Below are 56,624 nucleotides of genomic sequence, written 5' to 3'. Positions count from 1 at the left end.
TACGTCCTCGTGGAGTCCCGCCCCGAGCCGTGGCAGGGCTGGTCCGGGCACATCTCGTTGGCCACCGTGGACGCCGGGGACCGCCTCCGGCGGATCGCCGGTGCCCGCCTGCGGGAGGTCGTCGCCGCCTGGGTGGCCGCCCCGCTGCCCGCCCCACCCACCGCCGACCCGCTGCCCGGTCCGAACTCCACCGCCGACCCGCTGCCCGGGGAGGACGCGTGACTGCCGACCGGGGACTGCGCGTCGTCGACTTCCACCTGCACTTCCGCATCGGCGTCGACGAGACGGTCCACGCCTGCGAGGACGCCGCCGGGATGCACCCGGGCGGGGAACACGAACGGGCGGTCCGGGCCGCCGCCTCCGCCCCGTACGGACGGGCGTGGCGGCAGGCGTGGAGCTTCCCCGCCCCGGAGCCCCCCGCCGACCGCTGGGAGGACGAGGCCGACAGGTGGGCCGACGAACTGCGCCGGGTCGACGTCGACAGGGCGGTCTTCGTCACCGGTGGCGGCAACGACGCCGTCGCCGACGTGGTCGACAGGCATCCGGACCTGCTGCTCGGCTTCGCCCACCACGACCCGTACGCCCCCGGGGCCGCCGCCGAACTGGAACGGGCGGTGACCGAACGGGGTCTGCGGGGGCTGAAGCTGTTCGCGCCACTGCTGCGCGGTCCCCTCGACGCCGACGACCTCGACCCGCTGTGGGCCACCGCCCAACGCCTCGGCGTCCCGGTGCTGATCCACATCGGGCACTACGGCAGCGCCGGAGGGCTCACCTTCGGGCGGTACGGCGGCCCGCAGGAGCTGGCCCGGATGGCCCGCCGGTTCCCGGAACTGGCGGTGGTGGTGCCCCACTTCGGCGTGCAGTACGTCCAGGAGCTGTTCTTCGCGGCCTGGGGATGCCCGAACATCCACGTGGACACCTCCGGGTCCAACCAGTGGGTGCGCTGGATGCCGTACAAACTGACACTGGAGGACCTGTTCCGGCGCTGCTACGAGACGATCGGCCCGGAGCGGATCGTGTTCGGCAGCGACTCGTCCTGGTTCCCGCGCGGGTACGTCACCCGCTACCTCGACGACCAGCTGCGCATCTGCCGGGAGCTGGGGCTGCCCGACGACCACCTGCGCGCGATCTTCGCCGGGAACGCCGAACGGCTGCTCGGCCTGAGCGTCTGACCGGCTGACCGCCGGGGTCCCGCCCGCGTCGCGTCGTCCCCGGCCTGGAAGGAAGTGAGCATCTCACCATGAGCACACCCGCGCTGACCACGTACCAACGGCACCACCTGCGGCCCACCTACACCCACCACGTCGGACACCTCTACCCGGCGATGGTGCGGGCCAGTCAGGCGCACGTGGTGATGCTGACCGAGCAGGGACTCGTCCCGGCCGACCGGGGCGCCCGGATGCTGCGCGGGCTGGCCGACCTGCGTACCGACCCGACCCCGCCGCCGGAGTTCGACGGCAGCTTCGAGGACACCTACTACCTGCTGGAGAAGCGCCTCGCCGCGGCCTGCGGGATCCCCACCTCCGAGCTGGACGTGCAGATGGCGCGCAGCCGCAACGACCTCGACGCCGGGGTGTTCCGGATGCTGCTGCGCGACCAGCTCACCGGGGTCCTCGACCGGGTGCTCGCCACCGGGACCGTGGCCCTCGACGCCGCCCACCGGTACGCCGACGTGGTGATCACCGGCTACACCCACCGTCGCCCGGCCCAGCCCACCACCATCGGTCACGCCCTCGCCGGGTACGCCGAGGCGCTGCTCGGTGAGGCGTCCGCCTACGCCGACGTGATCGACCAGCTCAACGTCTCCCCGCTGGGCTCCTGTGCGTTCGCCGGCACCGACCTGGACATCGCCCCCGCCCGGGTGGCCGAACTGCTCGGCTTCGCCGCCCTGGTCACCAACTCCTACGAGGCGGTGGCCGGCGCCGACCACCTCGTCCGGGTGGGCACCCTCAACGCCCAGTCGCTGGCCACCGGGGCACGGCTGGCCCGCACCCTGATGGACTGGCTGAGCTGGCGGTGGGTGACCACCCCCGGCGACTTCACCCAGGGCAGCAGCATCATGCCGCAGAAGCGCAACCCGGTGGTGCTGGAACACCTGGTGTCGTACGCCGGTCAGGCCGCCGCCGACGCCGCCTCGGTGCTCAACAACGTGGGCGCGGCCTGGTGGGAGGATTCCAACAACGCCACCACCGACGTGCAGGTCCGCCTCTGGGAGAGCAACGACCGGGCCGACCGGTTCTTCGCCCTGCTCGGGGGCTTCCTCGCCGAGATCGAGCCGCTGGAACCCCCGTCGTCGGCCGAGATCGTCGCCTCCGGGGCCACCACGACCGCCGCCGCCGACGCGCTCGCCCGGCACGGCGTACCGTTCCGGGCCGCCCACTCGCTCCTCGGCTGCCTGGTCCGCGCCGGAGCCCCGGACACCTGGACCGCCGACGAGGTCCGGGCCGCCGCCGACGGACTGGTCCCCGGCGGTCTCGCCGACGACGCGGTCGACGCCCTGATCGCCGCTGCGGTCCGCCCCGAGCTGGTGCTGAACCGGGTGCAGGCCGACGGCCCCGGTGCCGACGCCGTCCGCGCCCAGGTGGCGACGCTGCGGGTCGGGCTGGCCGGGGTCACGGACCGGCTGACCGGGGTACGGGATCGCCTCGGTCACGCCGACGCCGCCCTGGACGCCGTCGCCGCCGAACTGGCCGCCCGGTGAGCCTGCAGGTAGCCGGGGTCCGGGCCGGTGTCGACGGGCTGCTGCTCGGCATCGACTTCGGCGGCACCAAGATGGCCGTCGGGGTGGCCGACCGTCAGGGACGGGTGCTGGCCCGACGGCGGATCCCCACGTACGCCGAACGGGGTGCCCCGCAGGCCCTCGACCGGGCCCTGAACCTCGCCGCCGAGCTGGTCGCCGGGGTCGGCGGCCCGCTGCTCGCGGCCGGGGTCGCCTCGCCGGGAGTGGTCCGGCCCGACGGGATCGACCTGGCCCCCAACGTCCCCGGCTGGGAACGGTTGCGGCTGGCCGAGGCGGTCCGCGACGGTCTCGACGTCGCCGACGTGGCGGTCGACAACGACCTCAACGCCGCCGCCCTGGCCGAGCTGCGGATCGGCGCCCTGCGCGACGCCGACCCCGGCCTGGTCGTCGGGATCGGCACCGGGGTGGCGGCGGCCGTCACGGTGGGCGGCAGGGTCCTCGCCGGACACCGGGGCGCCGCCGGTGAGATCGGGTACGCCGTCGCCGGTGGCCCGTGGCCGGGGACCATGCTGGAGCTGGACTTCTCCGGCCGGGCCCTGGACCGGCTCGCCGAGGAGCTGGGGCTGGCCGGGGGAGCCGCCGGGCTGGCCGGGGCTGCCGAACACCCCGGGACGGCCCGGGCCGCCCTGACCGCCCGGGTCGACGAACTGGCCCGCCACCTGGTCACCTGCTGTCTCCTGCTGGACCCGGAGCGGGTGGTCCTGGTCGGCGGGGTGGCCGGCAGCGCGGTCATCCGTGGCCTGCTCGTCGACCGGCTGGCCGAGGTCCTCCCGCACCGTCCCGACGTGGTCCTGTCCGGCTTCGCCGACGACGCCGCCCTCCTCGGCGCGGTCACCCTCGCCCGGGAAGCCGTCCACGTGTGATCCGGCCCCCTCCCCGGAGGGGTCAGCCGGAGGGGGCGATGGTCCGGACGGCCAGCCGGAACACGGAGAGGACGTCCTCGATCTCCGCGATCATGCTCTCGCTGCTGCTCAGCAGCACCGTTCGACCGCTCGCCCGGACGGCGAGGGCGAACTCCCGCTGTGATTCGCCGGTCAGCTCCGGAGTGGAGATCCAGGTCGCCTCGACCGCGTCCCCGAGCGGCGTCTTCACGGTCCGGTACTGCGGGTCGTCGACCTGAGGCGCAGCGGCGACGAACGACTCCACCGCCGGCCGGGGCCGGCGCTTCGGCTCGTCCACGCTCCACACCCGCAGGAACCCGGCCTTGATCGGTTTCGCGTCGATCTCGCACACCGTGGTGGCCCCACCCTGCCGGGTCAGCACGTCGCGGATCGCCTCGTCGACGTCGTCCGGAATCTCGATCTTGCTGGCCTTCACCCCCTCGGCGAGGGAGAAGACCAGCGGGAGGTGACACGCGCTGTCCCGCCCACCGACGGTCCCGGCGGCCTGCGCGGGCGGGACCTGGTCGTACCAGGGTGCGTCGTCGGCGGTGGGCGTCACGGCGGCCTCGGTGGCGGCGGTGGGCGTCTCGGCGGGTGTGGCGGTCGGATCCTGGGCGGCGGGTTCGGAGGCGGCCTCGCCGCAGCCGGCGACCAGGGTCAGGGTGAGCGCGGCCAGCACGGCCATTCTTCGATGCATCGTCAGGTCCTCAGTGTCCCCGCCGTCACAGGCGGCCGAGAGATGCTAGCCCACCGCCCCCGACGCCCCGCCGCACCCGCTGTGCGGTGGCACCAGAAGAAGAAAGGGTCCCTCGTCGACGAGGGACCCTTTCTCACACCGCGTGCAGGCGACCGGGGTCGCCGCTGGTCGGGTTCGTGCTCAGGGACGGGTGAAGACGAGAGCCACGTTGTGCCCACCGAAGCCGAACGCGTTGTTCAGCGCCGCCGGGACCTCCATGTGCCGGGCCTTGTTCGTGGCCACGTCGAGGTCGAGGTTGTCGTCCGGGTCGTCCAGGTTGATCGTCGGCGGAACCACGCCGTCCCGGATGGCCAGGATGGTGGCGATGGACTCCAGCGCACCCGCCGCACCGAGCAGGTGCCCGGTCATCGACTTGGTGGCCGACAGCACCGGGTGGTCGCCGACCGCTGCCCGCAGCGCGCCGATCTCCAGCATGTCCCCGACCGGGGTGGAGGTGGCGTGCGCGTTGACGTGCGCGATGTCCGTACCGGCCATGTCCGCGTCGGCGAGCGCCTTCTTGATCGCCCGGATCGCGCCCTCCCCCTCGGCGTGCGGCTGCACGATGTCGTACGCGTCGGAGGTGACCCCGGCCCCGGCGAGCCGGGCGTACACCTGGGCACCCCGGGCGGCGGCGTGGTCGGCCCGTTCCAGGACCAGCACCCCGGCGCCCTCACCGAGCACGAAACCGTCGCGGCCCTTGTCCCAGGGACGGGAGGCGCGCTCCGGGTCGTCGTTGCGGGTCGACATGGCCCGCATCGAGGAGAACCCGGCGATCGGCAGTGCGTGGATGACCGCCTCGGTCCCGCCCGCCACCACCACGTCGGCGCGACCGGCACGGATCAGGTCGAGCCCGAGCGAGATCGCCTCCGCGCCGGTGGCGCAGGCGCTGGCCACGGCGTGCACCCCGGCCTTGGCACCGAGTTCCAGCCCCACCCAGGCGGCGGGGCCGTTCGGCATGAGCATCGGGATGGTGTGCGGGGAGACCCGCCGCGGACCGGACTTCTCCAGGATGTCGTCCTGGTCGAGGAGGGTGACGGCGCCACCGATCCCGGATCCGATGCTGACGGCGAGTCGCTCCTTGTCGAGCCCGGAGTCGGCCAGACCGGAATCGGCCCAGGCCTGCTGCGCCGCGATCAGCGCGATCGCCTCGGAGCGGTCCAGCCGACGCATCTTGATCCGGTCGATGAGCGTGCTCGGCTCGACGGCGAGATGGGCGGCGATACGGACCGGCAACTGCTCGGCCCACTCCGCGGTGAGCGGACCCACCCCGGAGCGGCCGGTGAGCATGGCGTCCCAGGTCGACGCGACGTCCCCGCCCAGCGGGGTGGTCGCGCCGAGCCCGGTGACGACGACGTCGAACCGACTCATGTCAGGGCCGCGCCTCGATGTAGGTGACAGCGTCACCGACGGTCTTCAGGTTCTGGACCTCGCTGTCGGGGATCTTGACGCCGAACTTCTCCTCGGCGGCCACCACGACCTCCACCATGGAGAGCGAGTCGACGTCGAGGTCGTCGGTGAAGGACTTCCCCTCGGCCACGTCCTCCGGGTTCACCCCGGCCACCTCTTCGAGGATCTCGGCGAGGCCGCTGGTGATCTCTTCACGGGTCATTGCGGATGGTTCCTCTCGATGCGGTTGCACTCGACGGGCGGCGACGCCGTCCGTCACGTCCGGCGCTGCCGCCGGTACGGGTCTCGGGGTACGCCCGGCACGGCGCGCCGGAGCGTACGGGGTCCGCCCGGCCTGGTGTGCCGGGCGGGGTACGTCACGGACAGCGGACGACCTGACCGGCGTAGGTCAGGCCACCGCCGAAGCCGAACAGCAGGACCGGCGCCCCGGAGGGCACCTCCCGGCGCTCGACGAGCTTCGACAGGGCCAGCGGAACACTCGCCGCCGAGGTGTTCCCGGATTCGACGATGTCCTTCGCCACGATCGCGTCGGGCATGCCGAGCCGCCGGGCGATGCCGTCGATGATCCGGGTGTTGGCCTGGTGCGGCACGAAGGCGGCGATCTCCTCCGGGGCCACTCCGGCCCGCTCGCACGCCTGGAGGGCGAGGGGGGCCAGGGTGGTGGTCGCCCACCGGAACACCGACTGCCCCTCCTGCCTGACGTACGGACGCCAGCCCTCGATGCGTACCGCGTCGCTCTTCTCCGGCACCGAACCCCACACCACCGGTCCGACCCCGGCCGGTTCGCCGTCGGCGGTGGCGGTGAGCACCGCGGCACCCGCCCCGTCGGCGAAGATGATGCAGGTCGTCCGGTCGGTCCAGTCGACCATGTCGGAGAGCTTCTCGGCACCGATGACCAGGGCGTTGCGGGACGCGCCGGCCCGGATCGCGTGGTCGGCGGTGCCGAGGGCGTACGCGAATCCGGAACAGGCGGTGTTGACGTCGAAGGCGGCGGGGCCGGGGATGCCCAGCTTGGCCGCGACCCGGCAGGCGATGTTGGGGCTGCGGTCGATCGCGGTGCAGGTGGCCACCACGACGAGGTCGATGTCGGCCGGGGTCAGCCCGGCGTTGGCCAGCGCCTTGTCGGCGGCGGCGGCGGCCATGTCGGCCACCGACTCACCGGCTTCGGCGATCCGCCGGGAGACGATGCCGACCCGGTCGCGGATCCACTCGTCGTTGGTCTCGACCAGTTCGGCGAGGTCGTCGTTGGTCACCACCCGCGACGGCTGGTAGTGCCCGAGCGCGAGGATCCGGCTCCCGGTCATGCGTCCACCTCCGTGGTCGACTGGCGATCCGAGGCGTTGCCGTGCCGGGCGATCAGGTCCCGCGCGGCGGGCAGGTCGTCCGGCGTGTTCAGGGTGACGATCTCCGGCAGGCCGGGGCCCTTGAGTTCCCGCTTGACCAGGCCGGCGAGGCTGCCGGCCGGGGGCAGTTCGAGGACGGCGGTGACCCCGAGGTCGGCCAGGGTCCGCATGCACAGGTCCCACCGGACGGGGGCGGTGACCTGGTGGACCAGTCGCTGGATCACGTCCGGGCCGTGGCCGACGGCCGAGCCGTCGAGGTTGGACAGGAGGGTCCGCACCGGGTCGGTCGGGGTGATCTCGGCGGCCACCACCGCGAGGGCCTTCTCGGCCGGGGCCATGTACGGCGTGTGGAACGCCCCGGCCACCTGCAGTCGGATCACCCGGGTCTTGGCGGGCGGTGTGGCGGCGAGCTGTTCCAGCCCGGTGATCGCGCCGGCGGCGACGACCTGACCCGCACCGTTGCGGTTGGCCGGGTGCAGTCCGGCAGCCTCGATCGCGGCGAGCACCTCGTCGGGGTCGCCGCCGAGCAGGGCGGCCATCCCGGTGGGCTCCAGCGCGCAGGCGGCGGCCATCTCCCGGCCGCGTACGCCGGCGAGGGTGATCGCGGTCTCGGGGGAGAGGACACCGGCCAGGGCGGCTGCGCCCAGCTCGCCGACGCTGTGGCCGGCGGTGACGGTGACCTCGTCCATCGGGAGGTGTTCGGCGGCGAGCAGGGCCGCCGCGACCAGCAGGGGCTGGGTGCGGGCGGTGTCCTTGATCTCCTCGGCGTCGGCCTCGGTGCCGAGGTGCACCAGGTCGACCCCGGCCAGCTCGGACCACGAGCGCAGTCGCGCCTCGCTGCCGGTCAGGTCGAGCCAGGGTAGGAGGAAGCCAGGTTTCTGCGAACCCTGGCCGGGCGAGAGTACGGCGAGCACGACTATGACTCTCCCGGACTACTCACGAGTTCAGGGTGTCGACTGGCACCAAACCACACTAGGACCATTGGAGGGACCCTACAAAGATTGACGTCGATCATCAACTTTCTGGGTGTTTTTGACACTGGATGGAGAAATCAGGTGATTCGGTGTCGGATCCAGCCGACCGATCGTCAGCGCGATCTGGAGGGCGAAGGCGTCGCGCGGCGTCAACGGCGAAAAACCGGTGACGTCGCTGACCCGGCGCAACCGGTAACGCACAGTGTTCGGATGGACGAACAGGGCGCGGGCCGCGCTCTCCAACGTCCCCCCGGCGGCGAAGAAGGCGTCCAGGGTCGGCAACAGCTCACCCCCGGACCGCACCAACCCCGCGTACACGTCGTGCCGCAACCGGCGCCGGGCCTCGGTGTCCCCGGCCAGAGCCCGCTCCGGCAGCAGGTCCTCCGCCGACACCGGCCGGGGGGCACCCGGCCAGGCCGGGGCCGCGCGGAACCCGGCCAACGCGGCCCGCGCCGACTCGGTCGCCTCGTCCAGACTCGGCACCGCCGGACCCACCACCACCGGCCCCTCCCCGAAGGCCTCCAACAGGTTCCCCGTGGCGCTCACCGGATCCGCCGCCCCGCCCAGCACCACCACGAGGCGGTCACCGTGCACCCCGCCGATCACCTCGGCGCCGATCCGGCGGGCCTGCCGGTAGACGGTGTGCAGCACCGCCGCCACCGCCCCACCGGGGGACCGGCCCACCGCCACCGCCACCGGCGGCGCGTCCGTCCAACCCAACGCCGCCGCCCGGCTCGCCAGCACGTCCGGAGAGTCCCCGCGCAGCAGCGCGTCGACGAGCAGCGCCTGCAACCGGGCGTCCCAGGAGCCCCGCGACTCGGCGGCCCGCGCGTACGCCCGGGCGGCGGCGAACGCGATCTCCCGGGAGAAGCGCAGCATCACTTCGCGGAGCTGCTGTTCCTCACCGGGCGCGGCCAGCTCACCGGCCTGCTCCTCCACCACGTCGATGGTCACCTTGATCAGGGCCACTGTCTCCTGGAGGCTGATCGACCGGGCCAACGCCTGCGGAGCGGTGGCGAAGACCTCGTCGGAGACCTCCTGGCTGCTGTCGGCCGTGCCTCCGCCGTCACGCAACCACTCCACCAGCGAACGGACCCCGGACTGGGCGACCAGCATCACCCAGGACCGCTGCTCGGCCGGGAGCGCCCGGAACCACGGCAGGGTCTCGTCCATCCGGGCCACACTGGCCGTGGCCAGCCCACCGGCGGCCCGCTCGATGCGTCTGAGCGTCGCCGACAACTCCGTAGCCTGCCCCACCCCTCCACCCTGCCACCCGGCCGCCCGCGACCGACCGCCGGGCCGGTCGGCGCAACCCGCCCGCCACCCGGCCGTGCGCGACGGACCGCCGGGCCGGTGGGCTCAACCCGGCGGGTCGGGCAGCCCCGACTCCTGGGCCAGGATGGCGGCCTGCACCCGGCTGCGCAGCGACAACTTGGTGAGGATCCGGCTGACGTGGGTCTTGGTGGTGCTCTCCGCCAGTCCCAACCGGTCGGCTATCTGCTGGTTGGACAACCCCTGGCCCAAACAGGCCAGCACGTCCCGTTCCCGGGGGGTGAGCGACTGCACCGCCGCCCGTGACCGCGTCGACGCCGTCGGGGCGGTCGCCGCGAAGGCGCTGATCAACCGCCGGGTCACCCCCGGGGCGATGATGCCCTCGCCCTGCGCCACGGTGCGTACCGCCGCCACCAGCCCCGCCGCGTCGGTGTCCTTGAGCAGGAACCCCGACGCCCCGGCCCGCAGCGCCCCGAAGACGTACTCGTCGAGGTCGAACGTGGTCAACACCAGGACGTCGGCCAGCTCCTGCGCGACGATCTCCCGGGTCGCCGAGATGCCGTCCAGCACCGGCATCCGGACGTCGAGCACTGCGACGTCGGGACGCAGCGACCGGCACAGGTCGACAGCCGCCCTGCCGTCGGCGGCCTGACCGACCACCTCCACGTCCGGTGCCCCGGCCAGGATCAGCGCCAACCCGGCCCGTACCGCCTGCTGGTCGTCGGCGAGCACCACCCGTACCGGACCCGACCGTCCCGTCGTGCGTACCCCGTCGGTGGTGTCGCCGAGGCCACCGGCTGACGTGAGCCCGCCGTCCGTCCCTGTCACGCCACCGCCTCCGTCGTGGGCAGCTCCGCGTGGATCCGCCACCATCCGTCCTCCTCCCGGGCGGAGAACCGGCCGTCGAGCAACGCCACCCGCTCCCGCATCCCGATCAGGCCGGCGCCCGCGCCGGGCACCGCCTCCCGCCCGGCCCGCACCCGGTTGGCCACCGTCACGACCACCACCCCCGGCTGGTACGTCACCTCCAACTCCGCCTCCCCGGCCCCGTGCTTGAGGGCGTTGGTCAACGACTCCTGCACGATCCGGTACCCGGCGAGGTCCACGGTGACAGGCAGGGGACGGGGCACCCCCGCCACGGTGGTCCGGACCGTCAGACCGGCCGCCCGCACCCGGTCCACCAGGACGTCGAGCTCGCTGAGTCGGGCCTGGGTCGGCTCCTCGGCCGAGTCGGGACCGTCACCGTCCCCGGCCGGTTCCCGCAGCAGTCCGATCATCTGGCGCATCTCCGCCAGCCCCTGCACGCTGTTCTCCCGGATCACCCGCAACGCCGAGTCCACCTGCGCCCGGTCCAGCCCCGGTACGGACAGCAGGGCGGTGGCGTGGATGGCCACCGCGCTGAGGTGGTTGGCGACCACGTCGTGTAGCTCCCGGGCCATCCTGGACCGCTCCGCCCCGACCGCCTGCCGCCGGTCCAGCTCCACCAGCCGGGCGGTCTGCTCGGCCCGGAGCCGTTCGGCCACGGCCCGGTCCCGGTACTGCCGGACCGTCGTCCCGGTCAGCACCGGCAGCAGTCCGATCAGCGCCACCACGACGCCCAGGGCCAGGGCCTCCCAGTCCCACAGCACCAGGACACCGACCACCGGGGTCAGCACCGTCAGCACCACCGTCACCCGCAGCAGTCGACGCCAGAGCTTGGGTGAGCCGTACACGCAGGAGTCGTAGAGGACCTGGGTGTAGATGATCGCGGTGGCCACCGAACCGCCGAGGGCCGTGTCGGCGACGAACGCCGCGGTGCCGAGGACCAGGCCGGTCCGGGTGGCCACCCGGCGCAGGGCGACCGCACCGCAGACCGCCACCAGGGGGACCAGGAACCAGGGCCGGGGCAGCTGCGGCAGCCAGTCCAGACCGGCCTGGAACCCGACCTCGTACATGACCAGGCCGCCGACCAGCGACCCGCCGGCCAGCGTCAGGTCACGTCCCCGGGTCCCGGACCCGAGCCACGACGGCACTCGCACGTCGCCGATCACACCACACCCCGGGCCCGTCGACCTCCGACCTCGGAACGACCCGGCCGGGGACCGCCTCCCCCGAACGACCCATCCGAGTCGGCGGGCGGCGCTGCTGGCCGGGGGCCGTTCGCCGGAGCCGGGCGGACCAGTACCGTACAGACACGTCGGGAAGGGGACCGCCCGGCGAGGGCGAGCGTGAGGAGACCGGGATGGCGCACGGGGAGGCCGAACACGGCTGCGCCCAGGGCGAGAGTTGCCGACCGGGCCATCACGAGCAGCCGGGGGCGGGCAAGCACCCGAGACGACCCGCCTGCGGAGCCGCCCACCCGAGCGACCCGTCGGTCGTCCGCACCCCGGAGTGCACCGCCGACGAGCCGGTGGTGCCGCGGCAGCGTACCGGCGAGGTGGTCGGTGGGTCGCCGACCGAGGACGGCCGGTCCTGCCTCAGCGACCTCCCCGGCTGGGCCGGGGCTCACCGGCACGGGCCGGTGCGGCCCCGCCGTCGTCGCAGCGGACGCCGGGAACGTCCCCCACAGCGCTGGTGCTGAGTCGGCGCGGGCAGGGTGTGCAACCCCGCCCGCGCCGGTGTCCACCACGGTGTCGGTCCGGGCCGACGGCCCGGACCCACACCGACCGGATCAGCGGGACCGTCGCCGGACCAGCAGTGCGATGCCGGCCAGCCCGATGGTGATCGTGACCGCCACCGCCACGTTGATCAGCAGCAGCCGCCGCAGCTCACCCACCGACTCGTTGATGCTCCGGCTGGCGTTCAACGAGTCGTCCGGGATGACCCGCTCGCCACCCCCGATACCTCCCGAGAGGGTGTCGAGCTGCCGCTCCAGCGGCACCCCGGCACCACGCAGCGTCTCGGACATGTTCAGTCGGCCGAGGAACCAGCCCGAGCTGGTCTTGCGCTCGTCCGGCTGCTTCGCCGGTCGGTAGACCCGTGGCCCGCCGACCGCCTTTGGATACAGGTCGTAGGTGTGCTTCGGTTCCTCACCGGCGAACACCACCACCGTGTATTTCGGACCGAGGTCGGCCTCCTTCGGGCCCTTGGCCTGCCCGGTACGACCGAGCCAGCTCACCTGGTCGATCACCGCGTTGACGTGCCCGTCGTGCGTGTCGACGCGCAGCCGCAGCGGCTCGGTGAGCCCCACCCCGGAGATGTCGACCCCCGGTGGTGGCTTCGGCTTCGGTGCCGCCCAGGCGGTGCCTGCCGCTCCCAGCGACAGCACCGCACCCATCAGAACTCCACTCAGCACCTTTACCAGCCGGCTCGCCGTGTCGCCCATCGGCCGCCCCCTCCGCCCCGTCGATGGTTGGCTTGCTGCAGGTCAGGCGTGGTCGTATGACGACGGTGACCCTGGGCACAGGCCCGGATGTCCACGTCAAGGGTTGCAGAACGACGCTAGAACGCAGCTACTGGAACAGTAATTGGAACTATCTGCGATCTCGAATCGACTAATGACCAGCCGTTGATCAGCGGGCGGATCTTACCTTTGCGGAGGTGTTCATGGGGGGCAGGGTGGTACGCGCGGTGCGCGCCTCGCTGGCCGTCGTCGGTGTGGTGCTGGGAGTGACGCTGCTGCTGCCGGCGTCACCGGCTGCCGCGCACAACTCGTTCACCGGGAGTGACCCCAAGGACGGGGCCACCCTGGCCGAGGCGCCGGAGGAGGTCGAGCTGCGCTTCCTGTCGAGTGTGTCCGACCGGTCTGAGATCACCGTCACCGGGCCGGGCGGGGCCTCGGCGGCGGCCGGTGATCCGACCTTCGACGGGAAGACGGTGACGGTGCCGGTGCAGCCCGGTCCGGCCGGGGAGTACACAGTCGCCTTCTCGGTGCCGTCGGCCGACGGCCACCGGGTCCGGGGTGAGGTGACGTTCACCGTCACCACCGGGGTCACGCCCGAGGCGTCGCCCAGTGCGGAGCCGTCGGTCGAGCCGTCGCCGAGCGCCGAAGCGGCCGCGCCGACGTCCGAGCCGGCGGCGAGCCCGGTCCCGGCCGCCGACGCGAGCGACGACGACGGCGGCCCGGTATGGCTGTGGGCGCTGGGTGGGGTGGCACTGGTCGGGGCGCTCGTCGCCGGGCTGCTGCTGCGTCGCCGCGCCGCCCGCTGACCGCCGAGGACGTCCGGCCCCGCCCGCTGGTGGCGGGCGGGGCCGGACGTCTCGTCGTGCGTCGGCCCACCGGGCGCCGGACGGCACCGGACGGCCGGGCGCCGGCTCAGGAAAGCCGGCCGCGGGCCGCTGCGGGTGGTCGGGCGTCGGCTCAGGGGAGCCGGACGCGGGCGGCGCGCAGCCGGGCCAGGGACCGGTCCCGGCCCAGCACCTCCAAGGACTCGAACAACGGCAACCCGACGGTACGACCGGTGACCGCTACCCGGACCGGCGCCTGGGCCTTGCCCAGCTTCAGACCCCGCTCGGCACCCACCGTCTCCAGCGTCGACTTGAGGGTGTCGGCGTTCCAGTCGGCCAGCGCGTCGAAGGCGGCGATCGCCGCGTCGAGCAGCTCGCCCGCCCCCTCCTTCATCGCCTTCTTCCAGGCCCCCTCGTCGATTAGCGGGTCGGCCAGGAAGAGGAAGTCGACGTTGGGCACGATCTCACTGAGTACCGCGATCCGGGTCTGGGCCAGCGGTGCGACGGCGGCGAAGGCGGCGGCGTCGAACTCCTCCGGCTGCCACGGCGGCGGCGGGATGGTGGCGGTGCCGGTCAGCCACGGCTGGCAGGCGGCGGTGAACTCGTCCACCGGCAGCGCCCGGATGTACTCCCCGTTGAACGCCCGCAGCTTCTTCTCGTCGAAGAACGCGGGAGAGGGGTTCACCTCCGGCAGCCGGAACTCGTCCTCGATGACCGACCAGGGCACGATCTCCCGGTCGCCGGAGGGGGCCCAGCCCAGCAGCATCAGGTAGTTGCGCATCGCGTCGGCGAGGTAGCCCTCGTCCTTGTACGCCTCCAGCGCCACCTTGTCCCGCCGCTTCGACAGCTTCTGCCGCTTCTCGTTGACGACCACCGGCACGTGCGCCCACACCGGCGGCTGCACCCCGAGGGCGTCCCACAGGAGCTGCTGCTTGGGGGTGTTGGGCAGGTGCTCCTCGGCCCGGATCACGTGGGTGATCCCCATGCTCATGTCGTCGACCACGTTGGCCAGCAGGAACACCGGCGAGCCGTCGCCCCGGGCGATGACGAAGTCCTCGATGAGCTTGTTCTCGAAGGTCGGCTCGCCCCGGATCAGGTCGACCACCACCGTGACGCCCTCGTCCGGGGTGCGGAACCGCAGGGCACGCCCCTCACCCGGGGGCAGCGCCCGGTCCCGGCAGAACCCGTCGTAGCCGGAGTACTGGGAGCCGCTGCGGGCCTGCACCGCGTCCCGGGTGCAGTCGCAGTAGTACGCCCGACCGGCGTCGTGCAGCCGCCCGGCGGCGGCCCGGTGCTGTTCGGCGTACGCCGACTGGAAGTAGGGACCCTCGTAGCTGCCGCGCTCGATGCCGATCCACTCCAGGGCGGAGAGGATCCCCTCGGTCCACTCGGGCTTGTTGCGCGCCGCGTCGGTGTCCTCGACGCGGAGCACGAACACCCCGCCCTGCTGCTTGGCGTAGATCCAGTTCTGCAGCGCCGAGCGGGCACCGCCGACGTGGAACATACCGGTCGGGGAAGGGGCGAAGCGTACACGTACCGTCACGTCCCCAGCCTACGGCCGCCGCCCCCGGCGTAAGGAAGGGCCCCTTGTCAACGCCTACGGTAGAGAGGGCCACCCCTCTCACGGATGGCGGCGCGCGGTGTCCGATCCCGGCGCGGTACGCGGGGGAGGCCGCCCGTCGGGGGTCACGGGACCGAGCGGATCTTCAGGACCAGGGCGCTGCCGAGGAGGGTGACCAGCGCGGTGACCACGTACAGGGTGGGGTAGCCGCCCAGATGGACCACGATCGGCGCGGAGATCACCGGCCCGAGGACCTGTGGGGCGCTGTTGGCGATGTTGATCACGCCGAGGTCCTTGGCCCGGTCGGTGGCCCGGGGGAGGACCTGCGTGATCAGGGCGGCGTCGACCGACAGGTAGACCCCGTACCCGGCACCGAGGATCAGCGCCGCGACCAGTGCCACCGGCCAGGTCGGTACGGCGGCCAGCAGCAGCGCGGCCACCGCCATCACCACCCCGGCGACGATCACGAAGATCCGACGCCGCCCCGAGCGGTCCGACAGCCGCCCGGCGATCACCGCGGTCCCCATCAGCCCGACCGTGTAGAGCAGGATCAGCATCAGCAGGGCACCGTGGGGATCCGGGTGGCGCACCTTGTCGGTGAGGAAGTAGAGCAGGTAGAGGGTGGCCAGCGCGTTGCCCACCTGCACCAGGAACCGGGTCAGCCAGGCCCAGGCGAAGTCCGGGTGCCGTCGGGGGTCGATCCACATCGAGGCGATCAGGGCGCGCAGCCGTACCGGCGGGCGGTGTGCCCGGGGCAGCGGGTCGTCGGTGGTGAGCAGGGCGAACGGGAGGGCCAGGACCAGGATCGCCGCCGCGACCGCCAGGTATCCGGCGGTGTTGCCCCGGACCAGGGCGGTGACCAGGACCGCCCCGGCGACCAGGCCGAGTGCCTGGGGGATGCCCACCCATCCGGCGACCCCGCCGCGTTGGGCGACCGGCACCCGGTCCGGGATCGCGGCGGTGAGACTGGCCAGCATCGCGTTGAAGCAGACCTGGGCGGCGACCCACCCCAGCGCGACTCCGAGGATGGTCCGCTGCTGGGCGAGCAGGACCAGGGCGAGGGCGCCGAGGACCGCCCCGCCGACGGTCCAGACGTGCCGGCGGCCGAACTCCCGCCCGCCCAGCCGCAGGCAGGTCCGGTCGGACCAGGCCCCGGCGAGCGGGTTGGCCAGGACGGCGGCGAGCGCGCCCAGCCCGGTGACCACGGCGAGCATGGCCTCCTTGTCGCCGGGGGCGATCTGCTCCACCTGCTGAGGCAGGAGCACCTGGATGGGGGTGAGGAAGGCCATCCAGACGCCGAGGTTCGCCGCGAAGGCCAACGTGATCCAACCCCGCCGGACCGGGACCGTCGGTTCGGCGAGCGCCGCAGGCAGCGCCGCCGGGATCGGGTCGACGGAGGTCACCGGCGGGGTGCGGCGCGGTGCGCCGCGATGAGGTCCCGGAACCAGGTGTAGGAGGACTTCGGGGTACGGGTCTGGGTGTCGTAGTCGACGTGGACCAGTCCGAACCGTTTGGTGAACCCCTCGGCCCACTCCCAGTTGTCCAGCAGGGACCAGACGTAGTAACCCTGGACGTCCACCCCGGCGGTGATCGCCTCGTGGACCGCGCGCAGGTGCCCGTCGAGGTACGCGATCCGGTCGGTGTCGACCACCCGCCCCTCGGCGTCGGGGCGGTCGTCGTACGCGCACCCGCTCTCGGTCACCTGGACGGGCGGGAGGGTGTCGCCGTACTCGGCGTGCAGCCAGACCAGGACGTCGCGCAGCCCGCCCGGCACCACCGGCCAGTCGCAGGCGGTGCGGGGGTACCCGTCGAGTTCGACGAGGTCGAAGGGGAGGGGTGAGCCTTCGGGGGCGGCCCGGATGCCGGTCGGGTTGTAGTAGTTGACACCGAGCACGTCGATCGGGGCGGCGATCACGTCGAGGTCGCCGTCGCGGACGGCGGGGGTGGTCAGGCCGGTGGGGTAGCCGCGGCCGAGCAGCGGATCGGTGAAGAGCCGGTTGTGCAGGGCGTGGTATCCGGCGGCGGCGGCCCGGTCGGCCTCGGTGTCCCCGACGGGGCGGACCGGGGAGTAGTGGTTGGTGATGGCCACCGGTCCGGCACCCCGGGCCCGCAGCGCCGCCACCGCCATCCCGTGTGCGAGCAACTGGTGGTGGGCGACGGGCAGGGCGTCGAGGAAGAGCGCCTGGCCGGGGGCGTGTTCACCGGTGCCGTGGCCGAGGCTGAGGTGGATGAACGGTTCGTTGAGGGTGATCCAGAGCTTCACCCGGTCGCCGAGGCGGGCGGCGACGGCGTCGGCGTACTCGGCGAAGCGTTCGGCGGTGTCCCGGTTCAGCCAGCCGCCGGTGTCCTGGAGCGGCTGTGGCAGGTCCCAGTGGAACAGGGTGGCGACCGGGTCGATCCCGGCGGTGAGCAGGTCGTCGACGAGCCGTTCGTAGAAGTCCAGTCCGGCCGGGTTGACAGGGCAGCCGCCGTCGGGGCGTACCCGGGGCCACGCCACCGAGAACCGGTACGCGTCGACGCCCAGGTCGGCCAGGAGTGCGACGTCGGTGGTGTGGCGGTGGTAGTGGTCGCAGGCGGTCGCGCCGCTGCTGCCGTCGACGATCCGTCCCGGCGTACCGGCGAAGGTGTCCCAGATGGAGGGAGCTCGTCCGTCGGCGTCGGCACCCCCCTCGATCTGGTACGCGGAGGTGGAGACCCCCCAACGGAAGCCGGAGGGGAACGCGGGGATCGGCGTGGTCGTCATGCACCCTCCACCAGAGACACATCCGAACGTGAACGGTGCTCGGAACTCTAGGGCGTGTCGACCGGGAAATCCATAGGCGGCCTGCGATCGGAGGGCAAGGGGATTCGGCGTGTCTTTTTCCGAACACGTCCCATTGCGTCCGTTTTGCCGCATAGAGTGACGAATATCGCGGATGTCCTCAATGGGGGAATAGAAATGATCCTCGTGGAACGTAGTGCACACGTGGCGGCGCCGGTGGAAGCGGTCTGGGAAGTCGTACAGCGGGCCGAGCAGTTGCCGGCCTGGCTGGCGGGAGTTCGCGCCGCCGAAGTCCTCTCGGGTGAGGGCTTCGGTCGGCGACAACTGGTCCAGGCCGGGCGCGGCGCGGCGCACGAAGCCGAGGTGATCGCCTACCAGGAGCCGACCCTGATCGGGTGGCGGGAGCGCGCCAAGGGCGCCGGTGCCCGGGCCGAGGCGCGGACCGAGATCTACGTGCAGCTCACCGCCGACGAGCAGCGGGGCGGCACAGTCGTCCGGCTCATCGTCGTACGCTGGCCGGCCGGACCGGTCAAGGCGGCCCTGCTGCGGCTCGGACTGCGCCGGGTCGGCGCGGACCTGGAGGACTCACTGGCCCGGCTGACCGACCTGGCCGCCGTCGGCTGACCGGTCCGTCTTCGGGAGTCGCCCGCGATGGCGGTGGGCACCCGGACGTTCCCGCCAGGAACGCCCGACCCCACCGCCTTTACCGTCCCCCCGGCACACCGGGGGGACCGTCCCCCGGGTCACCGGGGGACCTGAAAACGATCAAGGGGTTTGCGTCTGATTCTCGCCGAATCATGACGCAAACCCCTTGATCAACAGGGCCTGACGGGTGTCAGCTGTCGCCGCCGGTCTCGCCCACCGGAGCGGCACGGACGTCGTCGATGGCGTACTTCTGGGCCGCCTCGGCCGGCGCGGAGGCCGGGACCGCGCCACGACGGGCGAGCTGCCGCAGCGTCGCGACGACCACCGTCTCGGCGTCGACGTGGAAGTGCCGACGCAGCGCGTGCCGGGTGTCGGACAGGCCGAACCCGTCGGTGCCCAGGGACGTGTAGTCCCCCGGTACCCAGCGGGAGATCAGGTCCGGTACCGCGCGCATCCAGTCGCTGACCGCGACCTTCGGCCCCTCGGCGTCGGCCAGCTTCCGCTGGATGTAGGGCAACCGGGCCTCGGAACCCGGGTCGAGCAGGTTCTGCTCCTCACACTCCACGGCGTCGCGCCGCAGCTCCGTCCAGGAGGTCACCGACCAGACGTCGGCGGCCACCCCCCAGTCCTGGGCGAGCAGCTCCTGGGCCTTGAGCGCCCACTGCATGCCGGTCCCCGACGCCAGGATCTGCGCCTTCGGGCCCTCCGCCGCCGACGACGGGGCGGGGGAGTACCGGTAGATGCCCTTGAGCAGACCCTCGACGTCCACGTCGGCCGGCTCGGCCGGCTGGTGGATCGGCTCGTTGTAGATGGTGAGGTAGTAGAAGATGTTCTCCGGGTCCTCGCCGTACATCCGGTGCAGACCGTTCTCGACGATGTGCGCCAGCTCGTACCCGAACGCCGCGTCGTACGACACCACGGCCGGGTTCGTGGCGGCCAGCAACAGCGAGTGGCCGTCCTCGTGCTGGAGACCCTCACCGTTGAGCGTGGTCCGCCCGGCGGTGGCCCCGAGGACGAACCCCCGGGCCATCTGGTCGGCAGCCGCCCAGAACCCGTCACCGGTGCGCTGGAACCCGAACATCGAGTAGAAGATGTACATCGGGATCATCGGCTCGTCGTGCGTCGCGTACGCGCTGCCCGCAGCGGTGAACGAGGCGACCGAACCGGCCTCGTTGATCCCCTCGTGCAGGATCTGCCCGGCGGTCGACTCCTTGTACGACAGGAACAGGTCCCGGTCGACCGAGGTGTACTGCTGACCGTGCGGCGAGTAGATCTTCTGCGTCGGGAAGAGCGAGTCCATCCCGAAGGTCCGGGCCTCGTCCGGGATGATCGGCACCCAGCGCTTGCCGAACTCCTTGTCCTTCATGATGTCCTTGAGCAGCCGGACGAAGGCCATCGTGGTGGCGACCTTCTGCTTACCCGAACCACGCTTGACGTCGGAGAACCGCTCGGTGCCGGGGATCGTCAGCTTCTTGGTGCTGCGCCGCCGGGAGGGGAGGTACCCGCCCAGCTGCTGACGCCGCTCCTTGAGGTACTCGATCTCGTCGGACTTCTCGCCCGGGTTCAGGTACGGCGGGAGGTAGGGGTTCTCCTCCAGCACCGAGTCCGGGACGTCCAGGTAGAGCCGGTCGCGGAAGGTCTTCAGGTCCTCCAGCGTCAGCTTCTTCATCTGGTGGGTGGCGTTGCGGCCCTCGAAGTGCGAGCCCAGCGTCCAACCCTTGATCGTCTTGGCCAGGATCACCGTCGGCTGCCCGGTGTGCTCCGTCGCCGCCTTGTAGGCCGCGTAGAGCTTGCGGTAGTCGTGGCCACCCCGCTTGAGGTTCCAGATCTCGTCGTCGGAGAGCCCCTCGACCATCTTGCGGGTCCGGGCGTCCCGGCCGAAGAAGTGCTCCCTGACGTACGAGCCGGACTCGGCCTTGTACGTCTGGTAGTCACCGTCGAGCGTGGTGTTCATCAGGTTCACCAGGGCACCGTCGGTGTCCGCCGCGAGCAGCGGGTCCCACTCCCGACCCCAGACCACCTTGATGACGTTCCACCCGGCACCCCGGAAGAACGCCTCCAGCTCCTGCATCACCTTGCCGTTGCCGCGTACCGGCCCGTCCAGGCGCTGCAGGTTGCAGTTGATGACGAAGGTGAGGTTGTCCAGCTCCTCGCGGGCGGCCACGCCGATCGCGCCGAGCGACTCGACCTCGTCCATCTCGCCGTCACCGAGGAACGCCCAGACGTTCTGGTCGGACGTGTCCTTGATGCCCCGGTGGTGCAGGTACCGGTTGAACCGGGCCTGGTAGATGGCGTTCAGCGGACCCAGGCCCATGGAGACCGTCGGGAACTCCCAGAAGTCCGACATCAGCCGGGGGTGCGGGTACGACGGCAGTCCGCCGCCGGGGTGCGACACCTCCTGCCGGAACCCGTCGAGCTGGTGCTCGGTCAGCCGCCCCTCCAGGAACGCCCGCGCGTACATCCCGGGCGAGGCGTGGCCCTGGTAGAAGATGTGGTCCCCGCCGCCGGGGTGTTCCTTGCCCCGGAAGAAGTGGTTGAAGCCCACCTCGTACAGCGACGCGGAGCTGGCGAACGTGGAGATGTGGCCGCCGACGCCGATCTCCGGGCGCTGCGCCCGGTGCACCAGCATGGCCGCGTTCCACCGGACGTACGCCCGGATCCGTCGTTCGACGTGCTCGTCGCCGGGGAACCAGGGTTCGCTCTCCGGTGCGATGGTGTTGATGTAGTCGGTGGTGGTCAGGGACGGGACCCCGACCTGGCGCTCGCGGGCTCGTTCGAGCAGGCGCAGCATGACGTACCGGGCGCGTTTGGTTCCACGCTCGTCGATGACACCATCGAGCGACTCGACCCATTCGCCGGTCTCTTCTGGGTCGATGTCCGGAAGCTGGCTCGGCAGACCAGCGGTGATCACCGGGCGCTTGCGTTCCGTAGCCACAGGCGTTCCCTCGGTTGTGTGTGGGACAGGTCTCTAGCGCCATCCTGCCCTTTGGTGGACCCCCGCGTCACGTCTGCGACCCACAGACGCGACACTCAACACAGGTACCGACCGGTAATTTCATCGCAACAGGTCGGTTTCCTGTCGGTATGGCACAACGCTGACCTGCGATTTCGGCGCTTCCCGGAGGGGTCGACGCGATCCGACCCCCGGTGACCGAGGGTCACCGGTGAGCCGTCAACCGGGCGGGTCCCGGGCGGTCGACGACACCGATTCGGGCATCGGTGCGCCCGACGGGTTGCGTACCGAGGGTGGTTGTGCCTCCGGCGCGGTGATCGTCCGATTGCGCAGCGGTCCTACCGTACGGTCCATGACGAGACGGCGGGCCGGGGCGGGCGTACTCATCCTGGCCGGGGCACTGATCCTGCTGGTGGCGCTGGTCGCAGCGACCGGGGGTGACGTCGGCATCGCACCCGTCGGCCTGGTCGGACTGGTCCTGTTGGCGGTCGGCCTGCGGCTGCTGCCCCCCACCTGTGAGGGCGGGGGCTGATCGTCGCTCGCGGCGCGGTCCTGCGGCGGGTACGGCAGAATGCGGCGTATGCGCAGCGAGGTGATCACCGTACAGACCGGATCCCGTCCCACCGTCCGGGACATCACCGGCGAGGCGGAGCAGTTCGTGTCCGGTCGGGGCGACGGACTCCTGCACGTGTTCGTCCCGCACGCCACCGCCGGACTGGCGATCGTCGAGACCGGTGCCGGCTCCGACGACGACCTCCTCACCGCCCTCGACGAACTGCTGCCCACCGACGACCGGTGGCGGCACCGGCACGGCTCCCGGGGGCACGGACGCGACCACGTCCTGCCCGCCTTCGTGCCGCCGTACGCGTCGGTGCCGGTCCTGGACGGGCGTCTCGCCCTCGGGACCTGGCAGTCGATCTGCCTCGTCGACACCAACGGGGACAACCCGACCCGCCAGGTCCGCTTCTCCTTCCTCCCCGGCTGACCCCGGACCTCCCCGGCCGACCCCGGGAATTCGATGGACCCCTGTCGATAGCCGGGGGTTCGGGGTCGAATGTGTCCCGACGACCGGGGAGTGTCCGAGTGGGCGGAGGCGGTCGAATTCGGTAATGCTGTCGGACGTGAGCACCCCGCAAAACCTCGACGAGCGGTTCCGGGAGGAACTGGCCGCGCTGGCTGGTCCGGATCAGCGACGTGACCTCGGCGAGCCGGTTGCCCCGAGCCCGGTGCCGACCGACGACCGCACCGACCCGGCCGGCGACGACACGCCCGCCGCCCCGGACCCCGCCGCCACCGGGCTGCCACCGCAGGACCCGCTGACCGGGGCACGGGCGCTGGAGCTGTTCCAGGCGCAGGTCGTCAGCCGACAGCTCGACCTGGCCGGTCGGTGGCTGTACAGCTTCGGCGAGGGCTTCCACACCACCGCCTCGGCCGGACACGAGGGCAACGCGGCGGTGGCAGCCGCACTGCGCCCCACCGACCCCGCGCTGCTGCACTACCGCTCCGGGGCGTTCTACTGCTACCGCGCCGGCCAGGTCGCCACCGACCCCGCCACCGACCCCGCCGCCGCGCCTCCCGCCGACGGCCCTGCCGCGAGCAACCCCGGCGGCCCTGTCACGAGTAGTCCCGACGGACCCGCCCCGGGTGCCCTCGACGGATCCGTTGTGGGTGTCCCTGACGACCCTGCCGCGATCGGGGCCGACGACGCCGCCGCGACAGCCTCCGGCGGCCCGCACGGGCCGCCTTCGGGTGTCGAGGTCGGTGCGCCCTACCTGGACGCGGCCCGGGACGTACTGCGGGGGATGGTCGCCTCGGCCCGGGAACCGCTCGCCGGAGGCCGGGACAAGGTGTTCGGTCGGGCCGACCTGAACCTGGTGCCCGTGACCGCCACCGCCGCCACCCACCTGCCGCGCGCCGTCGGCCTCGGGCTGGCCCTGGAACGGCTGCGCCGGGTGGACGTCTCCGCCGACCAGGACGCCCGTACCGGCCCGGATCCCTCCGCCGGTACGGACTCCGACGGGCCCGGCGGCGACGCCGGAGGCGGCCCCTGGCCCCCGGACGCCATCGTGGTCGCCTCGTTCGGCGACGCGGCGGTCAACCATGCCAGCGCCACCACCGCCCTCAACACGGCCGGGTGGTGCGACCACACCGGGCTGCGGGTGCCGATCCTCTTCGTCTGCGAGGACAACGGCCTCGGCAGCGGTGTCCGCTCACCTCGGGGCTGGGTGGAGCAGGCGCTGCGGTCCCGCCCCGGCGTCCGGTACTTCGCCGCCGACGGCACCGACCTGGAACAGACGTACCGGGTGGCGGGCGCGGCAGCGGCCTGGGTACGTCGCCACCGCCGCCCCGCTGTGCTCCACCTGGACACGGTACGGCTGATGGGGCACGAGGCCGAGGACGACACCGGATACCGTGCAGCGGCCGAGATCGACGCCGACCTGGCCCGCGACCCGCTCCTCGCCACCGCCCGGGCCCTCGTCGCGGGCGGCTTCGTCACCGCCGAGGACCTCCTCTCACGCTACGACGAGGCGGGCTGGCAGGTGCGTCGACTGGCCGAGGAGGTGATCGAGGAACCGAAGCTCGCCGAGCCGACCGAGGTCCTCTCCCCGCTGGCACCCCGCCGACCGGTACGGGTCTCCCGGGCGGTGGCCGACGCGGCGGCCCGGGCCGCCGGACCGAACGCCGCCGCCCGCGCCGAGGCGTTCGGCGGCAAACCGCCCGAGTTAGCCGGCCCGCTGACCCTGGCGGAGAGCATCAACGCCGCTCTCACCGACGGGATGCTGGCCCATCCGCAGATGGCGGTCTTCGGGCAGGACGTCGCCGCCCGGGGCGGACTGTTCGGGGTCACCGAGGCGCTGCGGGACCGGTTCGGTCCGGCCCGGGTCTTCGACACCCTCCTCGACGAGACCTCCATCCTCGGCCTCGGCCTCGGTGCCGGACTCGCCGGACTGCTGCCCGTCCCCGAGATCCAGCACCTGTCGTACCTGCACCACGCCGAGGACCAGCTGCGCCAGGAGGCGGCCGCCCTCCAGTTCCTGTCCCAGGGGGCGCTGCGCAACCCGATGGTGGTCCGGGTGGCCGGGCTGGCGTACCAGGAGGGTCCGGGCGGGCCGACCCGCAACGACAACGCGGTGGGCATCCTGCGGGACGTGCCGGGCCTGGTGGTGGCGGTGCCGGCCCGCCCCGACGACGCCGCCCCGATGTTGCGTACCTGCCTGGCCAGCGCCGTGGTGGACGGCACGGTGGCCGTCTTCCTGGAGCCCGGTGCCCTCTACCAGGCCCGGGACCTGTACACCGACGGTGACGGCGAGTGGCTCGGGGAGTACGCCGAACCCGCCGCCTGGAGCGCGGGACACGTCCCGATCGGCCGGGCCCGGGTGTACGGGGTCGGCTCCGCCGAGGACCTCACCATCGTGACGTTCGGTAACGGGGTCAGGTTGTCGCTGCGGGCGGCGGCCACCCTCGCCGACGAGGGGTTCGGTAGCCGGGTGGTGGATCTGCGCTGGCTGGCACCGCTCCCGGTGGCCGATCTGATCCGGGAGGCCTCGGCCACGGGCCGGGTGCTGGTCGTCGACGAGACCCGGCGGACCGGCGGGGTGGGTGAGGGGGTGATCGCCGCCCTCGTCGACGCGGGATACGTTGGGGCGGTACGCAGAGTGGCAGCGGTTGACTCGTTTGTACCATTAGGCCCGGCTGCCCGTCAGGTTCTGGTCTCCGAGGATGCCATCACCCAGGGTGCCCGTACGCTGCTGGCGCGGTAAATTCCGTTCCACCCGGTGCGCCACTTGCGCGCGGCGGCACAAGTGTGTGGACTTGCCCTGACGGCGTCGTGACGCGATGCCGGGCAGCACGAGATGAGGAGGCACGCGACAGTGAGCGCGACCGCTGGTCAGGCCGCCGACGGGGTACGTAGCCTCGCGGACCGGTTCGGAATCGAGCCGGGGATGGTCGTCATGGAGATGGGGTACGACGAGGACGTCGACCACGAACTTCGTGACGCCCTTGCCGACCGTTGTGGGGACCTGGTCGACGAGGACACCGACGAGGTGGTCGACGCGGTGCTGGTGTGGCACCGCGACGACGACGGAGACCTCTTCGAGCTTCTCGTGGACGCCCTCGGCCCGCTGGCCGACAACGGGGTCGTGTGGCTGCTGACGCCCAAGTCCGGCCGCGACGGACACGTCGAGCCGAGCGAGGTGGCCGAGTCCGCCCAGACCGCCGGCCTCCAGCAGACCTCGACCATCAGCGCCGGCCCGGACTGGAGCGGCGCCCGCCTGGTCCTGCGCCGGGGCAGCAAGGCCAAGAAGTAGCAACCGGCGCCCCCACCGGCCGGCGGAGGGTCGCCGACCCCGGTGGGACGGGACACGGCCTGACCCACCGGCGTGTGGCAGGCTGGGTCGACCGTGACTACCCAAGGAGCTCGCATGCCGATCGAGGTTGGTGCCCAGGCACCGGACTTCGTGCTGAAGGACCAGAACAACCAGGAGGTCAAGCTCTCCGACTTCCGGGGCAAGCGGACCGTCCTGCTGGTCTTCTACCCCCTCGCCTTCACCGGTGTCTGCCGTGGCGAGCTGTGCGAGGTGCGGGACAACCTCAACCAGTACGTCAACGACGACGTCCAGGTCCTCACCGTCAGCGTCGACTCGGTCTACGCGCACAAGATCTGGGCCGACCAGGAGGGCTACCAGTTCCCCCTGCTGGCCGACTTCTGGCCGCACGGCGCGGTGGCCCAGTCGTACGGCGTGTTCAACGACGTGGCCGGGATCGCCAACCGGGGCACCTTCGTCATCGACCGGGACGGCGTGGTCCGGTTCGCCGAGATGAACCTGCCCGGCGAGGCCCGTGACCAGGAGGCCTGGCGCAAGGCGCTGGCCGAGACCGCCGCCGCCTGATCCCGTTCGACCGGGTCGGTGGCCGGCAGGTAAGCTGACCAGCCACCGGCCCGCGTCTGCGGCGTACCGGGCGCGTAGCTCAGTGGGAGAGCACTCGCCTTACAAGCGAGGGGTCGCAGGTTCGAAACCTGCCGCGCCCACACCCCCCTTCCCGCCAGGGAAAAACGTGGTTCGCACCGAATCGGCACGGCGCTTGATCGCTCACGCAGCACTCGCTCAGCGCGTGCGCCTCCACCGCGACTCGCCACTTCATCCAGCCGTCAGATCGATCCAGGCCACCTGGAAGCATCCCCGATGTTCGGGGTGACTCCAGGGAGGGCTCCTTGCGACGGGGAGGCATGAAACATGCTTCGGAGGAGATCCGTATGGTAGAAGCGCTGCATCATGGCTGATGCGCGTGTTTGACATGCCTGTTCAGCAAGCACTCACTTGTCCGCTTCTCGTCGGCGGCGACCCTTCACCACGAGAGAGATCTTGGAGCGTGTCGGCCCCTGGAGGGGCCACCGACTTCCACTGTCGCGGCGGGGCGAAGGTCTGAAGGGTCAGTCGTAGAGGTCGGGGCGCCACAGGGTGGCTGCACGGGGGTCCGGCTTCGGCGGGACCTGCAACCAGGTGTCGTAACCGGGTCTGCGCAGTCGCATCCCGGCGAGCCGGTGCCGTACCCGCCGAAGGGCACCTGGCGTCCGGATGCAGATCAAGAGCAGGGTCACCGCCGCCACCAGGTTGACCGCTCCGAGGACCAGCGCGCCGACGATCAGTCTCACGACGTTCGATGGTACGAGACCCGGCGGGACCACAGAGGGTGGGAGTCGTCAGGCCGGGTCCAGGTAGGCCCGCCTGACCCGGAGCAGCCACGCCTCGACGGTGGCCCGGTCGGGTCGGATCGGCAGCGGGGACGTGACCGAGTCGAACCGGGCCTGCGCGTCGGCCAGGACCGGGCGGGCGATCTCCGGGTTCGTGGCCACTGCGGTTCCGAAGTCGACGTACCGCTGGGGGTCGTCGAGTCGGATCGGCAGGCGTCCGGTGGCGTACAGGGCGAGACCCTGGTCGAGGAGGCGGAGCAGGTGTCGGCCGTGTTTGGCCTGGCGGTTGCGCATCTTCGACGCGAACCGGCCGGTGTCGAGCAGCCGCTTGAACTGGGCGGTGGCGTACCCCAGGTAGGCGTCCCGGACCCGGGGGGCGCAGAGGAACGCCGACCGGATCGCGATCAGGTCGGCACCGAGGTCGGTGCGAACCTCGTACAGGTCGTCGGGGAGCCAGAGCAGCTCGGCGACCGTCGGGTTTCCGGCGAGCAGGAGCGTGGCCGCCTTCGCCGCCTCGTGGTAGGTGACGTCCGGATCGTGGTGCACGATCGACGCGGTACGCCCGGTGGGCGGGTCGAGGCCGTGGAAGGCGACAGTGGGCGCGGCGTACACACCGAGCCGGTCCACGTCGGACCCCGGCCCGGCGAGGCCGTAGGCGGTGGAGCCGACGATGCCGGTGAGGAGCAGGTTCGCCATCACGTCAGAAGTCCCCCTCGGCCACCTGGAGGCAGGTCAGGCCGAACTCGTCCCGCCACATCCGGACCACCTGGTCACGGTCGTCGAGGACGAAGGCCACCTCGTACCGGTCCCGGACCAGGGTCCGGTACATCTCCGCCTTGACCACCGAGTCCTTCCGGTTGTCCCGTTGTGGGCGCAGGTGCAGGTCGTCGTAGGGGACACGCTGGGCGTCGAGCCACAGCTCGGTCTGCCACCGGCACACCTCGTCCCGCCCGGAGAGCAGAATGATCCGGTGCCGTCCGGCGGCGGCGAGGGTCTGGACGAGTTCGACGACTGCCGGGTTCGGCAGGTCCTCGCCGACCCTGCCCCAGTCGAAGGGGGACCGGTCCCCCCGCAGGGCGAGGGTCCCGTCGACGTCGACGAGAACGGCTCGGGTACGGCTGGTCATCGCCGGGCCTCCCCTCGATCGCGGTCCGGTGCCCACCTTTCCTGATCATGCTCGCCGTGGACCGGCGGCACCAGCGGATAACCCGTCCGGGCTCACCCCTCACAGCGCTATCCGGAGGGTCGCAGCGAGGTGGGCGAGGGCGGGATCGGCGTGGGAGGAACGACGGAGCAGGGTACGCAACGTGCTGCGGGCGGCGGGGCGGTGACGTACCTCGGTGGGGGCGGTCCGGTCGGCGAGCAGCAGCGCCCGACCTGCCTCCGGCAGGTCGTTTCGACGCAGGAAACCACCGGCGACGTCGACCAGGTAACCGGCCCGCAGTTCCAGGGTGAGCCGCTGGAAGGCCGGGTCGACGACGAGTTCCCGGTGCAGCCGAAGCGGGTCGGGGTGCTCGTCCAGGTCGAGGGCGGCGGTGACCCGGGTCAGCGTGACCAGGGTCGGGCCGAAGCTCGTGCCCTGGTGCTGATGGTCGTCGCCGAGTGAGTCAGCGATCTCGACGGCGTGCTCCAGTAGGTCTGCGCTGCTGTGTCGGTCGCCGTGCCTGGCGGTGGCCCGGGCAGCCTGGAGCAGCAGAGCGCCGTACACCCGGAGGTGTTCCGGATCGGCGGTGGGCGGGTCGGGCGGCGCGAGGCTGTCGGCGACGGCGAGGGCGACCTCCCACGCGTGGCGGGGGCGGCCCAGGGCGCTGACCACCCGGACGAGGGCCACGGTCGCCGAGGCGACGAGGAGGGGGTCAGCGGTTCGCCGACAGGTCGTCATGGCCCGGTCGGCGGTCAGCCAGGCCGTCGCCAGCTCACCCAGCTTGTGCAGTACCGCCGAGGTGACCTGGTACACCTGCCCCAACAGTCGGCAGGGGGCCGGGTCGTCGGGTTGCGCGGCTCGGGTGAGCTGCGCGTCGGACAACAACCCCGGCAGGGTACGCAGCAGGTGCCGGTAGTCGGCGTGCCCGAAAGCCAGCCAGGCGTGCGCCACTCGTGCCGCTAGGGCAGCACGGCTCGGCTCGGTGTGGCCGGTGCGGGCAAGAGCAGCGTCGTACCGGAAAAGGACGGTCCGTAACGGGTCCAGTTCGGTCCCGATCAGCGGATCGATCGCCCCGCCGGTCCGCTGTGCGGGCGGGGGATCGGTGCCGAGCAGGAGTTCGACGTCGATCCGGAGCGCGACGGCGATGTCCTGGAGGGTCGACAGCTTGTCCAACCGGCGGACACCCCGCTCCACCTTGTCAACCCAGCTCTTGGACTTGCCGATGGCGTCGGCGAACACCTGCTGCGACATCGCCCGCCGACTGCGCCAGTACGCCACCCGTCGCCCGACCGGCAGTTCACTGCCCACAGCGGTAGCCCCGCTTCTGCCCGTATGTGAGCAACGGTGCCTGTCGCGTCAACGGCGTCAGCCGAACCGTCGGCCCGTCATTCCACCTGTGCCGCGCCTCCGGCTTTCCCCGCTGCCGCTCTGCCTCGTCCAGGATCCGCTGCCGTGCAGCCCTGAACTCCGCCTCCTGCACCGCCTGGCCCAAGTCGCTGCTCCGAGGGGAATTCCGACTTCTAGCCGAACGCCGTCGGACCCAGCCCCAACCCGGTCCTGAGAAACGGCGGACACGGGATGCGAACTGCCTCAGCTTGACAATCATGATCGCTCCTTCGAGTATCTGATCTGGTGGCCCTGGGATTCCGGATGGGATTCCTGTTCGCAAAAGTTCTGCTTCCGGACTTCGGCTCGATCTGGCCGACCTCAATAACCGATGGGAATCAGGGTCTGGCAGGCTCACTGGTGTGGCCAGGCAATGGCAGTGCAAGATGGGGGCAACGCGATGCAATCGAGCGAGCCGAGGTTGCGGTGAAGATCGAGCAGTGGACGGGAAGGTCAGCTTCCCTGCTTCAGCAAGCAGCGGGGATGACCAACGAGGGTTTTGCTGAGTGGCTCGGGGTCAGTGTCCGAACAGTTGCCTACTGGCGAAGCCGGCCGGCGACTATCCTCGGAAGGGCGAACCAGGAGATCCTGGCTACTGCTCTTGGCAGAATTTCAGACGTGGTGAGCCGGCGATTCTGGAACCTCGCCGGGGAAAGTCATGACTCCCTGGAGGAATTTCCTGCCGAAGGTGGTGTCGGTCGTCTGCTGGCCAAGGCGGCAGAGTTCATGTCCGAAGACCGCCTGTTGGCTTCCTGCTCCGTTTCGGTTGAGAGCAGGGATCTGCTGCAGGAGGAAGTCGACTCACTCGCCCGATGCGGAGGTATGTCGGCTTCCGAGACTTTTGGAGTGGCGTACGAGATATGTGAGAACGCGCGAGCCCTCGCGTATTCGAGCCGTCGCCCTCGTGAACTTGTCGATCTTTACCTGATCCTTGCTCAGTCGGTCGGCCTGATGGCTTCATCCGCATTCGACCTTGGGTTCTGGCGTGAATCCGCAACCCTGGCACGGGCTTCGACGCAGTATGCCGATCTCGCTGGCCATGCATCTATGAAGGCGTGGACTTATGGGCTCCGCATGACGCTGCATAATTGGCGTAATGAGCCAGGGGTGGCTCTCGACCTGCTGGCGAAGGCGTTGATCGGGGCACCTGAAGGGGAGTCGAAGTTTAGGTTGCACCATATTGCTGCTCGGTCACGAGCGATTCTTGGTGACTCGGTGGGAGTGGCCGAGATGCTGAGTCACGCACGCAGGGATCGGGATGTCGCCGCCGGTGGCCCGGATGATCTGGGTGAATTCGGTGGAGAGTTCTCTTTCGGTGTGGCCAGGGCTGAGGCGTGTGCGGCGGCCGCATGGCTGGATGTGTCAGAGGGTAAGAAGGCAGCGAAGTGCACGAGCGAGGCCCTGCGGTTGTATAGAAATATGCCCGAAGTGCGTCGCCCCTACTCCCAGGTCGCCGGAACCCAGATTGATCTGGGGGCGGCATGTCTGCTGACAGGGGACCGGGATGCTGCCGTCAGTGCTCTTCGATCGATTCTTGATCTTCCCCAACAGAAACGGAACACTTCCCTCGTGGGGCGGATGTCAAAGGTGTCCCACATCCTTGCCGCTCCGCAGTGGCGAAAAGATGCCGTAGCGGGTCAGGTGGCGGAGGAGGTTTCCCTCTGGCTCAGCGGAGCGTCAAGAAGCAGAACCTGACGAACGCGCCCAGGCGGCAAGAATCTGTGCTTCCTTCCTCCGGTCGAGGCCGATCTCCATGGAACGCTCATGCGCGTTCGTCGGATTGGAATCAATCAGCCAGCGCCAGGTATCCAGGACGGTGTCGACCAGGGGGCGACAGGCCAACCCCACTCTCGCTGCCCGGGTCGCATCGACCTGCCAGACTCCCGGATGCGTCCGCCAGAGAGGAAGTTCCGACCACTGTCGGACACCTGCGCTCGTCAGCACGTCGTCCGGCAACCAGGTGAAATCGGGCCGTCCGCCGGTAACCTCGGCACACGAGCTGACCAGGTCGGCGAAGGTGGACCTTCCGATGGGTGCGCAGACGTTGTAACACCCCGACCGTTCGTCAATGATCATTTGCAGGGCGAAGGCGGCTAGGTCCCGTACGTCGACCGGTTGGATCGACCGTCGGGGTGGAGCAGGCACGAGCACCGGCCCGCCGGACGCGATGCGGTGCAGCCACCAGGGCAACCGGCCGACATACTCGCGCGGCCCAAGAATGACACCCGGCCGCAGGACCGTCGTCCGATGTTCACCGAAGGCCAACCGGACGGCGTTCTCACACCCCGACTTCTGGTAGCCGTAGCGGGTGGGGCCGTCCTCGGTGTCGGTACCGTGATCTTCTCCGGCGTCGGCAGGGCAGGCCAGGATGGGCGACTCCTCGGTGAGTGGCTCAGCCGGCCAGTCCCGATACACGCTGACTGTGGAGAGAAAGACGTATCGATCGACGACATGCGCCAACGCCCCAGCCACATCGAGGGTGTTGCGCGGAACGTATCCCGAGGTGTCCACCACCGCGTCCCACCTTCCGGTCGACGCGAGCATGGCGACGTCGTCAGGCCGACTGCGGTCTCCGCGTCGGGCGTCGACCCCTGCAAGGTCGTCACCCGCGCGGCCCCGGTTGAAGGTGGTGACCTCCCAGCCGAGTTCGAGAGCAGTGGCCACCACCGCGTGTCCGACGAAGCGGGTTCCACCCAGCACCAGCAGTCGCATGGCAGGATCATGCCCCCTTCCGTCCCGTCGTGGCGGATCGAATTGAGACCATCGATGACCATGGGGTGTCGCAGCGGCCCGAGAAGGCAGCTGGACTGTCGGATATCTAGGGCGGGCAGATGAGCATCGAGCATGTCGAGGCTATGCAGGACCACTGGTGGTGGCGACCCGGTTGGCGGGTGGGCCGACGGTTTTACGCCTGTCACTTCGAGTTGGGCGAACAGAGCGCTCTGGTCGACCTGGTAGCCCGGTGGCAGGTCGTACTACGGGATTTCTCGGGGCTCGATCTCATCCCCGGTCGGTGGTTGCATCTGACCACTGAGGGGATCGGCTTCGTGGACGAGGTGGGCTCCGACGAGGTTGTGGAGTTGCGGCAGCAGTTGTCCGTCCGGCTGGCCGCGCTGTCGACACCCGTGGTCACCTTCCACCGGCCGGTGGTCCGGCCGGAGGCCGTCTACCTGCCCGCCACACCGGTGGAGTCGATCGAAGCTGTCCGCTCGACCATCCGTGACGTCGCCACCGAAATGTTCGGTGACGACCGTGTCGAGGCGACACCAGCGCAGTTCCGTCCGCACGTCAGCATCGCCTACTCGAACACCGGCCAGCCGTCCCGACCCATCGCAGAGGCGCTGTCCCGTGTCGACGTCGATCCTGTCACGGTGGCCCTCGACCGGATCGGGTTCCTGGAGTTCCACCGGGACTACCGCATGTACGAGTGGACGACGGTGGAACGGTTGGGCATCGGGTGCTGCTCGAAGTGGAGTCGTGACGCTGCCCGAGGGTGATCTGCCCCGGGGCTGGTCGTCCGCCAGACCGTTCGGACCGATCACGGTGGTGCGCTCGGCACTCCGCGACATCGTCGCGGAGTGCCGAGCCGGGTTGCAAGCCGTTGTTGGAGATCCTGGCGGGATCACCGCCGACGCCGAACCACTCCCTGCGATGGGTCCCCGTGTCAGCCGGGAAAGTAGATCACCGGCAGGAAGCCTTCGTCTCCGTACGCCTTGCCATCGCTGGTGAGTAGGGATGCGTCGTGTTCGAAGGCGGCCACCAGGGCTGCGGCGCAGTCGAGGTGGCCGGTGAGGTTGCGCCAGTACGACAACTCCAGCCAGTCCTCGCCGGAGGTGGACAGCATGGCGCAGGCCTCCCGCCCGAACAGCGCCTGCAGGAGCGACCGTTCGGTGGGATCGGTGATGCTCGCCAAGGCCTCAGCGGCGGCCACGGATGGCACGCCGAACCGGACACCGTCCTCGGTGACCTCGTGCAACGGCTCGGCGACGTGCATCGAGCCGGCGGCGTAGGCACACAGCGCGGACCGATCAAGGATGAGCCGTACGGGTAGCTGGTCGGCGTTGCTCATGCGGCCGAGGGCTGGGTCAGGTGGCCGGGCTCGTCGAGCGCTCCCTGGCGGGCGCGTTCCCGCACGGCGGCCCGTCGTTGCGGGGTCCACTCGGCTTCGACGGCAGCCCGGCGGGCGCGGGCATTGGCCACCCCTTCGGGGGTCACCTCGATTCCGAACTCCCGGTGCAGTGCAGCGAGTTCGTCCAGCCTTATCCGGGCACGGACGGTCTCGACGAGGAAAGCGCTGGTGTTCTCCTCGCGTTCCAGGCGTTCCGCCACGTCCTCCGGCACGGAGATCGACAACTTGCGGTACCGCTCGGTCATACCGGCATCCTATCCCGGTACGACCGTGTGTCGTACCGACACGTGGGTAACGGGAGAAGCCGAATCCGGTTACGGTTTCGGTGGGCGGGAACGGCCATGACGGGCGGTATGCGGGAGGGCGACGAGGTGGCAGACCAGCCGGGCGCGTACGACCACGACCTGCATGACGACCCCGACTTCTCGGCTTATGCCTTCAACCAGCCGGATCCCGTGGAGGCTCCGATCGGGCAGGCGCAGGCGGAGCAGCCTCCGTCGAAGTCGAGTCCGACCGGAAAGCGGCGACTGGACCCCACCGATCCGAAGCTGACGCCTCAGCAGCGGGCGGGACTGCGGTACCGGGCACGCCAGGCGGCACCACCCGACCAGCCCCTGGACCCGGCTATCGCACCGCGCCCCACCGGGCGGCCGAAAAGCGATCCGGCGAGGCAGGGACGCGTTGGCCGCTCTGCCCCTCGGGTGCGGCTCGACCCCGATGACGAGAATCTCACCGCCATGCAGCGGGTGGGCCTGCGGCATCGGCAACGGCAGAAGGCCATCCGTGCCGGCGATGCGCCCGACGAGAGCTGCGCCCTGCGGTCGCCGGGCCGTCCCCGGGGTTCCACCCGCCGATCCGGCCGACAGGGTCCGGGCACCGGGCAGACGGGTCCGAGTCGTCCGACAGACGAGGTGACCGTCGCCCAGGTTGCCGCGATGTCCCTGAGGGACGGGCCTTCGGACACCAGGGGAGCCGGCGGGCCGACCACGCCCGCGTCACCTTCCCCCGGGTCCGGTCGGGAGACCTCCCCGACGTACCGGGGACGTGCCTGAAGGGGATTTGTCGGGAATCCTCCGGGACCGGGTCCTGGCGGTGGACGGGTGACGGTCGTAGCCGTTCGCATGTCCGCCCGGGAAGCGGGAACCCGGGGGCATCTCGACGAAGGGAAGAGCGGGCATGGGCGACGGGACCGGACTGGCCATCGGGGTGCTCGGCTCCTACGGCGGACGCAACCTCGGCGACGAGGCGATCCTCACCGGCCTGCTCACCGACCTGCGCGAGCAGGAGCCCGACGGGCGGATCACCGTCTTCTCCCGCAACCCCGAACACACCCGCCGCGCCCACCCGGACGTGCGGGCGGTGCCGTGGGAGGGGGTCAGCCGGGTCGACTCCTCGGTGATCCTCGACGAACTGGACCTGCTGATCCTCGGCGGCGGGGGGATCCTCTACGACCGGGAGGCCCGCCGCTACATGCGGGTGGTCCGGGCCGCCCAGGAGCGGGGGCTGCCCCTGCTGACGTACGCGGTCGGGGCCGGGCCGCTGACCGACGCGGTGGACACCGAGATGGTCCGGGACACCCTGTCCCGGGCGATCGAGGTGACGGTACGCGACGAGGAGTCCCGGGTGGTGCTGGAGGAGACGGGTCTACTCAACCCGATCACCGTCACCGGGGACCCGGCGTTCCTGCTGCGACCTGAGGAGTTCCCCGCCCACCTGCTGCGTGAGGAGGGGGTGCCGACCGGGGCTCGACTGGTCGGGATGAGCGTCCGGGAGCCGGGGCGGGCCGCCGAGCGCCTCGACGTCGACGGGTACCACCGTCTCCTCGCCCAGATCGGCGACTTCCTGGTCCACCGGATCGACGCGTACGTCCTGTTCGTGCCGATGGAGCGCGACGACATCCGGCACTCGCACGGGGTGATGTCGCACATGACCGCCGCCGACCGGGGTCGGATCCTGCACGGGGAGTACTCGCCGGGGCAGGTGCTGGGGCTGATGCGGCACTTCGACATCGCCGTCGGGATGCGGCTGCACTTCCTGATCTTCGCCGCGATGAGCGGCACCCCGTTCCTGCCTCTGCCGTACGCGGGGAAGGTCTTCGACCTTGCGGTACGGCTGGGCGTACCGGCGCTCAAGGGGGTGGCCCGGGAGGTCGAGGGTCCCCTGCTGGCCGAGGTCGACCGGCTCTGGGACGAGCGGGATGCCCGGGCCGAGGCGACCGCCCGCCGGGTCGCCGACGTGTGCGAAGAGGCCCGGGGGACCTCTCAGGTCACCCGGGCCGTTCTCGACAGCATCCGCACCCGGACCCTGGCCGGTGCCCCGGATCCGGTGACCCGACCCTGACCCCGGCCCGTGCCCGCGAACCAGGACGGGTCCCCGCCGGTGAGCCGGTCCCCGCCGCCGACGAGCAGCCAGCCGCCGACAAGCCGACGAGCAGGTCAGCCGCCGACGATCCGTCGGTCAGTCGACGCCGAACTCCATCGCGGCCCGGTCGAGCGCCTGGTCCTCCTCGGAGGTGATCCCCCGGGAGGCGATCGCCTCGGCCCCGCCCTCGGGCATCGCTCCGATCAGCCCGGTCGAGGCCGCCTGGGCGGCACCGACGAGGCGCTGCGGGGCGGCGCCGACCAGCCCGAGGGTGGCGTACTGCTCCAGCTTGGCCCGGGAGTCGGCGATGTCCAGGTTGCGCATGGTGAGCTGGCCGATGCGGTCCGACGGGCCGAAGGCCGAGTCCTCGGTACGCTCCATCGACAGCTTGTCCGGGTGGTAGCTGAACGCCGGGCCGGTGGTGTCCAGGATCGAGTAGTCCTCGCCCCGACGCAGCCGTACCGTCACCTCGCCGGTGACCGCCGTACCGACCCAGCGCTGCAACGACTCGCGCAGCATCAGGGCCTGCGGGTCCAGCCACCGGCCCTCGTACATCAGCCGGCCGAGACGCCGGCCCTCGCTGTGGTAGTTGGCGAGGGTGTCCTCGTTGTGGATCGCGTTGACCAGCCGCTCGTACGCGATGTGCAGCAGGGCCATGCCGGGGGCCTCGTAGATGCCCCGGCTCTTGGCCTCGATGATCCGGTTCTCGATCTGGTCGGACATGCCCAGTCCGTGCCGACCGCCGATGGCGTTGGCCTCCAGGACCAGGTCGACGGCGTTGGCGAACTCCTTGCCGTTGATCGTCACCGGTCGGCCCTGCTCGAACCCGATGGTGACGTCCTCGGTGAGGATCTCCACCGACGGGTCCCAGAACCGGACACCCATGATCGGGTTGACGGTCTCGATCCCGGTGTCGAGGTGCTCCAGCGTCTTGGCCTCGTGGGTGGCGCCCCAGATGTTGGCGTCGGTGGAGTACGCCTTCTCGGTGCTGTCCCGGTAGGGCAGGTCGTGCGCCAGGAGCCACTCCGACATCTCCTTGCGCCCACCGAGTTCGGTGACGAAGTCGGTGTCGAGCCAGGGCTTGTAGATGCGCAGTTGCGGGTTGGCCAGCAGGCCGTACCGGTAGAACCGCTCGATGTCGTTGCCCTTGAACGTCGAGCCGTCGCCCCAGATCTGGACGTCGTCGGCGATCATCGCCCGGACCAGGAGGGTGCCGGTGACGGCCCGACCCAGCGGGGTGGTGTTGAAGTACGCCCGACCGCCGGACCTGATGTGGAAGGCGCCGCAGGTCAGCGCGGCGAGGCCCTCCTCGACCAGGGCGGCGCGGCAGTCGACCAGGCGGGCGACCTCCGCCCCGTAGGCGAGCGCGCGACCGGGCACCGAGGCGATGTCGGGCTCGTCGTACTGGCCGATGTCGGCGGTGTAGGCGCAGGGGACCGCGCCCTTGTCGCGCATCCACGCGACCGCCACCGAGGTGTCGAGGCCGCCGGAGAAGGCGATGCCGACACGTTCACCGGTGGGCAGGGAGGTGAGAACCTTGGACACGAGTAAAAGTATGCACTGAACTGCATGGCCATGCAAATCTGGTTTCCGAGAGGACCCCGGCACCTTCAGCCGAGGGGTTGCAGCCCGCTGAGCCGAGGGGTCCCGGGTCCCCTGCGATCAGACCGCGGGACCGCGCCAGCAGTACCGCCAGCCGTCTCCCTCGGAGACCGACTCCAGCTCGTAGATCTGCGCCCCGGCCAGCCCCGCCGACCCGAGGTGGTGGTGGGTCAACGGCGGACGGCCGTTCGGGTCCAGCTCGACGGTGACGGTCTCGCCGTCGGCCTCGCCGCCGACCAGGGGGATGAGTGCCGTGGAAGCCATGCGCCCATCCTGCCCCGACCCGGCGACGGGCGCAGGGGATGCGCGACTTGGCCGCCGGGACGCCCCGGCCCGGTGGTGCGGACTCCCCGGGTCGGCGACACCGCCCCGCCCCTGCCGCCGCAGCCGCCGAACCCCGATATCCTCGGCAGTCGTCCAACGGTGAGGGGGCCTGGTGCTCGTCGTCCACGGGGTGTGGTTGCCCGGTGCCGGGCTCGCCGTCTGGGCGGAGGACAGCAGCCTGCCCGCCCGGGCTCCCCGCCGCCCCGGCCGACCGCCCCGGGACCGCCCCCACCCCTTCGCCGCCGCCCCGTCGACCCTGGCCGACCTGGTGGCCCCCGCCACCGACGGCACCACCGCGCAGGCCGATGGCCCCGCCACGGTCCTGCTCCACCTGCCCACCCGGGGCGGCTCCCCGGTGGACTCACCGGAACTGGTCCGGACCGCAGCCGAGGACCCGCTGCGCGGTCGGCTCGGCCTCGCCGGGTGGCGGGTGCCCGCCCTGCGGTACGACGGCACCGCCGCCCACCTCCTGCTCACCGCCCTCGACGGTCCGCCCGACCCGGACCGGCAGTGGGTGGCGGGGGCGGGTCTGCGCTGGCTGGTAGAGGTGGCCCGGTTCGCCGGGGAACTCGTCGACAGGGGTCGGGTGCTCCCGGTGGTGGCACAGCGCCTCCACCCCGACGACCGGCCCCGTGCGGCCTGGCGACCCCTGCTCACCGGCGGTGACGTCGCCTGGGTGCGGGCCCTCGCACTCGCCCTGCCCCCTGTCGTCCGCGCCGCCGCCGACCCCGGCACCGACCCGTCCGACACCGGGAGCGCCCTGGTCGCCGACGTCCTCGACGAGACGACCGACGCCGCCACCCGGGCCGTCCTGGCCCGGGCCGGGCTGGGTCCAGGAGCCCTCGCCCGGGGCGGTCCCCGCAGCGGGGCGGCCCCGGCCTGGCTCGCCGCGCTGACCGGCCCGGACCCCCGGTTCACCGCCGCCGGGGAGGCCCTCGACACCCTCCGTACCGAGCTCGACGCCTGGCAGCGCGACGCCGCCGGTGGGACGGTCCGGGCCGGGTTCCGCCTGGTGGAGCCGGTCGGGGAGGACGAGGACCACCCGGAGACGGCTCCGGGGCACGGGCTGGAACCGGTCGGCGACCCGGCGGGGACCTGGCGGGTCGAGTTCGGGCTCCAGGTCGCCGACCGACCCGACCAGCACCTCACCGCCGCCCAGATCTGGCAGGACGATCCCGACTCGGTCACCGCGCTGGCCGGCGCGGACCACCCGCCCCAGGAGATCCTGCTCGCCGAGTTGGGCCGGGCCGGTCGGCTCTGGCCCGAACTGGACGCGGCGCTGCGTACCGCCGCCCCGCAGGGGTTGGACCTGGACGCCGAGGGGGCGTACCGGTTCCTGCGGGAGGGCGCCCCGGTGCTGCACTCCGCCGGGTTCGGGGTGCTGCTGCCCGGCTGGTGGCGGCGGCCCTCCGCCCGCCTCGGTGCCCGCCTGCAGGCTCGCAGCCGGACCGCCCCCGGCACCGTCACCGGGGCCACCGGCAAGGTCGGGATGGACGCCCTGGTCGACTACCGATGGGAGGTCGCCCTCGGCGAGCACCCCCTGACCGCCGACGAACTGGCAGCGCTGGCCGCGCTGAAGACCCCCTTGGTACGCCTGCGCGGCAGATGGGTCGAACTCGATCCGAAACGGTTGGCGGCCGGGCTGCGGCTGCTGCGCTCCAGCGGCGAGCTGAGCGTGGCCGACCTGCTCCGGGTCGGGCTCGCCGACGGGAACACCGCCGACACCCTGCCGGTCCTGGAGATCAGCGCCGACGGTGCCCTCGGTGACCTGCTCGCCGGGGACGCGGAGCGGCGGCTCACCCCGCTGGACCCGCCGCCGACGTTCACCGGGACCCTGCGGCCGTACCAGCGGCGGGGGTTGGCCTGGCTGGCGTTCCTCCAGTCCCTCGGCCTCGGGGCGATCCTCGCCGACGACATGGGGCTGGGCAAGACCGTCCAACTGCTCGCCCTCCTCGCCGGGGATCCCCCGCAGACCGGGCCGACCCTGCTGGTCTGCCCGATGTCGCTGGTGGGCAACTGGCAGCGGGAGGCCGCGAAGTTCACCCCGAAGCTGCGCGTACACGTGCACCACGGGGCCGACCGGGCGCGCGGCGCGGCGTTCGCCGAGACGGTGCACGACGCGGACCTGGTCCTCACCACCTACTCGGTGGCCGCCCGGGACGCGTTCGAGCTGGCCGGGATCGACTGGCACCGGGTGGTGGTCGACGAGGCCCAGGCGATCAAGAACGCCGCGACCCGGCAGGCCGAGGCGGTCCGGTCGCTGCCCGCCCGACACCGGGTGGCGGTCACCGGCACCCCCGTGGAGAACCGGCTCGCCGACCTCTGGTCCATCATGCAGTTCGCCAACCCGGGGCTGCTCGGTGCGGCGTCGAGCTTCAGACAGTCGTACGCGGTGCCCATCGAACGGCACGGCGACACCCGGACCGCAGCCCGGCTGCGCCGGATTACCGGCCCCTTCGTGCTGCGCCGCCTCAAGACCGACTCGTCGATCATCACCGACCTGCCCGAGAAGCTGGAGATGGAGGTGGTCTGCAACCTCACCGCCGAGCAGGCCGCCCTCTACCGGGTGGTGGTCGACGAGATGCTGGCCCGGATCGAGTCCAGCGAGGGGATGGAACGGCGGGGTCTGGTGCTGGCCACGATGACCCGGCTCAAGCAGGTCTGCAACCACCCGGCCCACCTCCTGCGGGACGGCTCCCCGCTGCCCGGCCGCTCCGGGAAGCTGGCCCGGTTGGAGGAGATCCTCGACGAGGTCCTCGCGGCGGGGGAGAAGGCCCTGCTGTTCACCCAGTACGCCGAGTTCGGCCAGATGCTGCGCGCCCACCTGTCGGCGCGGTTCGGCCGGGAGGTGCTCCTCCTGCACGGCGGGGTCGGCAAGGCCGACCGGGACACGATGGTCACCCGGTTCCAGTCGGCGGACGGGCCGCCGCTGTTCGTCCTCTCCCTCAAGGCCGGTGGCACCGGGCTCACCCTGACCGCCGCCAACCACGTGGTGCACGTGGACCGGTGGTGGAACCCGGCAGTCGAGGACCAGGCCACCGACCGGGCGTTCCGGATCGGCCAACGCCGTCGGGTCCAGGTCCGCAAGTTCGTCTGCGCCGGGACGATGGAGGAGAAGGTGGCCGCGATGATCGCCGACAAACGCGCCCTGGCGGCGCAGGTGGTGGGCGACGGCGAGCAGTGGGTCACCGAACTCTCCACCGACCGGCTGCGGGAGTTGTTCGCCCTGGAGGCCGGGGCGGTGGCGCAGTGACCGACAGGTTCGCCGACTACGGCCGCCCCCGCCGGGTCGACGGCGGCCTGCGGGCCCGCAGCACCAGGGGGGCGATCGGGGTCTCCTGGTGGTCCCAGCGCTTCGTCGAGGTCCTCGAATCGTTCGCCCTGGGCACCCGGTTGACCCGGGGCCGGTCGTACGCCCGCGCCGGGCAGGTCGTCAGCCTGACCGTCGCCCCGGGACGGGTGACCGCCGTGGTGCAGGGCTCCCGGCCGAGGCCGTACCAGGTCCGGATCGCACTGCCGGTGTTCCCCGCCGACACCTGGACCCGGATCGAGGCCGAACTGGCAGGGCAGGCGTTCTTCAGTGCCCGACTGCTCGCCGGGGACCTGCCCGCCGAGTTGGAGGAGCTGTGCGCCTCGGTGGGGGCGGCCCTCTTCCCGGCCGGGGTCGACGAACTGGACCAGGAGTGCAGCTGCCCGGACTTCGCGGTCCCCTGCAAGCACCTGGCCGCCGCGTTCTACCTGCTCGCCGAGGTCTTCGACGCCGACCCGTTCGAGCTGCTGCACTGGCGGGGCCGGCACCGCACCGACCTGCTCACCCGGCTACGACAGCTCCGGGCCGCCGCGTCGGGCGGCACCGACCGGGACACCACGTCGGACGGTCCCGACCGGTCCGCCGCATCGGGCGGTTCCGGTCGGGAGGTCACCTCGGGCGGCCTTGATCGGGCCGCCACGTCGGACGGTTCTGATCGGGCCGCCACGTCGGACGACGACGACCGGGCCGCCACGTCGGACGGAGCGCCGGTGGCGGTGGCGGCGGTCGGGGCGTACCGGGCGCTCGCCGGTCAGCCGTCGGTGTCCCTGTCGGAGGCCGTCGACAGGTTCTGGGTCGCGCCGGTGCCGTTGCCGGGCCGCCCGACGACCCTTGCCACCGATCCCGAGCTGCTGTTGCGTCAGCTCGGCCCGCCGGGCGCCGCGATCGGCGGACCAGGGTTGGTGCAACGGCTCCGTCGGGCGTACCAGGTCCTCGGCGACCCGGTCGACGAGGGATCGGACCAGCCCTCGGGGCGGCCCTGACCTGCACCGGCCCCGTCACAACAGGCGGCGACGGTACCGCCAGGTCACCGCCGCACCTGCCAGCAGGGCCACGGCGAAGACGGCTCCGACGGGCCGCCCGGCCAGCACCGTCACGGCGGGCAGCGACGCCCACAGGACGACGGCCAGCAACATCAGGCAGCGGCTGCGTCGGATTCGGGCACGGGTGCGCTGGTCGAGCCGGTGGAAGAAGCCGGGATCGCTCGCCTTGAGCTGGCGGGTGATCTCGTCGAACCGGCGCTGGTCCTCTTTGCTGAGCATGGCGGTGCCTTCCCCTCAGGCGTGCGGGGTGCGTCCCCTCAGGCGTTCAGCGGTGCCCGGGCATACCCGCTGGGGTGGCGGATAACGCGCTCCTGCTGCCCCTTCTTTCCCCGCCGTGCCGACGCCCGATGCCGACCACCGACGGCACCCCGGCGGGTTTCGGCGACGGGTGGAGGTTTCGACGCCGGGTGTGCCCGGCGGGGGTTTCGTCCCGATCGCGTACGCACCGGAGGGTCGGGCGTCGAGTGCGCCGGTCGGCGGGTGGCACGCGGGGTGAGCCCGGCGGCTTCCCGCCATTCGATCCGGCCTTTCCACAGGTCAGGACGTTGAGTCGGGCTTACGACAGTTGCGGTCTGCACCCTCCACGACAGATGCTGGGAAACCCCGTCGATGGGGGTGTGCGTCGATGTCCGCAGCGGTGGAGGTGGTTCGCCGGGCGGACCGGCGGTGGGCGGACCAGGAGCCGTCCCGACGACGATCAGGTGGCGCGGCGGGGAAGGGGCAGGTGGGTGGAGACGAGTTCGGCGGGGAAGGTCACCCCGGTGGCGCGCAGCGAGTCGACGAGCGCGTTCTGGACCAGGTACGAGTCGGGCAGCTGCCAGCGGGCCTGCTCCGGGGCGACCGCCCAGCGGACCGGCCCCTCGGGCAGCCGGGTCGGGGGTGCCGGGATCCACGAGCCGGTCCCGTGGCGTACGACGTGGAAGCCGTACTCCAGCTCCGGCCGGAGCGGGTCACCGGGTCTGACCAGGAACATCCACCCTCCGGTGGGGGTGACCACCACCGGGCCGCGTACGCCGAAACCGGCCGGATGGGTGCCGACCGAGGCCAGGAGGTGGCGGCCGACCTGGGCGGAGACCTCCAGGACGTCGAACGCCCGGCCGGTGGGCAGCAGGACCCCGTGGGGCCGCTCCCGCCACCAGGTGGCCACCCGGGCCGGGTCGCTGCTGGCGGCGCGCTCCCAGTTCTCCAGGGCCGGATGGCAGCCGACGGTGGGACACCCGGCGCGGCCGCAGACGAAACGGCTGCGGGCCAGACAGGCGCCGGGGGTCACCTCCCACCCGTGCATGGCGTAGCGCACGGCGATCCGACGTAACCGGACCCGTTCCAGCGGCGACAGTTGCGCGGCCCGCGGGCCGACCTTCCCCCACATCTCGGATTCCCCCTCGCTATCGGCCCGCGCGGGGCCGGCTCATACGTCGAGCGCCGTCACTGCGCCCCGCGATTACTCGTTGTACGGACGAACGGCTGATGCAACTTGCACGAAAATTACGAGCCCCACCTGTACGACCGACGTACTTGCTGTGCGACCAGCGGAAACGTGAAAACGGCGGGTTGACGAACCACGCCGGTGATCGATAGCTCCGACCCCCACGGAGCCGGGAGGACCGACATGGACGAACTGCCCATCGGCCGACGAGTGGCGTACTGGCGCAGCCGACGCAAACTGTCCCAACAGGTCTTCGCCGATCGACTGGGCAAGTCGAAGAGCTGGGTGGACAAGGTGGAGCGAGGGGTCCGTCGGCTCGACAAGTTCTCCGTGTTGCACGACATCGCCGACATCCTCCAGATCGACGTCTCCCTGTTGCTCGGGCGGGACCCGGAACGCCGTACCGACGCCCTCAACGGCATCGACCAGGTCGAGGTCGAGGAGATCCGGGCCGCCCTGGAGCAGTACGACAAGATGACCGCGTACTTCGCCCCCGCAGCCCACTCACCCCCCCTGCCCGACCTGGAGAAGGCGGTACGACACGCCTGGCTGACCTACCAGTACGGCAGGTACGCGATGCTCACCCGCGCGCTGCCGAAGCTGCTGCGCGACACCCAGGCCGCCGACGCCGGGTTCACCGGGGACCAGGGGCGGGTGGCGGCCAACCTGCTCAGCCAGGTCTACCAGATCGCCTCCTCGGTACTCCGCAAGATCGGCGAGTGCGACCTGGCCTGGCTCGCCGCCGACCGGGCCACAGTGGTCGCCCAGCGCGCCGACGACCAGCTGCTCGCCGGGATCGCCACCACCCGGGTCGGGATCGCCCTGGTCGCCATGGGGCGGCCCCGTCCCGCGCTGGAACTCAACGTCAACATCGCCAACCTCCTCGCCCCCGGCTACCGCGACACCACCCCGCAGGGGTTGTCCGTCTACGGGCAGCTGCTGCTGCAGGGGGCGATGGCCGCCGCCCGGCTGCCCGACCCCTCGGCCGTCGACGACCTGCTCGACGGGGCCGAGGACGCCGCCAACCAGCTCGGCGGGGACCACAACCACTACTGGACCTCGTTCGGCCCCACCAACATCGAACTGCACCGGGCCGCCGCGTACGTGGAGCTCGGCGAGGGGGGACGCGCCGTGGAGATCCACCAACGCCTCCCGGAGCCGGCGTTCAACGCGCTGCTGCCCGAGCGGCGCGCCCACCACCTCCTCGACCTGGCCCGCGCGTACGCCCAGATCGGCGACGTGGGCAACGCCGGGGAGATGCTCCTGCGGGGCGACAGGCTGTCACCGTCCGAGATCCGATGTCGGCCGATCGCCCACCAGGTCCTCGCCGACGTGCTGCGGCGTACCCGTGGTGCTCCCCCCTGCCACCTCGCCGAACTCGCCGAACAGATGGGGGTGGGCGTGTGAGCGTCCCGCACCAGCCCGACGGCCCGCCGCCGGTCGTCGACCTCCCGTCCACCGCCGGTCGCCGACCCGTCCTCTACGCCCTGACCTGCGGCTCCCCGCTGGCCCGGAACGTCGGCCGGCTGGTCGACGCCGCCCAGCGCGACGGCTGGGAGGTCTGCGTGGTGGCCACCCCGGACGGGACGAAGTTCATCGACCCGGCGGCCCTGGCCCAGCAGACCGGACACCCGGTCCGCAGCCGGTACAAGAACCCCGGCGACCCGGACCTGCTCCCCTCCGCCGACGCGATGATCGTCTGCCCGGCGACGGTGAACACCCTGAACAAGTGGGCGGCCGGGATCACCGACACCCTCGTCCTCGGCCTCCTGATCGAGGGGCAGGGCAAGGGCCTGCCGATCGTCGCGGTCCCGTTCACCAACACCGCGATGGCCGCCCACCCGGCCTTCCGGGACAGCCTGGTCCGGCTGCGCGGGTGGGGGGTGACGGTGCTCTTCGGCGACCCGTACTTCCCGCTGCACCCGCCCGGTGCCGGTGAGGCCCACCTGAACGCCTTTCCCTGGCAGGCCCCGCTGGCCGCGCTCCGGTGATCGTCGGGCACTTCGGGTGCCCCCGGTGGCCCGGCGTCCGTCGATGTCCACGCCGCGCCGGTAAGCTGGCCCGCCGTGAGCACAAGTGCATCCCGACCCGGTGAACCGGGAGCCGCCGCCGCGTCGCCGACCGGCCCGACCGGCGCGCCCCCGACCGGCCGGAACGATGCGCCCCCGACCGGCCTGACCGGCCCGAACGATCCGCCCTCGGCGGGTCGGGCCGGCACCCCGACCGTCCGGGACGTGGTCGCCGAGCTGGAGCGGCGCTACCCGCCGACCTGGGCGCAGGAGTGGGACCGGGTCGGGCTGGTCCTCGGCGAGCCCACCACCCCGGTACGCCGGATCGCCTTCGTCGTCGACGTGGTGCCCGAGACGGTGGCCGAGGCCCTCGACGCCGGAGCCGACCTGATCGTCGCCCACCACCCGCTGCTCCTGCGCGGGGTCTCCTCGGTCGCCCCGACCACCTGGAAGGGGCGGATCGTGCACCGGCTGATCCGCGCCGACGTGGCCCTCTACGTGGCCCACACCAACGCCGACACCGCCGCCCCCGGCGTCTCCGACGCCCTCGCCGCCCGGTTCGGGTTGACCGGGCTGCGTCCCCTGCAACCCCCGGACCCGGGCAGCCCGGCCGCCGGGTCGGGGCGCGGCATCGGCCGCATCGGTGAACTGCCCCGGCCGATGACCCTGGACGAGCTGACCCGGCACGCCGCCGCGGTCCTCCCACCCACCGCCTGGGGGGTACGCGCCGCAGGCGACCCCGGGCGGCAGATCCGGACCCTGGCGGTCAGCGGCGGATCCGGCGACAGCTTCCTGGCCGCCGCCACCGCCGCCGGAGTGGACGCCTACCTCACCTCCGACCTGCGTCACCACCCCGCCGGTGAACACCTCGCCGCCGACGGTCCCGCGCTGCTCGACGCCGCCCACTGGGCCACCGAACGGCCCTGGCTCGACGACGTCGCCGCGCACCTGCGGGCCGCCTTCGGCGTCGAGACCCTGGTGTCCGACCTGCCCACCGACCCGTGGACCGGGCACGCCGCCAGCCCCATCGCAGCACCGGACCCCGACACGACCCGCCAACCGCACGCCGCCCCCGACGACAAGGAGCCCCGCCCGTGAAGGCAGACCCGCAGGTTCAGCGCCGCCTGCTCGACCTCCAGGCGATCGACCAGAACCTGGCCCAGCTCGCCCACCGTCGGCGGACCCTGCCGGAGCTGGCCGAACTGGACGCGCTGGCCCGGGAACTGTCCGCGTTGGAGGACGAGCGGGTCCGCGCCCAGGTGACGGTCGACGACCTGGACCGGGACATCGCCCGGCTGGAGAAGGACGTCGACCAGGTCCGCGCCCGCAAGACCAAGAACGAGAACCGGCTGGTCGCCGGGGGCGTACCGGCCCGGGAACTGGAGGCGTTGCAGCACGAGCTGGTCTCCCTGAACCGCCGCCAGGGCGACCTGGAGGACGCCGAGCTGGAGCTGATGCAGCAGCGTGAGGACGCCCAGGGGGTCCTGGACGGCATCCTGGGTCGGCTGACCGAGGCCCGGCAGCGCCGCGACGCCACCGAGCAGCGCCGCGACGACGCCCTCGCCGAGATCGGCAAGGAGGAGGAGTTCAAGCGCGGTTCCCGGACGCCGCTCGCCGCCGACCTCCCCGCCGACCTGGTCACCCTCTACGACAGGATCCGGGCCGACACCGGACTGGGGGCGGCCCTGCTGACCGCCGGTCGGTGCGGGGGGTGCCGACTGGACCTCTCCGGCGCCGACCTGGCCCGCATCCGCAAGACCGCCCCGGACGACGTGGTGCGCTGCGAGGACTGTCGGCGGATCATGGTCCGGACCAACGAGTCGGGCCTGTAGCCGATGGGGGCGCGCAGGGTCGTCATCGAGGCCGACGGCGGATCCCGGGGCAACCCCGGCCCGGCCGGGTACGGCGCCGTGGTCCGGGACCAGGCCACCGGCGAGGTGCTCGCCGAACGCTCCGAGGCGATCGGGGTGGCCACCAACAACGTCGCCGAGTACCGGGGTCTGATCGCCGGGCTGGACGCCGCCGCCGAGGTGGGCGCGGTCGAGGTCGAGGCGCGGATGGACTCCAAGCTGGTGGTCGAGCAGATGTGCGGCCGGTGGCAGATCAAACACCCCGGGCTGCGTCCCCTGGCAGCCGAGGCGGCGGCGCTGGTCCGCCGGTTCGACAATGTCCGGTTCGCCTGGATTCCCCGGGAACGCAACAAGCACGCCGACGCCCTCGCCAACGCCGCGATGGACGCCGCCGCCGGCAAGCCACCCCGGGAGGTGCCCCGTCCCGGCGAGCCGGGACGGGAGACGTCGGGGGCCGCCGAACCGGCCCGGGAGGTCGCCGGACCCGAGTCGAGTGCCCGCGCACAGGCCCGGGAGGTCGCGGCGCGGGCGTCGACGCGTACCGCCGGATCCGACCCGGCCACCGTCAAACCCTCCTGGGAGCCGCGCCCCAGCGACACCGCGACCCGGTTGATCCTGATCCGGCACGGCGAGACCGAGTACACCGAGCAGCGCCGCTACTCCGGGCGCGGTGACGTCGCGCTCTCCGCCAAGGGACGCGAGCAGGTCCAGGCCACCGCCGCCCGGGTGGCGGTCCTCGCCCCCACCGTCGCGGCGGTGGTCAGCTCCCCGCTGTCCAGGTGCAAGGCCACCGCCGCCGCGATCGCCGCCGCCGTCGGGAACCCCCCGGTCCGCACCGTCGAGGACCTGATCGAATGCGACTTCGGGGCCTGGGAGGGCAAGACCTTCGCCGAGGTACGCGACGGGTGGCCGGGGGAGATGGACGCCTGGCTGGCCTCCACCCGGATCGCCCCACCCGACGGGGAGTCCTTCACCGAGGTCGGGCTCCGGGTCCGGCGGGCGATCGGGGCGCTCCGCGACGCGTACCCGGGGGAGACGGTGGTGGTGGTCTCACACGTCTCGCCGATCAAGCTGGCCCTGCGCGACGCCCTGGCCGCCTCCGACGCCTTCCTGCACCGTCTCTTCCTGGACGCGGCGGGCATCTCGGTGGTCGACCTCTGGCCCGACGGCGGCATCGCCGTCCGCACCGTCAACGACACCTCCCACCTCCCGTCGTAAGGAAAGGGGGAGGGCGGGTCAGGGGTCAGGTCAGTTCACGCAGCAGGAGGTAGAGGCCGACCGTCGTACCGCAGGCCACGATCACGGTCTTGAGCACAGCCGACGGCAACCGGCGCGCCCACCGGGCGCCCGCGTACCCGCCGACGAGGGCGGCCGGGGCCAGCAGCGCGGCGGCGGCCCAGTTCACCGGGCCGAACAGCCCGAAGACCACGACGGTGACCGACCCCATCAGTGCCCCCATCAGGTTCTTCAGGGCGTTGACCCGGGCCATCGTGGTGTCCATGGCCAGGGCCAGCCCGGCGATCATCACCAGCCCGAGGGCCGCGGTGAAGTACCCGCAGTAGACCCCGCCGGCTCCGACCACCGCGTGCAGGGTCGCCGTCCGGCGGCGCGGCCCGAGGTCGCGGGGGTGCCCGACCAGACGCCACAGCGGACCCTGGAGGGCCAGGGTCGCCGTCGCCCCCAACACCAGGAACGGCACGACCAGCTCGAAGACCCGGGCCGGGGCGGCGAGCAGCAGCAGGGACCCGGCGACGGTGCCGACGACGGCGGTGGGCAGCAGCGGCAGCCACTCCCGTCGGTCCGGCAGGTCCACCCGGTTGCCCAGGACGGCGGCGAAGCTCCCCGGGGAGAGGGCCACCGTGTTCGTCACCACCGCCGACACCGGTGGCAGGCCGATCAGGATCAACACCGGAAAGGTGATCAGTCCGCCCCCGCCGGCCGCCGCCCCCACCGCCCCGGCCGCGAACCCGCCCACCACCAACAGCGTCACCTCGAAAAGATCCACGAGGCGGCACCCTAGGGGCCGTCGATGCCCACCTCTATGCCGTACGTCACCAGCGGCGGTGCTGCGGTCACTGGAGGCTACGGAACAGCAGGTAGAGGCCGATCGACGTACCGAAGATCACGATGACGGCCTTGAGGAAAGCGGCCGGGAGCCGACGGGCGAGCCGGGCACCCAGGTAACCGCCGGTCAGCGCGGCCGGTGCGACGAGCGCCACCGCCGCCCAGTTCACCGGGCCGAACAGCCCGAACACCGCGATGGTCATCACCCCCACCACCAGGGAGAGCAGGTTCTTCAGGGCGCTCAACCGGGCCAGGGTCGCGTCCATCACCAACGCCAGCCCGGCGACGAGCATGAACCCGAGCGCCGCCCCGAAGTACCCGCCGTAGACGCAGCCGACGGCGACCATCAGGTGGACCGTCAACGTCCGGCGGCGCGGCCCCAGGTCGCGCGGGTGCCCGACCAGTCGCCGCAGCGGATCCTGGAACGCCAGGACCGCCGTCGCCGCCAACACCAGGAACGGCACGACCATCTCGAAGGCGCGGGCCGGCGTGAAGAGCAGGAGCAGGCACCCGCCCAGCGTGCCGACCGTCGCGGTCGGCAGCAGCGGCAACCACTCCCGTCGGTCCGGCAGGTCCACCCGGCTGCCCACCACCGCCGCCAGGTACCCGGGGGCCACCGCCATCGAGTTGCTCATGTTCGCCGCGACCGGCGGCACCCCGATGGCGATCATCGCCGGGAAGGAGATCAACGAACCCCCGCCGGCCACCGCGTTGACCATCCCGGCGGCGAGCCCCGCCACCACCAGCAACCCCGCATCGAGAAGATCCACAGCGGCAGGCTACCCACCCCCTGAGCAGCACCCCCTGCGCCCACCGGCCGTCCCACACCCGCCCCCGGTCCCCGCCCTCCTTCGAAGCCCTACGCCCCATTTGCACCCCGGTTGCCTCTGTCGATCACGGCGTCGGGCGGACGGTCGGGGCCGGATTCCGGGCCGCCCTCCGGCCGGAGTTCGGGCCGGAGGGCGGGTGATCGGGGCCGGATTCCGAACCGTAGGGCGGGCAGCGGGTGACCGGTGCGGGGGACGGGTCAGCGCTGGCCGAGCGGAAGGGCGATGTCGGTGACCCGGTACCCCCGGAAGCTGCCCAGGGGGGTGGCCGTGCCGGTCAGGGCGTCGACCGAGAAGACGGTACGGCGACCGTCGACGGGCAGGACGGCGAAGCCCTCGTTCGCCACGGTACGACCGCCCCGGACGGTGCTGTAGATGTCGAACCCGGCCCGGATCCCCGAGTCGACACCGAGCCGACCCGTCGCGGCGAGCTGCCCGGAGTTCGCCGGAGACTGCACCGCCACCTGGTCCAGGAGGGTGTCGATGTCGAAGAGGGTGGTGGCGGTCGCCGAATCGAGGTCGTTGTTCGTGTACGCCGCCCCGGTGACCCCCCGCGCCGTGGTGGCCGACGGCGGGTACGTCAACGTCCCGTCCACGATCGTGGTGCCGTCGTTGACGTTGTGCCGCAGGTTCTGCCCCTCGTCGCTGATGATCCGCAACCTGTCGGCGGCCGGGTTGAAGTCCACCCCGAAGAAGCTCCCCTGAAGCGCCACACTGAGCCGGCCCACCCTGGTGGCGACTGCGGTACGCGTCGAGAGGACGAACACGCCCCCCTCGTCACCCACCCCGTAGAGCCGCCCGTCCTGCACCCGGTAGTCGATGCCGACCAGGTCCTCCCCGCCGGTGAGGCGTACCCGGCCGATCAGCTCGGCGCTCCCCGGCCGGTCCACGTCGAACCGGACCAGCCGCTGCCCCTGGGTCAGCCCGATCGCCCGCAGACCCCGGTCGGGTCGCCCCTTCTCCAACTGTGCGATCAACCCGGGCAGGTACGTGCCCCGGTACGCGGCGTCCGTCGTGCTCACGTCAGCCGACGCGGGTGCGGCGAGCGCTCCCGACATGCCCGCTCCGAGCGCGATAGACAGACCGGCGAGCACCATCCTGCTGTGGTTTCGAGACGTCATGTCACGCACCTTCCTGGTGGAGAAAATCCGAAAAGCGGCATTGGTACGCCCTCAGCAGACCAGTCGACGCCACCCACCCGGACACGATCCGAAGAAGCGTCACCTTTGGTGGACACCCGTACCGTCACAGGCACGCTGCACCCCGGCGGCGTACCGGAGGGGTGGCAATAGACCCGCTGGGCGCGTCGTTACGATGAGAGCGCGACGGACGAGTCGACCGGGCGGTCGCGTCGACGGGCCCCGGCCCGTCGCCGAGGAACGTCCGGACTCCACAGGGCAGGGTGGTTGCTAACGGCAACCCGGGGCGACCCGCGGGACAGTGCCACAGAAAACAGACCGCCGACCCCTTACGGGGACGGTAAGGGTGAAACGGTGGGGTAAGAGCCCACCAGCACCCCGGGTGACCGGGGTGGCTCGGTAAACCCCACCCGGAGCAAGGCCAAGACAGGGCCGTCACCTTCGCGATGACGACCCGCGCAGACGCTTGAGGGCTGCCCGCCCGATGTCTGCGGGTAGGCCGCATGAGCCTGTCGGCGACGGCAGGCCGAGATGGATGGCCGCCGCCGACGCGACACCCCTCGCGGGTACGCGTCGGTCACAGAATCCGGCGTACAGGTCGACTCGTCCGTCGCCCCCCAGCTCAGAGCCCTGATCAAGGTCTTGACCAGCAGGAACGGCGTTAAAGAGTTGTATTCTTGGTCCTTGTGACGGATGCTCTGGGTATGGCGACCGTGAGTGGGGAGCGTTCGACCACTGGTCAGGCGACCGAGCTGTTGGGGTCGATGCTGCTGCAACCCAAGCAGTCGCTTACCCGTGATCAGCTCAAGTCGCTGTGGCTGCACCAAGCGGTAGCGGGCAGCCTGGTCACTGATCCGGACGAGGTGCTGGGCAAGGCCAGGGAGAATCTTGATCGGCTGCTTCAGCAGCATCGGGGGACCATGGCTGGGGTTTGGCTAAGGCGCTGGCAGGACAAAATCAACGAGGGAGTTGGGTCTGTTCTCAAGGCGCTGACCTCAGAAGATTCGGAGGCCGTGGAGTTGCGGCAGAACTCGCCCTTCGCTGGTGTGCTCTCGCAGCCACAGCGCCTGAAGGTTCTTGAGTCCTTCAGGCGTAGCGGCTGGGAACGGGTGGCGTGAGGCGCGAAGATCTGGAGCACGTCCTGAGGTCGGCGTGCCAGATTGTCGGAGACCGGAACGTTCTTGTCATCGGTAGCCAGTCGGTGTTGGGGGCGATCCCGGAGGATGACCTCCCGTTGGAAGCTACTGCCTCGATGGAGGTCGATGTGGCCTTCCTCGATGATCCAGGCGACCGGAAAGCCGACAAGGTCGACGCCATGATCGGTGAGTTCTCTCCGTTCCATGAGACGTACGGCTACTACGCGCAAGGCGTGAGTGTGTCCACAGCCAGGCTGCCCGAGGGGTGGCACGACCGGTTGGTGCTGGTGGAGTCCGAAAGCACGCGACCAGGGCGTGGATACACGCTTGACCCTTATGACTGCGTGGTGTCCAAGCTGGTAGCAGGTAGGGAGAAGGACACCATATTCGCTGATGCGCTGATCCGGGCAGGGCTCATCGACCCGGAAGTGGTTGCCGAGCGGATCGAGATGGTGGATGTTGATCTTTTGGTGCTGGAGCGCCTCAGGAGCTGGATTGCCATTTACCAGTCAAAGGCCTAACGGCTGCCCGTGGCAACTGCAGACTCGTATTCCCGGTCGATAGCTGATCGGGCGCTTTTGGTCGCTGGCTTGGGCTGGTGTTATACCGGCAGCAGTCGCGTCTGGTTTTTGCTGACGAGTAGCACCTCACCGTCGCGCAGCGCCCAGTGCGCTCTCATCGCTGTGGCGTACGCGGCTGACACGGCGTCGCAGGCGGCGGTCTCCGGATGGTCAGGGGAATTCACGTGCGGCACGAACGGGCGGTCCAGCAGGCCGAGTCCGTCCATGATCGGTTGAGCGACGGCGGCGGGGTTGTCGATGAGTTCCAGACCGTTCAGGTCAGGAGCCAGAACGCAGGCGCCGGCGCTGTAGCCGCCGTAGACGACTGCGTCGCGACGTAGCAGATCAAGCAGCACGGTGTCGGCGCCCGTGTCGGCCAGAACCCGGCGCAGTACGAAGACGTTGCCACCACGGACCCACACGATGTCGTAGTTGCCGAGGCTGGACACCAGACCCGGTTCGCGCAGATCAATGAGCGTGACGTCGAGACCAGCTGCTTCGAGATCGTCAAGGTCGCGTCGTAGGCCGGTCTCACGCACGTCAGCGGGAAGCCCGTCGAGGGCGTTCGGGATCAAAGCGGTACGCCGACCGTTGCCAGCCAAGGCGACAAGCCGGTCAGGATGCCTCCCGGTACGGAAAGACGACAGGTACAGGCGCATCGGAGCAGTTTGGCAGCACTCGGAGACATTCGAGGAAGACAAGGTCCCGGGCCAGTTCGCGTATCACCTCTGGGGCGCTGACAACCCCACTCGCCGCCGACGGTGGGGTCCCGGGCAGGCCCTCGCCTACGGCTGTGTTCGCTTCTGGGCCGCTTTTCCCGGCGGCTGAGCTGGAGCAACCACACGGTCGCCGCCGCCTTGAGAGCAACTTCTCCATGATCCGTATGCACCCGGACCCGACACGCCGTTCGTGCCCGGTGCTTCTGGGAGCCGGATCCGGAGGGCGGCGTACCCCTGGGTGGTCAGTTTTTGAGGGAGCGGGTGCGGTCGCGGTCGGCCCAGTGGAAGCAGCGGACGCCTCGGTCGCCGCGTTCCCACGCCTCGGGTGAGGGGAAGCGGGTGGTCATGCCGAGCCCTCTGGTGACCAGCTTCGCGTTGGGCGTGCCCTTGACGTAGTCGGCGACGACGTCGGCGCACTTGTCGAAGATCTTGTCTTCGTCGTCGGCGGAGTTCTCGTACGGGCCGTCGGGGGCGGTCCAGATGCCCACGTACTCGACCCGGTGGCGTTTCGTGCAGGCGACCGGCGTCAGGTCGTCGTACTCGTCGACGGTGTAGCAGCCGAACGCGAGCGGCGACGGCTTGGTCAACACTGCGCGGAGTGAGCCTTCGCGTTCGACGGCGCGATCGTCGGGGCTCTTGCGGGCGGTGTTGCCGTCGAGGGCGGTCAGGGCGAAGACGTCGCACCGGTACCAGCGGCCGCCGGCCGTCCACTCCGAGGGTTCGGGGACGACGACCTGGATGGAGATGAGTGCGCCGCGCCATTCGCCGCCGACGAAGGAGGTGACCCGGGTGTCGCACCTGTCGAAGGCGGCGCGCATCGGGTCGGAGCGTGGTGGGGGAGGGGCGAGGCGTGCGGCGTCCTCGCCGGTGAACGCGCCGACATAGACGGTCTCGGCCTGGTGGATCTTCGCGCAGTCGACCTCGGCGTAGAGGGCTCGATACCCGACCGACTCGACGGTCCGGTGGCACACCCCGGCCTTCGGGAGGAACGGTTCTGCCGCCGGGCTCTGGTCGGGGTCGGCCTGGGCGTCGGCGGCGTCGTCGGTGGCCGAGCCGCAGCCGGTCAGGAGTGCGGCCACCAGCACTGCGCGTGTGGCGTTTCGGAGGTGACGTCGCATCCGGTCCTCATTCTGTGCCGTCGATCAGCGGGCACAGCATAGTGGAGCAGATCTCGAAGATGTCCGTCCATGGGTGCATCGCCGTGGTCGGCGCGCTGTCACAGACCCAGGGCCTGCCGGTACGCGTCGAACGAGCGGGTCAGGCTCTCGATGGCGAGTCGACCCTTCTCGGCCGTACCGAGGGAGGGTCGGCCGATCACCCCCGACGTCGTGTACGCCGACATGCCCAGGGTGAGCAGGTGGGGCCGGTCGTCGGCGGTCCAGTCGGCTGAGGCGTTGCCGTCGCGTACCAGCTGGGGGGCGACGTGCAGCAGGATCGAGGTTTCCAACTCCCCGGCGTGCATGTCCTCGTGGTCTGTGGTGGCCATCCCCGCGTCCACCCGGGCTCTCGTCCAGTCCGCCGATCGGGGGAACAGACTCATCGTCGGCCCGTGCACCGCCGTGTACTCCTGGACCACGTTGGCCAGCACGTAGTTCCCGCCGTGCCCGTTGACCACGATCAGCCTGGTCACCCCGGACCGGGCCAGCGACTCGGCCACGTCCATCACCACCCGGTGCAGAGTGGTGGCGCTGATGCTGACCGTACCCCGCCATCCTGCGTGCTCCTGCGAGCAGGAGAAGGTCAAAGGCGGCAAGAGCATCATCGAGTACGCCTCGGCGAGCCGCCCGGCGATCGCCCCTGCGACCACTGTGTCGGTGACGAGTGGCAGGAAGTCCCCGTGCTGCTCGAAGCTCCCGACCGGGAGCACCGCCACAGAGGCGTCCCGTTCCCGCTCGTCAGCAGCAGTGGCAGCAGTACCCAACCCGAACACCGACCCAGCCCTCCGATTCCGTAGCCCCGACCCCAGGAGTGTTCCTCAGGATGGTTGGCGAACTCGGAGCCCGCTACTTGCTCGTCTGCCGCCCTGACACTTGATCGTTTGAGCTTCCGAGATGCTCAAGCGCTTGCAGTCCTGGAGCAGCGTGATCGTTTGACGTTAAGCTTCGCGACACGCCGAGGGCGGCGTAGGTAAACCGCAAACGATCACGAGGCCCCTCCGGCCTCCCCGCCTCGGCCGACTCCCCGCCTCGGGCCAGCCCCGCTCGGGTCAGTCCGCCTCCGGTCAGCCCCCCTTGGGTCAGCCCCCTCGGATCAGCCCTGTTCGTCGCCGTCGGTCGGCCCTGGACTGCGGTGCTCCCGAATCCACTGCTCGACATCCTCAGTCCGCCTACTCGATACGGCGTGAAGAGAGTCGGCCAGCCGCAACGATCACGGGTCGTTGGGTGGTGGCTGGATTGGCGGTCGGTGTGTCGACCGAGGGGTGGGCTCAGTCGAGGTCTTCGATGACGAAGACGCCCTGGCCCTGTTGGCCGTAGACGAGGT

55 protein-coding genes, 1 tRNA gene and 1 other RNA gene (2 of these 57 cut by a window edge) are annotated in these 56,624 nt (G+C 71.4%); 26 read left to right on the top strand and 31 right to left on the bottom strand.

All coding sequences use genetic code 11. From position 1 onward, the window contains the following. The 4 genes from WHN02_RS25420 to WHN02_RS25405 all read left to right on the top strand — a co-directional run. A protein-coding gene (locus WHN02_RS25420; RefSeq protein ID WP_434741171.1) for a creatininase family protein crosses the window boundary here: on the top strand, positions 1–222 show its final stretch. It extends 672 nt beyond the left edge of the window; the window shows 222 of its 894 coding nt (coding positions 673–894); its start codon lies beyond the left edge, outside the window; its stop codon occupies positions 220–222. Next, entirely contained in the window at positions 219–1,172 is a 954-nt protein-coding gene (locus WHN02_RS25415) for an amidohydrolase family protein (protein ID WP_434741170.1), read from the top strand. Before WHN02_RS25420 ends, WHN02_RS25415 begins: the two co-directional genes overlap by 4 nt. A gap of 68 nt (positions 1,173–1,240) precedes the next feature. Continuing rightward, entirely contained in the window at positions 1,241–2,701 is a 1,461-nt protein-coding gene (locus WHN02_RS25410; protein WP_434741169.1) for an argininosuccinate lyase, read from the top strand. After that, complete coding sequence (locus WHN02_RS25405) at positions 2,698–3,603, top strand: ROK family protein (protein WP_434741168.1); 906 nt, start codon at positions 2,698–2,700, stop codon at positions 3,601–3,603. The genes WHN02_RS25410 and WHN02_RS25405 overlap by 4 nt, the downstream gene beginning before the upstream one ends. A gap of 22 nt (positions 3,604–3,625) precedes the next feature. Here the strand turns inward: WHN02_RS25405 and WHN02_RS25400 are convergent, their stop codons facing one another. From WHN02_RS25400 to WHN02_RS25365, 8 genes are all read right to left on the bottom strand, one after another. Continuing rightward, positions 3,626–4,318, bottom strand: coding sequence for a lipoprotein (locus WHN02_RS25400; protein WP_434741167.1), 693 nt, complete (start codon positions 4,316–4,318; stop codon positions 3,626–3,628). A gap of 180 nt (positions 4,319–4,498) precedes the next feature. Beyond that, complete coding sequence (fabF, locus tag WHN02_RS25395) at positions 4,499–5,725, bottom strand: beta-ketoacyl-ACP synthase II (RefSeq protein ID WP_434741166.1); 1,227 nt, start codon at positions 5,723–5,725, stop codon at positions 4,499–4,501. A gap of 1 nt (position 5,726) precedes the next feature. Further along, complete coding sequence (locus WHN02_RS25390) at positions 5,727–5,966, bottom strand: acyl carrier protein (protein WP_350894468.1); 240 nt, start codon at positions 5,964–5,966, stop codon at positions 5,727–5,729. 154 nt (positions 5,967–6,120) lie between these two features. Next, on the bottom strand, positions 6,121–7,068 hold the full coding sequence (locus tag WHN02_RS25385; RefSeq protein ID WP_434741165.1) for a beta-ketoacyl-ACP synthase III: 948 nt from the start codon (positions 7,066–7,068) through the stop codon (positions 6,121–6,123). Further along, positions 7,065–8,021: an ACP S-malonyltransferase gene (locus WHN02_RS25380; protein WP_434741164.1), complete on the bottom strand. Its 957-nt coding sequence runs from the start codon at positions 8,019–8,021 to the stop codon at positions 7,065–7,067. The genes WHN02_RS25385 and WHN02_RS25380 overlap by 4 nt, the downstream gene beginning before the upstream one ends. Positions 8,022–8,099: 78 nt before the next feature. Then, positions 8,100–9,338, bottom strand: coding sequence for a PucR family transcriptional regulator (locus WHN02_RS25375; RefSeq protein WP_434741163.1), 1,239 nt, complete (start codon positions 9,336–9,338; stop codon positions 8,100–8,102). A 102-nt stretch (positions 9,339–9,440) separates the two neighbouring features. After that, the gene (locus tag WHN02_RS25370; protein WP_434744065.1) at positions 9,441–10,088 is read right to left on the bottom strand and encodes a response regulator; all 648 of its coding nucleotides are present in this window, start codon (positions 10,086–10,088) and stop codon (positions 9,441–9,443) included. Positions 10,089–10,177: 89 nt separating this feature from the next. After that, on the bottom strand, positions 10,178–11,371 hold the full coding sequence (locus WHN02_RS25365) for a sensor histidine kinase (RefSeq protein ID WP_434741162.1): 1,194 nt from the start codon (positions 11,369–11,371) through the stop codon (positions 10,178–10,180). Positions 11,372–11,574: 203 nt separating this feature from the next. Between WHN02_RS25365 and WHN02_RS25360 the strand changes: the two genes are divergently transcribed. Beyond that, entirely contained in the window at positions 11,575–11,913 is a 339-nt protein-coding gene (locus WHN02_RS25360) for a hypothetical protein (RefSeq protein WP_434741161.1), read from the top strand. 90 nt (positions 11,914–12,003) lie between these two features. Here WHN02_RS25360 and WHN02_RS25355 read toward each other — a convergent pair whose 3' ends face one another. Continuing rightward, complete coding sequence (locus WHN02_RS25355) at positions 12,004–12,657, bottom strand: hypothetical protein (RefSeq protein WP_434741160.1); 654 nt, start codon at positions 12,655–12,657, stop codon at positions 12,004–12,006. A gap of 221 nt (positions 12,658–12,878) precedes the next feature. Between WHN02_RS25355 and WHN02_RS25350 the strand changes: the two genes are divergently transcribed. Further along, on the top strand, positions 12,879–13,481 hold the full coding sequence (locus tag WHN02_RS25350) for a copper resistance CopC family protein (RefSeq protein ID WP_434741159.1): 603 nt from the start codon (positions 12,879–12,881) through the stop codon (positions 13,479–13,481). A gap of 151 nt (positions 13,482–13,632) precedes the next feature. Here WHN02_RS25350 and gltX read toward each other — a convergent pair whose 3' ends face one another. The 3 genes from gltX to WHN02_RS25335 form a co-directional block, all read right to left on the bottom strand. Continuing rightward, entirely contained in the window at positions 13,633–15,003 is a 1,371-nt protein-coding gene (gene gltX, locus WHN02_RS25345; RefSeq protein ID WP_434744064.1) for a glutamate--tRNA ligase, read from the bottom strand. A 182-nt stretch (positions 15,004–15,185) separates the two neighbouring features. Further along, positions 15,186–16,463, bottom strand: a complete 1,278-nt coding sequence (locus WHN02_RS25340; RefSeq protein ID WP_434741158.1) for an MFS transporter — start codon at positions 16,461–16,463, stop codon at positions 15,186–15,188. Then, the gene (locus WHN02_RS25335; protein ID WP_434741157.1) at positions 16,460–17,803 is read right to left on the bottom strand and encodes a GH1 family beta-glucosidase; all 1,344 of its coding nucleotides are present in this window, start codon (positions 17,801–17,803) and stop codon (positions 16,460–16,462) included. The genes WHN02_RS25340 and WHN02_RS25335 overlap by 4 nt, the downstream gene beginning before the upstream one ends. Positions 17,804–17,998: 195 nt before the next feature. Here WHN02_RS25335 and WHN02_RS25330 point away from each other — a divergent pair, with 195 nt between their 5' ends. Further along, positions 17,999–18,445: an SRPBCC family protein gene (locus WHN02_RS25330; RefSeq protein ID WP_350894479.1), complete on the top strand. Its 447-nt coding sequence runs from the start codon at positions 17,999–18,001 to the stop codon at positions 18,443–18,445. A 211-nt stretch (positions 18,446–18,656) separates the two neighbouring features. On the opposite strand, the gene aceE is transcribed toward WHN02_RS25330, so the two are convergent. Beyond that, positions 18,657–21,401: a pyruvate dehydrogenase (acetyl-transferring), homodimeric type gene (gene aceE / locus WHN02_RS25325; RefSeq protein WP_434741156.1), complete on the bottom strand. Its 2,745-nt coding sequence runs from the start codon at positions 21,399–21,401 to the stop codon at positions 18,657–18,659. A 370-nt stretch (positions 21,402–21,771) separates the two neighbouring features. Here aceE and WHN02_RS25320 point away from each other — a divergent pair, with 370 nt between their 5' ends. The 6 genes from WHN02_RS25320 (at position 21,772) to WHN02_RS25295 (ending at position 26,451) form a co-directional block, all read left to right on the top strand. Then, a complete protein-coding gene (locus WHN02_RS25320) occupies positions 21,772–21,951 on the top strand; it encodes a hypothetical protein (RefSeq protein ID WP_350894481.1) in 180 nt (59 codons plus the stop codon). A gap of 48 nt (positions 21,952–21,999) precedes the next feature. Then, positions 22,000–22,404, top strand: coding sequence for a secondary thiamine-phosphate synthase enzyme YjbQ (locus WHN02_RS25315; protein WP_434741155.1), 405 nt, complete (start codon positions 22,000–22,002; stop codon positions 22,402–22,404). Between the two features lie 124 nt (positions 22,405–22,528). Next, entirely contained in the window at positions 22,529–25,180 is a 2,652-nt protein-coding gene (locus tag WHN02_RS25310) for a transketolase C-terminal domain-containing protein (RefSeq protein WP_434741154.1), read from the top strand. 111 nt (positions 25,181–25,291) lie between these two features. Continuing rightward, on the top strand, positions 25,292–25,729 hold the full coding sequence (locus tag WHN02_RS25305; RefSeq protein ID WP_350894484.1) for a DUF3052 domain-containing protein: 438 nt from the start codon (positions 25,292–25,294) through the stop codon (positions 25,727–25,729). Between the two features lie 114 nt (positions 25,730–25,843). Beyond that, the gene (locus WHN02_RS25300) at positions 25,844–26,311 is read left to right on the top strand and encodes a peroxiredoxin (protein WP_434741153.1); all 468 of its coding nucleotides are present in this window, start codon (positions 25,844–25,846) and stop codon (positions 26,309–26,311) included. Positions 26,312–26,379: 68 nt separating this feature from the next. After that, positions 26,380–26,451 (top strand) — tRNA-Val (locus tag WHN02_RS25295). Positions 26,452–26,853: 402 nt separating this feature from the next. Here WHN02_RS25295 and WHN02_RS25290 read toward each other — a convergent pair. The 4 genes from WHN02_RS25290 to WHN02_RS25275 form a co-directional block, all read right to left on the bottom strand. Beyond that, positions 26,854–27,075 (bottom strand): hypothetical protein, encoded by a 222-nt coding sequence (locus tag WHN02_RS25290; protein WP_434741152.1) that lies wholly within the window; start codon positions 27,073–27,075, stop codon positions 26,854–26,856. A gap of 48 nt (positions 27,076–27,123) precedes the next feature. Beyond that, positions 27,124–27,810 carry a nucleotidyltransferase domain-containing protein gene (locus WHN02_RS25285; RefSeq protein WP_434741151.1) on the bottom strand — a complete coding sequence of 229 codons (687 nt, stop codon included), beginning with the start codon at positions 27,808–27,810 and terminating at the stop codon, positions 27,124–27,126. 4 nt (positions 27,811–27,814) lie between these two features. Further along, positions 27,815–28,240, bottom strand: a complete 426-nt coding sequence (locus tag WHN02_RS25280) for a hypothetical protein (RefSeq protein WP_434741150.1) — start codon at positions 28,238–28,240, stop codon at positions 27,815–27,817. A gap of 99 nt (positions 28,241–28,339) precedes the next feature. Next, positions 28,340–29,566 (bottom strand): helix-turn-helix domain-containing protein, encoded by a 1,227-nt coding sequence (locus WHN02_RS25275; RefSeq protein WP_434741149.1) that lies wholly within the window; start codon positions 29,564–29,566, stop codon positions 28,340–28,342. Positions 29,567–29,908: 342 nt separating this feature from the next. Here WHN02_RS25275 and WHN02_RS25270 point away from each other — a divergent pair, with 342 nt between their 5' ends. Then, positions 29,909–31,339 (top strand): hypothetical protein, encoded by a 1,431-nt coding sequence (locus WHN02_RS25270; RefSeq protein WP_434741148.1) that lies wholly within the window; start codon positions 29,909–29,911, stop codon positions 31,337–31,339. On the opposite strand, the gene WHN02_RS25265 is transcribed toward WHN02_RS25270, so the two are convergent. Continuing rightward, a complete protein-coding gene (locus WHN02_RS25265; protein ID WP_434741147.1) occupies positions 31,322–32,356 on the bottom strand; it encodes an NAD-dependent epimerase/dehydratase family protein in 1,035 nt (344 codons plus the stop codon). The two genes, WHN02_RS25270 and WHN02_RS25265, sit on opposite strands and share 18 nt — an antisense overlap. A 119-nt stretch (positions 32,357–32,475) precedes the next feature. Between WHN02_RS25265 and WHN02_RS25260 the strand changes: the two genes are divergently transcribed. Continuing rightward, a complete protein-coding gene (locus WHN02_RS25260; RefSeq protein ID WP_434741146.1) occupies positions 32,476–33,141 on the top strand; it encodes a 2'-5' RNA ligase family protein in 666 nt (221 codons plus the stop codon). Positions 33,142–33,308: 167 nt separating this feature from the next. Here the strand turns inward: WHN02_RS25260 and WHN02_RS25255 are convergent, their stop codons facing one another. Continuing rightward, positions 33,309–33,713: a hypothetical protein gene (locus WHN02_RS25255; protein WP_434741145.1), complete on the bottom strand. Its 405-nt coding sequence runs from the start codon at positions 33,711–33,713 to the stop codon at positions 33,309–33,311. Then, entirely contained in the window at positions 33,710–34,018 is a 309-nt protein-coding gene (locus WHN02_RS25250; RefSeq protein WP_434741144.1) for a hypothetical protein, read from the bottom strand. The genes WHN02_RS25255 and WHN02_RS25250 overlap by 4 nt, the downstream gene beginning before the upstream one ends. A gap of 931 nt (positions 34,019–34,949) precedes the next feature. Between WHN02_RS25250 and WHN02_RS25245 the strand changes: the two genes are divergently transcribed. Then, a complete protein-coding gene (locus tag WHN02_RS25245; protein WP_434741143.1) occupies positions 34,950–36,113 on the top strand; it encodes a polysaccharide pyruvyl transferase family protein in 1,164 nt (387 codons plus the stop codon). A gap of 117 nt (positions 36,114–36,230) precedes the next feature. Here the strand turns inward: WHN02_RS25245 and argG are convergent, their stop codons facing one another. Beyond that, positions 36,231–37,679 (bottom strand): argininosuccinate synthase, encoded by a 1,449-nt coding sequence (gene argG / locus WHN02_RS25240; protein WP_434741142.1) that lies wholly within the window; start codon positions 37,677–37,679, stop codon positions 36,231–36,233. A gap of 117 nt (positions 37,680–37,796) precedes the next feature. After that, positions 37,797–38,000, bottom strand: a complete 204-nt coding sequence (locus WHN02_RS25235) for a hypothetical protein (protein ID WP_434741141.1) — start codon at positions 37,998–38,000, stop codon at positions 37,797–37,799. Positions 38,001–38,172: 172 nt separating this feature from the next. On the opposite strand from WHN02_RS25235, the gene WHN02_RS25230 reads away from it, so the two are divergent. Both WHN02_RS25230 and WHN02_RS25225 read left to right on the top strand, forming a co-directional pair. Then, entirely contained in the window at positions 38,173–41,313 is a 3,141-nt protein-coding gene (locus WHN02_RS25230; protein WP_434741140.1) for an SNF2-related protein, read from the top strand. Continuing rightward, on the top strand, positions 41,310–42,353 hold the full coding sequence (locus WHN02_RS25225) for an SWIM zinc finger family protein (RefSeq protein ID WP_434741139.1): 1,044 nt from the start codon (positions 41,310–41,312) through the stop codon (positions 42,351–42,353). Before WHN02_RS25230 ends, WHN02_RS25225 begins: the two co-directional genes overlap by 4 nt. Positions 42,354–42,368: 15 nt before the next feature. Here the strand turns inward: WHN02_RS25225 and WHN02_RS25220 are convergent, their stop codons facing one another. Further along, positions 42,369–42,632, bottom strand: a complete 264-nt coding sequence (locus WHN02_RS25220; RefSeq protein WP_434741138.1) for a DUF3040 domain-containing protein — start codon at positions 42,630–42,632, stop codon at positions 42,369–42,371. A gap of 478 nt (positions 42,633–43,110) precedes the next feature. Beyond that, positions 43,111–43,782, bottom strand: coding sequence for a bifunctional DNA primase/polymerase (locus tag WHN02_RS25215; RefSeq protein WP_434741137.1), 672 nt, complete (start codon positions 43,780–43,782; stop codon positions 43,111–43,113). A gap of 240 nt (positions 43,783–44,022) precedes the next feature. Between WHN02_RS25215 and WHN02_RS25210 the strand changes: the two genes are divergently transcribed. The 5 genes from WHN02_RS25210 to WHN02_RS25190 all read left to right on the top strand — a co-directional run bounded on the left by WHN02_RS25210 (position 44,023) and on the right by WHN02_RS25190 (position 48,916). Next, complete coding sequence (locus tag WHN02_RS25210) at positions 44,023–45,246, top strand: helix-turn-helix domain-containing protein (RefSeq protein WP_434741136.1); 1,224 nt, start codon at positions 44,023–44,025, stop codon at positions 45,244–45,246. An 80-nt stretch (positions 45,247–45,326) separates the two neighbouring features. Then, positions 45,327–45,830 carry a flavoprotein gene (locus WHN02_RS25205; RefSeq protein WP_434744063.1) on the top strand — a complete coding sequence of 168 codons (504 nt, stop codon included), beginning with the start codon at positions 45,327–45,329 and terminating at the stop codon, positions 45,828–45,830. A gap of 243 nt (positions 45,831–46,073) precedes the next feature. Next, on the top strand, positions 46,074–46,946 hold the full coding sequence (locus tag WHN02_RS25200; RefSeq protein ID WP_434744062.1) for a Nif3-like dinuclear metal center hexameric protein: 873 nt from the start codon (positions 46,074–46,076) through the stop codon (positions 46,944–46,946). Beyond that, positions 46,943–47,680, top strand: coding sequence for a zinc ribbon domain-containing protein (locus tag WHN02_RS25195; RefSeq protein ID WP_434741135.1), 738 nt, complete (start codon positions 46,943–46,945; stop codon positions 47,678–47,680). Before WHN02_RS25200 ends, WHN02_RS25195 begins: the two co-directional genes overlap by 4 nt. Before the next feature lie 3 nt (positions 47,681–47,683). Next, complete coding sequence (locus WHN02_RS25190; RefSeq protein ID WP_434741134.1) at positions 47,684–48,916, top strand: bifunctional RNase H/acid phosphatase; 1,233 nt, start codon at positions 47,684–47,686, stop codon at positions 48,914–48,916. 25 nt (positions 48,917–48,941) lie between these two features. On the opposite strand, the gene WHN02_RS25185 is transcribed toward WHN02_RS25190, so the two are convergent. The 3 genes from WHN02_RS25185 to WHN02_RS25175 all read right to left on the bottom strand — a co-directional run bounded on the left by WHN02_RS25185 (position 48,942) and on the right by WHN02_RS25175 (position 51,710). Continuing rightward, complete coding sequence (locus WHN02_RS25185) at positions 48,942–49,703, bottom strand: sulfite exporter TauE/SafE family protein (protein ID WP_434741133.1); 762 nt, start codon at positions 49,701–49,703, stop codon at positions 48,942–48,944. Between the two features lie 67 nt (positions 49,704–49,770). Further along, positions 49,771–50,532 carry a sulfite exporter TauE/SafE family protein gene (locus WHN02_RS25180; protein ID WP_434741132.1) on the bottom strand — a complete coding sequence of 254 codons (762 nt, stop codon included), beginning with the start codon at positions 50,530–50,532 and terminating at the stop codon, positions 49,771–49,773. Positions 50,533–50,789: 257 nt separating this feature from the next. After that, positions 50,790–51,710 (bottom strand): DUF4394 domain-containing protein, encoded by a 921-nt coding sequence (locus WHN02_RS25175; RefSeq protein ID WP_434741131.1) that lies wholly within the window; start codon positions 51,708–51,710, stop codon positions 50,790–50,792. A 209-nt stretch (positions 51,711–51,919) separates the two neighbouring features. On the opposite strand from WHN02_RS25175, the gene rnpB reads away from it, so the two are divergent. From rnpB to WHN02_RS25160, 3 genes are all read left to right on the top strand, one after another. Beyond that, positions 51,920–52,338, top strand: an RNA gene (gene rnpB / locus WHN02_RS25170) — RNase P RNA component class A. Positions 52,339–52,432: 94 nt separating this feature from the next. Next, entirely contained in the window at positions 52,433–52,846 is a 414-nt protein-coding gene (locus WHN02_RS25165) for a helix-turn-helix domain-containing protein (RefSeq protein WP_434741130.1), read from the top strand. After that, positions 52,843–53,385, top strand: coding sequence for a DUF6036 family nucleotidyltransferase (locus tag WHN02_RS25160; RefSeq protein ID WP_434741129.1), 543 nt, complete (start codon positions 52,843–52,845; stop codon positions 53,383–53,385). The genes WHN02_RS25165 and WHN02_RS25160 overlap by 4 nt, the downstream gene beginning before the upstream one ends. Before the next feature lie 80 nt (positions 53,386–53,465). On the opposite strand, the gene WHN02_RS25155 is transcribed toward WHN02_RS25160, so the two are convergent. The 4 genes from WHN02_RS25155 to WHN02_RS25140 all read right to left on the bottom strand — a co-directional run. After that, positions 53,466–54,083, bottom strand: coding sequence for a Type 1 glutamine amidotransferase-like domain-containing protein (locus tag WHN02_RS25155; RefSeq protein ID WP_434741128.1), 618 nt, complete (start codon positions 54,081–54,083; stop codon positions 53,466–53,468). Positions 54,084–54,385: 302 nt separating this feature from the next. Next, positions 54,386–55,261: a septum formation family protein gene (locus WHN02_RS25150; RefSeq protein ID WP_434741127.1), complete on the bottom strand. Its 876-nt coding sequence runs from the start codon at positions 55,259–55,261 to the stop codon at positions 54,386–54,388. Between the two features lie 98 nt (positions 55,262–55,359). Beyond that, entirely contained in the window at positions 55,360–56,064 is a 705-nt protein-coding gene (locus WHN02_RS25145) for a creatininase family protein (protein WP_434741126.1), read from the bottom strand. 504 nt (positions 56,065–56,568) lie between these two features. Beyond that, a protein-coding gene (locus WHN02_RS25140; RefSeq protein WP_434741125.1) for a GntR family transcriptional regulator crosses the window boundary here: on the bottom strand, positions 56,569–56,624 show its end. 172 nt of this gene lie beyond the right edge of the window; the window shows 56 of its 228 coding nt (coding positions 173–228); its start codon lies beyond the right edge, outside the window; the stop codon is at positions 56,569–56,571.

This window comes from Micromonospora sp. SH-82 (genome assembly GCF_051132485.1).
In the GTDB taxonomy this organism is placed as follows: Bacteria; Actinomycetota; Actinomycetes; order Mycobacteriales; family Micromonosporaceae; genus Micromonospora.
This window is presented reverse-complemented; position numbering and strand designations above follow the sequence as displayed.

Excerpts from the sequence above, each read along its gene's own strand:
- WHN02_RS25410 (WP_434741169.1), top strand. The coding sequence starts at position 1,241 with ATGAGCACACCCGCGCTGACCACGTACCAACGGCACCACCTGCGGCCC.
- WHN02_RS25400 (WP_434741167.1), bottom strand. The coding sequence starts at position 4,318 with ATGCATCGAAGAATGGCCGTGCTGGCCGCGCTCACCCTGACCCTGGTC.
- fabF (WP_434741166.1), bottom strand. The coding sequence starts at position 5,725 with ATGAGTCGGTTCGACGTCGTCGTCACCGGGCTCGGCGCGACCACCCCG.
- WHN02_RS25390 (WP_350894468.1), bottom strand. The coding sequence starts at position 5,966 with ATGACCCGTGAAGAGATCACCAGCGGCCTCGCCGAGATCCTCGAAGAG.
- WHN02_RS25385 (WP_434741165.1), bottom strand. The coding sequence starts at position 7,068 with ATGACCGGGAGCCGGATCCTCGCGCTCGGGCACTACCAGCCGTCGCGG.
- WHN02_RS25360 (WP_434741161.1), top strand. The coding sequence starts at position 11,575 with ATGGCGCACGGGGAGGCCGAACACGGCTGCGCCCAGGGCGAGAGTTGC.
- WHN02_RS25355 (WP_434741160.1), bottom strand. The coding sequence starts at position 12,657 with ATGGGCGACACGGCGAGCCGGCTGGTAAAGGTGCTGAGTGGAGTTCTG.
- WHN02_RS25350 (WP_434741159.1), top strand. The coding sequence starts at position 12,879 with ATGGGGGGCAGGGTGGTACGCGCGGTGCGCGCCTCGCTGGCCGTCGTC.
- gltX (WP_434744064.1), bottom strand. The coding sequence starts at position 15,003 with ATGTTCCACGTCGGCGGTGCCCGCTCGGCGCTGCAGAACTGGATCTAC.
- WHN02_RS25335 (WP_434741157.1), bottom strand. The coding sequence starts at position 17,803 with ATGACGACCACGCCGATCCCCGCGTTCCCCTCCGGCTTCCGTTGGGGG.
- WHN02_RS25330 (WP_350894479.1), top strand. The coding sequence starts at position 17,999 with ATGATCCTCGTGGAACGTAGTGCACACGTGGCGGCGCCGGTGGAAGCG.
- WHN02_RS25320 (WP_350894481.1), top strand. The coding sequence starts at position 21,772 with ATGACGAGACGGCGGGCCGGGGCGGGCGTACTCATCCTGGCCGGGGCA.
- WHN02_RS25315 (WP_434741155.1), top strand. The coding sequence starts at position 22,000 with ATGCGCAGCGAGGTGATCACCGTACAGACCGGATCCCGTCCCACCGTC.
- WHN02_RS25310 (WP_434741154.1), top strand. The coding sequence starts at position 22,529 with ATGCTGTCGGACGTGAGCACCCCGCAAAACCTCGACGAGCGGTTCCGG.
- WHN02_RS25300 (WP_434741153.1), top strand. The coding sequence starts at position 25,844 with ATGCCGATCGAGGTTGGTGCCCAGGCACCGGACTTCGTGCTGAAGGAC.
- WHN02_RS25285 (WP_434741151.1), bottom strand. The coding sequence starts at position 27,810 with ATGGCGAACCTGCTCCTCACCGGCATCGTCGGCTCCACCGCCTACGGC.
- WHN02_RS25280 (WP_434741150.1), bottom strand. The coding sequence starts at position 28,240 with ATGACCAGCCGTACCCGAGCCGTTCTCGTCGACGTCGACGGGACCCTC.
- WHN02_RS25270 (WP_434741148.1), top strand. The coding sequence starts at position 29,909 with ATGGGATTCCTGTTCGCAAAAGTTCTGCTTCCGGACTTCGGCTCGATC.
- WHN02_RS25265 (WP_434741147.1), bottom strand. The coding sequence starts at position 32,356 with ATGCGACTGCTGGTGCTGGGTGGAACCCGCTTCGTCGGACACGCGGTG.
- WHN02_RS25260 (WP_434741146.1), top strand. The coding sequence starts at position 32,476 with ATGAGCATCGAGCATGTCGAGGCTATGCAGGACCACTGGTGGTGGCGA.
- WHN02_RS25255 (WP_434741145.1), bottom strand. The coding sequence starts at position 33,713 with ATGAGCAACGCCGACCAGCTACCCGTACGGCTCATCCTTGATCGGTCC.
- WHN02_RS25250 (WP_434741144.1), bottom strand. The coding sequence starts at position 34,018 with ATGACCGAGCGGTACCGCAAGTTGTCGATCTCCGTGCCGGAGGACGTG.
- WHN02_RS25245 (WP_434741143.1), top strand. The coding sequence starts at position 34,950 with ATGGGCGACGGGACCGGACTGGCCATCGGGGTGCTCGGCTCCTACGGC.
- WHN02_RS25235 (WP_434741141.1), bottom strand. The coding sequence starts at position 38,000 with ATGGCTTCCACGGCACTCATCCCCCTGGTCGGCGGCGAGGCCGACGGC.
- WHN02_RS25220 (WP_434741138.1), bottom strand. The coding sequence starts at position 42,632 with ATGCTCAGCAAAGAGGACCAGCGCCGGTTCGACGAGATCACCCGCCAG.
- WHN02_RS25215 (WP_434741137.1), bottom strand. The coding sequence starts at position 43,782 with ATGTGGGGGAAGGTCGGCCCGCGGGCCGCGCAACTGTCGCCGCTGGAA.
- WHN02_RS25210 (WP_434741136.1), top strand. The coding sequence starts at position 44,023 with ATGGACGAACTGCCCATCGGCCGACGAGTGGCGTACTGGCGCAGCCGA.
- WHN02_RS25190 (WP_434741134.1), top strand. The coding sequence starts at position 47,684 with ATGGGGGCGCGCAGGGTCGTCATCGAGGCCGACGGCGGATCCCGGGGC.
- WHN02_RS25175 (WP_434741131.1), bottom strand. The coding sequence starts at position 51,710 with ATGACGTCTCGAAACCACAGCAGGATGGTGCTCGCCGGTCTGTCTATC.
- WHN02_RS25165 (WP_434741130.1), top strand. The coding sequence starts at position 52,433 with ATGGCGACCGTGAGTGGGGAGCGTTCGACCACTGGTCAGGCGACCGAG.
- WHN02_RS25155 (WP_434741128.1), bottom strand. The coding sequence starts at position 54,083 with ATGCGCCTGTACCTGTCGTCTTTCCGTACCGGGAGGCATCCTGACCGG.
- WHN02_RS25150 (WP_434741127.1), bottom strand. The coding sequence starts at position 55,261 with ATGCGACGTCACCTCCGAAACGCCACACGCGCAGTGCTGGTGGCCGCA.